The 55,685-nt window shown below is 56.6% G+C and carries 54 protein-coding genes and 1 tRNA gene; 22 read left to right on the top strand and 33 right to left on the bottom strand.

Features of this window, described 5'->3' with window-relative positions; all coding sequences use genetic code 11:
• Positions 1-107: 107 nt before the first annotated feature.
• The 5 genes from PZA18_RS18745 to PZA18_RS18725 all read left to right on the top strand — a co-directional run bounded on the left by PZA18_RS18745 (position 108) and on the right by PZA18_RS18725 (position 4,724).
• Positions 108-542 carry a metal-dependent hydrolase gene (locus tag PZA18_RS18745; RefSeq protein ID WP_308447422.1) on the top strand — a complete coding sequence of 145 codons (435 nt, stop codon included), beginning with the start codon at positions 108-110 and terminating at the stop codon, positions 540-542.
• Positions 539-988 (top strand): GNAT family N-acetyltransferase, encoded by a 450-nt coding sequence (locus PZA18_RS18740; RefSeq protein WP_284102402.1) that lies wholly within the window; start codon positions 539-541, stop codon positions 986-988. The genes PZA18_RS18745 and PZA18_RS18740 overlap by 4 nt, the downstream gene beginning before the upstream one ends.
• 122 nt (positions 989-1,110) lie before the next feature.
• On the top strand, positions 1,111-1,584 hold the full coding sequence (locus PZA18_RS18735; RefSeq protein ID WP_284102401.1) for a type III secretion system chaperone: 474 nt from the start codon (positions 1,111-1,113) through the stop codon (positions 1,582-1,584).
• 363 nt (positions 1,585-1,947) lie between these two features.
• Positions 1,948-3,273: a hypothetical protein gene (locus tag PZA18_RS18730; RefSeq protein ID WP_284102400.1), complete on the top strand. Its 1,326-nt coding sequence runs from the start codon at positions 1,948-1,950 to the stop codon at positions 3,271-3,273.
• A 635-nt stretch (positions 3,274-3,908) separates the two neighbouring features.
• Positions 3,909-4,724, top strand: a complete 816-nt coding sequence (locus PZA18_RS18725; RefSeq protein WP_284102399.1) for a hypothetical protein — start codon at positions 3,909-3,911, stop codon at positions 4,722-4,724.
• A 119-nt stretch (positions 4,725-4,843) separates the two neighbouring features.
• On the opposite strand, the gene PZA18_RS18720 is transcribed toward PZA18_RS18725, so the two are convergent.
• The 4 genes from PZA18_RS18720 to PZA18_RS18705 all read right to left on the bottom strand — a co-directional run bounded on the left by PZA18_RS18720 (position 4,844) and on the right by PZA18_RS18705 (position 8,766).
• Entirely contained in the window at positions 4,844-5,584 is a 741-nt protein-coding gene (locus PZA18_RS18720) for a substrate-binding periplasmic protein (RefSeq protein WP_284102398.1), read from the bottom strand.
• A gap of 388 nt (positions 5,585-5,972) precedes the next feature.
• Positions 5,973-6,542, bottom strand: coding sequence for a hypothetical protein (locus PZA18_RS18715; protein ID WP_284102397.1), 570 nt, complete (start codon positions 6,540-6,542; stop codon positions 5,973-5,975).
• 351 nt (positions 6,543-6,893) lie between these two features.
• Positions 6,894-7,643 (bottom strand): type 1 glutamine amidotransferase domain-containing protein, encoded by a 750-nt coding sequence (locus PZA18_RS18710; RefSeq protein ID WP_284102396.1) that lies wholly within the window; start codon positions 7,641-7,643, stop codon positions 6,894-6,896.
• Between the two features lie 115 nt (positions 7,644-7,758).
• Positions 7,759-8,766, bottom strand: a complete 1,008-nt coding sequence (locus PZA18_RS18705; RefSeq protein WP_284102395.1) for an NADP-dependent oxidoreductase — start codon at positions 8,764-8,766, stop codon at positions 7,759-7,761.
• A 126-nt stretch (positions 8,767-8,892) separates the two neighbouring features.
• Between PZA18_RS18705 and PZA18_RS18700 the strand changes: the two genes are divergently transcribed.
• Complete coding sequence (locus PZA18_RS18700; protein WP_284102394.1) at positions 8,893-9,855, top strand: LysR family transcriptional regulator; 963 nt, start codon at positions 8,893-8,895, stop codon at positions 9,853-9,855.
• 67 nt (positions 9,856-9,922) lie between these two features.
• Entirely contained in the window at positions 9,923-10,477 is a 555-nt protein-coding gene (locus PZA18_RS18695) for a DUF2799 domain-containing protein (protein WP_284102393.1), read from the top strand.
• Between the two features lie 229 nt (positions 10,478-10,706).
• Here the strand turns inward: PZA18_RS18695 and PZA18_RS18690 are convergent, their stop codons facing one another.
• Entirely contained in the window at positions 10,707-11,756 is a 1,050-nt protein-coding gene (locus tag PZA18_RS18690; protein ID WP_284102392.1) for a nuclease-related domain-containing protein, read from the bottom strand.
• Positions 11,757-12,295: 539 nt separating this feature from the next.
• Between PZA18_RS18690 and PZA18_RS18685 the strand changes: the two genes are divergently transcribed.
• Positions 12,296-12,769: a GNAT family N-acetyltransferase gene (locus tag PZA18_RS18685; protein WP_284102391.1), complete on the top strand. Its 474-nt coding sequence runs from the start codon at positions 12,296-12,298 to the stop codon at positions 12,767-12,769.
• Between the two features lie 382 nt (positions 12,770-13,151).
• Positions 13,152-13,694, top strand: a complete 543-nt coding sequence (locus PZA18_RS18680; RefSeq protein WP_284102390.1) for an MOSC domain-containing protein — start codon at positions 13,152-13,154, stop codon at positions 13,692-13,694.
• A gap of 81 nt (positions 13,695-13,775) precedes the next feature.
• On the opposite strand, the gene PZA18_RS18675 is transcribed toward PZA18_RS18680, so the two are convergent.
• The 7 genes from PZA18_RS18675 to phaC form a co-directional block, all read right to left on the bottom strand.
• Positions 13,776-13,973 (bottom strand): DUF3460 family protein, encoded by a 198-nt coding sequence (locus PZA18_RS18675; RefSeq protein ID WP_284102389.1) that lies wholly within the window; start codon positions 13,971-13,973, stop codon positions 13,776-13,778.
• 102 nt (positions 13,974-14,075) lie between these two features.
• Positions 14,076-14,861 carry a biofilm regulation diguanylate cyclase SiaD gene (gene siaD, locus PZA18_RS18670; RefSeq protein ID WP_284102388.1) on the bottom strand — a complete coding sequence of 262 codons (786 nt, stop codon included), beginning with the start codon at positions 14,859-14,861 and terminating at the stop codon, positions 14,076-14,078.
• Between the two features lie 13 nt (positions 14,862-14,874).
• Positions 14,875-15,255, bottom strand: coding sequence for a biofilm regulation phosphoprotein SiaC (gene siaC, locus PZA18_RS18665; RefSeq protein ID WP_284102387.1), 381 nt, complete (start codon positions 15,253-15,255; stop codon positions 14,875-14,877).
• A 17-nt stretch (positions 15,256-15,272) separates the two neighbouring features.
• Complete coding sequence (gene siaB / locus PZA18_RS18660; protein WP_284102386.1) at positions 15,273-15,815, bottom strand: biofilm regulation protein kinase SiaB; 543 nt, start codon at positions 15,813-15,815, stop codon at positions 15,273-15,275.
• Positions 15,816-16,031: 216 nt separating this feature from the next.
• Complete coding sequence (siaA, locus tag PZA18_RS18655) at positions 16,032-18,020, bottom strand: biofilm regulation protein phosphatase SiaA (RefSeq protein WP_284102385.1); 1,989 nt, start codon at positions 18,018-18,020, stop codon at positions 16,032-16,034.
• 258 nt (positions 18,021-18,278) lie between these two features.
• Positions 18,279-19,463 (bottom strand): acetyl-CoA C-acetyltransferase, encoded by a 1,185-nt coding sequence (locus PZA18_RS18650; protein WP_284102384.1) that lies wholly within the window; start codon positions 19,461-19,463, stop codon positions 18,279-18,281.
• Between the two features lie 450 nt (positions 19,464-19,913).
• The gene (phaC, locus tag PZA18_RS18645) at positions 19,914-21,653 is read right to left on the bottom strand and encodes a class I poly(R)-hydroxyalkanoic acid synthase (protein ID WP_284102383.1); all 1,740 of its coding nucleotides are present in this window, start codon (positions 21,651-21,653) and stop codon (positions 19,914-19,916) included.
• A gap of 488 nt (positions 21,654-22,141) precedes the next feature.
• Between phaC and PZA18_RS18640 the strand changes: the two genes are divergently transcribed.
• The 3 genes from PZA18_RS18640 (at position 22,142) to bfr (ending at position 24,032) form a co-directional block, all read left to right on the top strand.
• Positions 22,142-23,032 carry a serine hydrolase gene (locus PZA18_RS18640; RefSeq protein WP_284102382.1) on the top strand — a complete coding sequence of 297 codons (891 nt, stop codon included), beginning with the start codon at positions 22,142-22,144 and terminating at the stop codon, positions 23,030-23,032.
• Between the two features lie 207 nt (positions 23,033-23,239).
• Positions 23,240-23,443, top strand: coding sequence for a bacterioferritin-associated ferredoxin (locus PZA18_RS18635; protein WP_284102381.1), 204 nt, complete (start codon positions 23,240-23,242; stop codon positions 23,441-23,443).
• Positions 23,444-23,567: 124 nt separating this feature from the next.
• Positions 23,568-24,032, top strand: coding sequence for a bacterioferritin (bfr, locus tag PZA18_RS18630; RefSeq protein WP_284102380.1), 465 nt, complete (start codon positions 23,568-23,570; stop codon positions 24,030-24,032).
• 79 nt (positions 24,033-24,111) lie between these two features.
• On the opposite strand, the gene PZA18_RS18625 is transcribed toward bfr, so the two are convergent.
• The 5 genes from PZA18_RS18625 to PZA18_RS18605 form a co-directional block, all read right to left on the bottom strand.
• Positions 24,112-26,292, bottom strand: a complete 2,181-nt coding sequence (locus PZA18_RS18625; RefSeq protein ID WP_284102379.1) for an Ig-like domain-containing protein — start codon at positions 26,290-26,292, stop codon at positions 24,112-24,114.
• A gap of 102 nt (positions 26,293-26,394) precedes the next feature.
• Positions 26,395-26,946 carry a hypoxanthine-guanine phosphoribosyltransferase gene (locus PZA18_RS18620; RefSeq protein WP_284102378.1) on the bottom strand — a complete coding sequence of 184 codons (552 nt, stop codon included), beginning with the start codon at positions 26,944-26,946 and terminating at the stop codon, positions 26,395-26,397.
• 23 nt (positions 26,947-26,969) lie between these two features.
• Entirely contained in the window at positions 26,970-27,509 is a 540-nt protein-coding gene (locus PZA18_RS18615) for an adenine phosphoribosyltransferase (RefSeq protein WP_284102377.1), read from the bottom strand.
• Between the two features lie 12 nt (positions 27,510-27,521).
• Positions 27,522-28,814 (bottom strand): NCS2 family permease, encoded by a 1,293-nt coding sequence (locus PZA18_RS18610; RefSeq protein ID WP_284102376.1) that lies wholly within the window; start codon positions 28,812-28,814, stop codon positions 27,522-27,524.
• Between the two features lie 7 nt (positions 28,815-28,821).
• The gene (locus PZA18_RS18605) at positions 28,822-29,331 is read right to left on the bottom strand and encodes a low molecular weight protein-tyrosine-phosphatase (RefSeq protein WP_284102375.1); all 510 of its coding nucleotides are present in this window, start codon (positions 29,329-29,331) and stop codon (positions 28,822-28,824) included.
• A gap of 344 nt (positions 29,332-29,675) precedes the next feature.
• Here PZA18_RS18605 and PZA18_RS18600 point away from each other — a divergent pair, with 344 nt between their 5' ends.
• The 8 genes from PZA18_RS18600 to PZA18_RS18565 all read left to right on the top strand — a co-directional run bounded on the left by PZA18_RS18600 (position 29,676) and on the right by PZA18_RS18565 (position 36,529).
• The gene (locus PZA18_RS18600; protein ID WP_284102374.1) at positions 29,676-29,879 is read left to right on the top strand and encodes a hypothetical protein; all 204 of its coding nucleotides are present in this window, start codon (positions 29,676-29,678) and stop codon (positions 29,877-29,879) included.
• A 304-nt stretch (positions 29,880-30,183) separates the two neighbouring features.
• Positions 30,184-31,221: a bifunctional nicotinamide-nucleotide adenylyltransferase/Nudix hydroxylase gene (locus PZA18_RS18595; protein WP_284102373.1), complete on the top strand. Its 1,038-nt coding sequence runs from the start codon at positions 30,184-30,186 to the stop codon at positions 31,219-31,221.
• A 72-nt stretch (positions 31,222-31,293) separates the two neighbouring features.
• A complete protein-coding gene (locus tag PZA18_RS18590; RefSeq protein ID WP_284102372.1) occupies positions 31,294-32,688 on the top strand; it encodes a nicotinate phosphoribosyltransferase in 1,395 nt (464 codons plus the stop codon).
• 216 nt (positions 32,689-32,904) lie between these two features.
• A complete protein-coding gene (locus tag PZA18_RS18585; protein ID WP_284102371.1) occupies positions 32,905-33,387 on the top strand; it encodes a SycD/LcrH family type III secretion system chaperone in 483 nt (160 codons plus the stop codon).
• Positions 33,388-33,406: 19 nt separating this feature from the next.
• Positions 33,407-34,456, top strand: coding sequence for a hypothetical protein (locus PZA18_RS18580; RefSeq protein ID WP_284102370.1), 1,050 nt, complete (start codon positions 33,407-33,409; stop codon positions 34,454-34,456).
• 285 nt (positions 34,457-34,741) lie between these two features.
• Entirely contained in the window at positions 34,742-35,533 is a 792-nt protein-coding gene (locus tag PZA18_RS18575; protein WP_284102369.1) for a hypothetical protein, read from the top strand.
• 184 nt (positions 35,534-35,717) lie between these two features.
• Positions 35,718-35,975: a glutaredoxin 3 gene (grxC, locus tag PZA18_RS18570; protein WP_284102368.1), complete on the top strand. Its 258-nt coding sequence runs from the start codon at positions 35,718-35,720 to the stop codon at positions 35,973-35,975.
• 200 nt (positions 35,976-36,175) lie between these two features.
• Positions 36,176-36,529, top strand: a complete 354-nt coding sequence (locus PZA18_RS18565) for a hypothetical protein (protein WP_284102367.1) — start codon at positions 36,176-36,178, stop codon at positions 36,527-36,529.
• 151 nt (positions 36,530-36,680) lie between these two features.
• Here the strand turns inward: PZA18_RS18565 and PZA18_RS18560 are convergent, their stop codons facing one another.
• From PZA18_RS18560 to PZA18_RS18490, 15 genes are all read right to left on the bottom strand, one after another.
• Positions 36,681-37,505 (bottom strand): hypothetical protein, encoded by an 825-nt coding sequence (locus tag PZA18_RS18560; RefSeq protein WP_284102366.1) that lies wholly within the window; start codon positions 37,503-37,505, stop codon positions 36,681-36,683.
• Complete coding sequence (locus tag PZA18_RS18555; protein WP_284102365.1) at positions 37,505-38,656, bottom strand: phage protease; 1,152 nt, start codon at positions 38,654-38,656, stop codon at positions 37,505-37,507. Before PZA18_RS18555 ends, PZA18_RS18560 begins: the two co-directional genes overlap by 1 nt.
• Before the next feature lie 221 nt (positions 38,657-38,877).
• On the bottom strand, positions 38,878-39,114 hold the full coding sequence (locus tag PZA18_RS18550) for a hypothetical protein (RefSeq protein WP_284102364.1): 237 nt from the start codon (positions 39,112-39,114) through the stop codon (positions 38,878-38,880).
• Entirely contained in the window at positions 39,111-39,674 is a 564-nt protein-coding gene (locus PZA18_RS18545; RefSeq protein WP_284102363.1) for a hypothetical protein, read from the bottom strand. The genes PZA18_RS18550 and PZA18_RS18545 overlap by 4 nt, the downstream gene beginning before the upstream one ends.
• 261 nt (positions 39,675-39,935) lie before the next feature.
• Positions 39,936-40,811 (bottom strand): antA/AntB antirepressor family protein, encoded by an 876-nt coding sequence (locus PZA18_RS18540; RefSeq protein WP_284102362.1) that lies wholly within the window; start codon positions 40,809-40,811, stop codon positions 39,936-39,938.
• Complete coding sequence (locus PZA18_RS18535) at positions 40,808-41,146, bottom strand: hypothetical protein (protein WP_284102361.1); 339 nt, start codon at positions 41,144-41,146, stop codon at positions 40,808-40,810. Before PZA18_RS18535 ends, PZA18_RS18540 begins: the two co-directional genes overlap by 4 nt.
• 457 nt (positions 41,147-41,603) lie before the next feature.
• The gene (locus PZA18_RS18530) at positions 41,604-42,746 is read right to left on the bottom strand and encodes a hypothetical protein (RefSeq protein WP_284102360.1); all 1,143 of its coding nucleotides are present in this window, start codon (positions 42,744-42,746) and stop codon (positions 41,604-41,606) included.
• 305 nt (positions 42,747-43,051) lie between these two features.
• Positions 43,052-43,840 (bottom strand): hypothetical protein, encoded by a 789-nt coding sequence (locus PZA18_RS18525; protein ID WP_284102359.1) that lies wholly within the window; start codon positions 43,838-43,840, stop codon positions 43,052-43,054.
• Positions 43,833-44,264, bottom strand: coding sequence for a hypothetical protein (locus PZA18_RS18520; RefSeq protein WP_284102358.1), 432 nt, complete (start codon positions 44,262-44,264; stop codon positions 43,833-43,835). The genes PZA18_RS18525 and PZA18_RS18520 overlap by 8 nt, the downstream gene beginning before the upstream one ends.
• Before the next feature lie 560 nt (positions 44,265-44,824).
• Positions 44,825-44,909: transfer RNA gene (locus PZA18_RS18515), tRNA-Leu, on the bottom strand.
• Positions 44,910-45,026: 117 nt separating this feature from the next.
• Positions 45,027-45,608, bottom strand: coding sequence for a TerD family protein (locus tag PZA18_RS18510; RefSeq protein ID WP_284102357.1), 582 nt, complete (start codon positions 45,606-45,608; stop codon positions 45,027-45,029).
• Between the two features lie 386 nt (positions 45,609-45,994).
• On the bottom strand, positions 45,995-46,576 hold the full coding sequence (locus PZA18_RS18505) for a TerD family protein (RefSeq protein ID WP_284102356.1): 582 nt from the start codon (positions 46,574-46,576) through the stop codon (positions 45,995-45,997).
• Positions 46,577-46,732: 156 nt separating this feature from the next.
• On the bottom strand, positions 46,733-47,734 hold the full coding sequence (locus PZA18_RS18500; RefSeq protein WP_284102355.1) for a DUF475 domain-containing protein: 1,002 nt from the start codon (positions 47,732-47,734) through the stop codon (positions 46,733-46,735).
• 51 nt (positions 47,735-47,785) lie between these two features.
• Positions 47,786-48,514 carry a VWA domain-containing protein gene (locus PZA18_RS18495; RefSeq protein ID WP_284102354.1) on the bottom strand — a complete coding sequence of 243 codons (729 nt, stop codon included), beginning with the start codon at positions 48,512-48,514 and terminating at the stop codon, positions 47,786-47,788.
• Positions 48,515-48,606: 92 nt separating this feature from the next.
• Positions 48,607-49,980, bottom strand: a complete 1,374-nt coding sequence (locus PZA18_RS18490) for a toxic anion resistance protein (protein WP_284102353.1) — start codon at positions 49,978-49,980, stop codon at positions 48,607-48,609.
• 275 nt (positions 49,981-50,255) lie between these two features.
• On the opposite strand from PZA18_RS18490, the gene PZA18_RS18485 reads away from it, so the two are divergent.
• Positions 50,256-51,308, top strand: a complete 1,053-nt coding sequence (locus tag PZA18_RS18485) for a hypothetical protein (protein WP_284102352.1) — start codon at positions 50,256-50,258, stop codon at positions 51,306-51,308.
• Positions 51,309-51,423: 115 nt separating this feature from the next.
• A complete protein-coding gene (locus PZA18_RS18480) occupies positions 51,424-53,778 on the top strand; it encodes an ATP-binding protein (protein ID WP_284102351.1) in 2,355 nt (784 codons plus the stop codon).
• A gap of 122 nt (positions 53,779-53,900) precedes the next feature.
• Here the strand turns inward: PZA18_RS18480 and PZA18_RS18475 are convergent, their stop codons facing one another.
• Positions 53,901-55,547 (bottom strand): phosphatidylinositol-specific phospholipase C domain-containing protein, encoded by a 1,647-nt coding sequence (locus PZA18_RS18475; RefSeq protein ID WP_284102350.1) that lies wholly within the window; start codon positions 55,545-55,547, stop codon positions 53,901-53,903.
• Positions 55,548-55,685 lie beyond the last annotated feature (138 nt).

Genomic DNA, 55,685 nt, shown 5'->3' with positions numbered 1-55,685 from the left:
CGCCGGATTTGGGCCTGCTGCTGCGTTAAAAATCGCTTGCTTAGCTCACTAAGCGGCGCGCTTTTCGCCTTGCATCAGGCCCAAATCCGACGAAACGCGATCCGGAAATAAAATGTCAACAGAGCCTAGCCTTTCGCTTCGGAATCCCCTACGCATCGCAGTTCGGTCATCGTGGCTTCAGCCATTCGTTGTTTATGGCTGTCGTTGTTGCGCTGATTCTTACGCTGTTCGCGAAGCGGCTTGGCGCATCGCGCCAGTGGGTGTTTGGTTTCATTGCCGTAGCGATGGCCTCCCACCCCTTGCTCGACGCCCTGACCAACGGAGGGCTGGGCGTTGCCTTGTGGTGGCCGTGGTCAGACGAGCGGTTTTTCTTCCCGCTCACTCCGATACAGGTATCCCCCATCGGCCGGGCTTTTTTCAGCGAGCGCGGCCTGGCGGTCTTGCTGTCGGAACTTGGCACTATCTGGTTACCCTGCCTGGTGCTTGGCTTAATGATTTATAAGGTTCGCCGCAACCTGACTCAACGGAATACGCAAGCATGAGCACTCCTTTCTTCATTCGTCCCATGCAGATGGGCGACTTTGACACCGTTGCGGATTTAAGCGCGGAACTGGGCTATCCGGTGAACAGCCAACAGCTGTTCGATAACTTTGGCCGCGCCCAGTCTCTGCATGAAAATGCTTTTTTTGTGGCAGAAGCCACCGATGCACGCACCGTAGTTGGCTGGTTGCACGCTTATGGCGTCGCCCCGTTCATGGCCGAGCCCTATGCCGAAATCGGCGGCTTGGTCGTTGCCGCTGCCGCACGCAAGCTGGGTATCGGGCGGGCCCTGATGCAGGCGGCCGAGCAATGGGCCTCAGACAACGACTACCGTCATGTGCGCCTGCGTTCTGGCAATCATCGCCCTGAAGCCCACCTCTTCTATGAGCGGATTGGCTACCACCCCACCCGTAGCTCAACGATGTTCAAGAAGCCTGTGCCTGCCTGACTACCCGCCCCCACTATTCACCATCGGCACATCCAACGCGAACCAAATGTGGCTCCTCGTCACTCACCGGGCATCAGGCAGCTTCTGCCCAACCCGATTCAAACTGATGGAGCCACAACACCATGACCACCTTCCACGACCTTTTAGCTGGCGCAGCCGGTGAGCTTGGCATCAACCCGGAGACCTTGCAGGGTGTTGATGCCATCCAGATCAACTTTGGCGACAACCGGATCGTGACGATCGAAAAGCTGGATGGGCGCGAAATGGTCGGCATCTCGGCCCTGCTGTGCTTCATGCCCGATAGCAGCAAGCTGTCGGCGCTCAGCCAGCTGCTGCTCGAAGCCCACACCTTTGGCTATCTCACCAACGATGTGGTGTTCGGGCTGGATCGCAACGCCGGCAAGGTGCTCATGTTCAAAAATCTTCCGTTGTCGGTGATCAACAGCGAAACCTTGCTTGCCGAGCTTTCTGTGTTCAAGGAAACCTACCAGACCTGGAAAGCCGCTTATGACAGTGGCCGTCTACTCGATGCAACCAGCGACGGTGCTACCGTGACCGCCGCCCCACAAGATCCAGCAAGCTTCGCCTTCGCCTGACGCACTCCGCACCTGAAGGTCTGCCCACCCATGCCGCCCAGCCCTGTTGGCTGGTGCGGCATTTTTCATTTCGCGCCCATCGCCCAGTCAACAGAGCCTGGTTATTCAGAATTTTCAAATTTCGTTCCGCATCTGAAGTCGGATTGGCAAAATTGCCAAGGCCATAAACTGCCTGGAACCGCATAGAAAAAGCCGTTACTTACCCAATGTATGCGCCAGATATTTTGAACATATCGGCAAATTACCCGAATTTAAAACCACCGCCCAGGCGAGTGGTCGGCCAGGACTAAACCCGAAGCGTACGGTCTGGCCCTTTGCAGAATTTCTATATTTTTCAGCCATTTAATCTTCAGGAGTTTCATTATGTTGAGCATCGCACCGAATACAACGCCGATCCAATCCATTAGCGGCTCAGACGCCCCGATCGTCCCTCAAGACCAACAGCCTCTCGTGGTTGCTCAGAATCAGGGCAACAGCAGCGGCATGCTGTCCGGCTTGTCATCCATCTTCAGCAAAGTCGGTGACGGTCTCAGCTATGTCGGCTCTGGCATCCTCAGTGGGGGTGAGATGGCTTTGAACGGTGCCAGCTATGTCGGCTCGGGCATCGTCAGCGGCGGCCAGATGGCTTTGAATGGTGCCAGCTATGTCGGCTCGGGCATCGTCAGCGGTGGTCAGATGGCGCTGGAAGGGGTCAAAAGTGGTGCCCAGATGGTGGGTTCTGGCATCGTCAGTGGCGGCGAAATGGCTTTGAACGGTGCCAGCTATGTCGGCTCGGGCATCATCTGCGGTGGTCAGATGGCGCTGGAAGGGGTCAAAAGTGGTGCTGAGATGGTGGGTTCAGGTATCGTCAGCGGCGGAAAAATGGCACTGGATGGCGCCAGCTATGTGGGCTCGGGCGTGCTCACGGGTGGAAAAATGGTTGTGGATGGCGCGGTTTACGTTGGCTCCGGTGTGAAGTCTGTAGCCGTCACGGGTACCACAATGGGTGTAGAAAAGGGGGGCGGCACCGTCCTCGCAACACTAAGCGGCATCCTGGCCAAGGGCATTAGCCTTACAGGCAAGGACACCAGCACCCTGACCATTCTCGGCAATCTGCCAAACGCACCCGGTTTTGGCTCCGCCAGCACCCAAGGCGCCACCGAGCTGAGCGAACGCTATGAAGGTATTCGTACCAGCGACGAGACCCCTGGCACAACCCGGCAAGTGTTGACTGACTTGAACCAGGCATTTACCACCGCACAAACCCAAAGCCGGCATGGCAGCCCAACTACGCTGAATCAGGAACAGTTCCACGCGGTCCTGGCCCGTGGAGGTCATTTCGTGGTAACCGATGGCGGCGCCTTATGCAACCAGCTCAGACAGAGTGGTGGCGAAGGGTTTGTCGAGCGCGGTTCCAGCCATTACAAAGGCTCTGGCCACGCCCAGTATGGGATGGACCTGCCGGGTGGCCTCGGCCATCTGCTGATCGGCCGCACTAACTCCGGCGATACCTTCTTCCAGCTTGAGTCGCACGGAACCGGTGGCGGCGCCCATTCTGTCGGCGAGAAGCTGAAGGATCTGGCTGGCCATACCCAGTCTTACTTCCAGCACATTGGTTCGAGCAGCTCCTACGTGCAACTTGGGCCTCAAGGCTGTATCGAGGGTAGTGAGAAGGATAACAACCACGTCATCCTGACCCCGCAAGGCTAGGTTCGGTTGAAGCTAGATTTACCGCCGTGCCGGATCGCGGTTTGGGGCAGGACTATACCCACAAGGAGTCGGCCGTGGCGGGTAAGGGGCTGACGCCCCAACCACCACGTACGGTAGGGTGAGCACGGTGTAGCGAGCAAATTTAGCGAATCCTAACGACGCCCTACCCCAAAAATCGACCCTGGCCTTGCGGGACTGTTGCCGCCAAGCAGCTTCCCGCCCCCCGTTTCGAGGACGGACGGCTTCGGCGCAACTACGGTCCGCCTCCAAACCCCACAACACCAAACAGCCCCGCTTACCAGTCATTCCAGCTGGCCAGCGGGGCTGTTTGCTTTGGCAACGCCATAGGGCACCTGGAGCTGCCAATCGGCACCATCAGAGAGTTCCCTCTTCTGAATCGGAAATATTGCTGAAAAATCAAGGGGAACCGAGAGTCTGTTGCGGTCACTTACCAGGTGTAGGGCGCATCAACAGCAAGACAGTGCGAAATGCAGACAAGCACCTGAGCAAGATGCCCCTGATAACAGGAAATACATGGCGCACCCAATGGGTCCGCACGCTGGGGCTGTCGCCGAAGTGCACCGCCCGGCACACAGAATTCAACCATTGTTTATTTAACTTTCAGGAGTATCACCATGACTATCGGCAACATTGCTTCCACCATCGGTTCCGGCCTCTACAGCATTGGCTCCACTATCGGCTCGGGCCTGTCCACTGTTGGCTCGGGCGTCGTCAGCATCGGCACCAAGACTTTTGAAAAAGTAGGCGGCAGTACCTTTGCCACCTTGAGCACGGTCGTCGCTGCAACCGGCCATCTCACTAGGCTCACCAACTACCAGACCACGACTCTGTTTGGTGGCCTGCCAAACTCCCCTCAGTTCGACAACGCGACCACGCAGAACGCAGGGGGGCTAAGCGGCATTTACGAAGGCATCCGCACCGATGTCGTCAACACCCCGCAGAGCACCCGTGATGTGTTGACGCGCCTGAACACTGCATTCGGCAACGCCAACAGTCAGGAACGCGACGGCGACGACATCAACTTAAACCAGCAGGAGTTTCATGCAGCATTGGCACGTGGTTGCCACTTTGTGGTGGAAGATGGTGGCGCGCTGTACACACAGCTGCAACAAGATGGGAATGGCGCATTCAATGCCCGTTCGTCGAGCCACTACAAAGGCTCCGGTCATCAACAGTTCGGCATGGATCTGCCAGACGGGCTAGGTCACTTGCTGATTGGCCGCGATCACAATGGCGATACCTTCTTCCAGCTGGAGTCTCACGGCACGGGCAACCCCAACCAGAGCACACTGGAAAAAATCGGCAGCGTGCTGGGCCACACCCAAGCTTATTTCCAGCACATCGGGTCCAGCCTGTCTTACGTGCAGATCGGGCCGCAGGGCTGCATTGCCGGCAGCGAAAAGGACAACAACCACGTGATCCTGCGCTGATCCGCCGCTGAACGTGACAGGCGGCAGACAATTACCCCCAGTCTGACGCAACACGGCCCGGCATCCCAACTACCAAGGGGATGCCGGGCCGCTTGACATTTCAGACGCTCCAATCGGGTCTATTCTTCAATCTTGTATTTAGCTTTGAGCTTGGCGATGGCCGCCTTCTCTTTGCCGAGAAACTCATTAAATTGCGCAATGACTTCCGGATGATTTTGGCTGGACAAACTGAATGAAGACTGTGTATTGGGCAAAGACGAATCAAGCACCAACGCCCCTTGCTTCTTCATCACTTCATTTAAATAGAAATTACCAACGATGGTCGAAATATATATACCATCTGCCCGCTTGTTGATTCCCATTTGTATTAACGCTTCAAATGAGTTACTTTCTGTCAATTCAATCGTTTTTTTATTGATAGCATCCAGATACGGCCAAGCAGTAAAACCACGCATGGTGGCTAACTTTCGTATGGTAGCAATGCCTTTTCCTTTATTCTCGGGAAGCACCATTAACCCCTCAACCACTTCAACGGCACCTTTGCTGTAGCTGATATTTTTGCCCTTCTTGGCATCGCTCGACCATTGCGGGTTATCCGGGAATTTAAAGTCAAGACCTCCTTTGATGAATTCATCAAACAGACGGGCCACCGGAAATGCCTTGTATGAAAATTGATGGCCATACTTGGCAGCAAATGCATCCAGAAGCTCCCTGGAAAAACCGGAATACTGACTACCTTCCCCCTTATAGATTGGCAGATAGTCGATAGCTTCAACACCTACGGTGAAATTACCTGCCCAAGCAGATTGCACTGTCACCGTCAGCAGCAATGACACCGCACATTTGAAAATTGACCTCATTGCCAGCCTCCCTTCATGACTCACATGATCAGGAGTTCACTATAGAATAATCTCTGACCAAGACTAGCGCTTTTTGAATACGCTGGTCTACTTACTGATAAAATCAGAAAGGTATTGCCGGCAATATAAACAATCGGGCAAATAAAATGATTTTACCCGTTCTTAACAAGGTTCTTCTCAAATATTAATGCAGCAATTAAATAGCACATATGCGCATCATTGAAAAAATATTACAAAACAGAAGGTTGCAAATGTCAATTAATGAACCTATATGTGCTTTCAAATTGCCGGATTAATATCTCTATCTTGCCACCCAAAGCCATTTCTGGCGATCAACGAAAATGACGGATTTCGTCAAATAAAATCAGCCACTTTCATGCGTTATCAATCAACGAATAGAATAGGTAAATGAACATTCAACCGGCGCCGACCACAATACCGTCATCCCGGTGTTAATCAGCAAATAGGCATCAACAATTGCGCCGCCTTTGATGGTCACGGAATTCGCAGACTGGCTGACGACATAGCTATATTCATTGCGCGAGGCCAAGCCGAATGTCGTGCCCGTCAGCCCTTGTCGGGTATTCAGTACCGATTCGATCCAGCGGAACGAACCGGAGCTGCCTACCTTGATGTCTGCCCAGACATTCCAGGTGGCCATGCCGGCACTGGTCGAACAAGAGCGGCTAACGGTGCCATAGGTCGTGCCCATGGTGGTGATACCACCACGCGTCTGGCCCGTCCCGCCAAGCATCTGCTCCAGTTCTTCCTGGCTTTCGATGCGAATCGGCACCACCCCGTCTGGTAGCTGATCGACCCTCTTCAGCGAATACTGTTTCACCACATCATCCAGCCGGTGAATTTTCATGGCGTCTTCAGCCTGAGCAGCAGGAATTCCCGCCATGGTCAGGGTAGCCATGCCAATGCCCATTAACAATCCGCCCATTTTTGTTGCCATTGCTTTTCTCCGTGAATATTTTGGTGAGTTTATTTTTATTTATTTAAATAAACCAACCAAGCGAAGAGGCAATTATCCCGCAACGGAATTTGCTGCAACAAGAGGCAAATGTCACGACATTGGCTTAAATCTGAAATTATCGAGCATTCACTCCCCAAACTCTTTGAAATTGCTTTCAAATGACTTTCAAAGCAATTCCATGAATTTCAGATCATGCTGTTAGACAAATCACTATAAACAATCAGACAAATACCCCATCCGAATATACCGAAAATCCCATCGGTTAATTAAATGCGCCTCACAAAATACTCAGCCATTCAAGTGAGACCGAACGCGAGAGCACAATCGGCACTAACTTCCATGAAGGAGTGTCAGCATGGATTGCGCAAAGCGGTACGCATCGCCATACCAGCGAGCGGAGACGTAGTTGCCATCCTGCACCACAAACCCGCGTTCAGGATGACGCGCCGTATCGCGGCGTGACAGTAGCGGCCCCGGCTGAAAATCGGCGGGCTGGCGCAATGCAGCACGAATCTCCGACGCCACAGTCTGCGGATAGGTACGGTAGTAGTCGCCTAGCCAAAGGCGAGTCAGATTCCAGGCCGTCAGTTCCATCGGCGCGGTCAACGCGGTGGTCTTGCGGCCATGGAGTACCGACCGACCATCTGCCTGCCGGCTGCGTGCCAACAGCAAGGTGCCGTGGCAAATGGCGCCAACTGGAATATTGCGGGCAAATGCCGCCACCACCAGCGACTGAGCCGCCGTCGATTCAATCAGGCTGCGCATGCCTTTGGCGTGACCGCCGGGGACAATGAGGGCGTCGATTCCCGCCGGGTCTATCGCATCGTGACGGGCAGGTTTGAGGAACAGTGCATGACTGCTCATGCGTCGATATAGCGCCAGCTCGGTTTTGCGTGGCATCAGCCACGGTGAGAGCGGCCCGAAGCCGGTTTCAGTCAGGCGGCGATCAGCCAAGGCAGTTTGGCCATCGGGTGTGGCAAAACGAACGGTATGCCCGGCATCGGTCAGCAGACACCAGGGAACAGCCGTTTCGGTGGGGTCGTAATCGCTACTTGGCAGCAGCATCAAGACATTGGCCATACTCTGTCTCCTTTGCATGGGGTGTGCAAAGCGGCCCGGATGGGCCGCTGGTTTCAGGAAAACAGTGCCTGATTGCCAGCATGCCGGCAATAAGCAAACGACAGTCAGTAACCAATCAGGCCAGTTTGACCAGCATCTTCCCGGTGTTGTCGCCGCGGAACAGGCCGATGAAAGCATCAGGCGCATTGTCCAGACCTTCCCGCACCGTTTCACGAGTCTGGATTTTGCCCGCCGCCAGCCATCCTCCCACTTGCTTCAGGAATTCGGGATAGGCACCGAAGTGATCCGAGACAATCATGCCCTGCAGCTTGATGCGCTTGCCAATCACCTGGGCAAGATTGGAGGGCCCTTTAGGCGGCTCGGTCGCGTTGTAGACCTCGATCATGCCGCACATGATGACCCGGCCAAACGGCTTCATGACATTCAGCGCCGCCTCAAGATGAGCCCCCCCCACGTTTTCGAAGTAAACATTGATACCTTCTGGCGCCGCTGCACGTAAGGCCGCGGTCAGATCTCCCGCAGTGCGGTAGTTGATGACGGCATCGGCACCAATCTCGCGCAGCCATGCGGCTTTTTCATCCGAACCGACGCTGGCAACCACCCGCGCTCCCATCTGCTTGGCGATCTGTACGGCAACCGCACCCACGGCACCAGAGGCTGCTGAAACAAAAACGGTTTCACCCGCCTTGAGTTCGGCGATCCGCGTCAGCCCAGCCCATGCAGTCATGCCGGTCATCCCCAGCACCCCGAGAAATGCCTGGGGTGGGGCCTGCCGTGCGTCAATCTTCTGCACCGACGCGGCAGGTGCTACGGCGTGTTCGCGCCAGCCGAGCTGATGCAGCACCAGATCACCAACCTTGATGGTTTCACTGCGACTTTCTACCACTTCGCCCACCGCGCCACCTTCCAGTGCCTCCTGCAGCTTGTAGGGCGGTACGTAGCTTTCACGATCCATCATGCGGCCACGCATATAGGGGTCCACCGACATCCATAGGTTCTTGATCAGCACCTCACCCGCCTGCAAGGGCCGAACCGGCACGGTGATCAGTTCGAAATTGGCAGCGGTCGGCAAGCCGACAGGACGGGAGGCCAGATGAATTTCGCGAGTCGATTCGAGGTACATGGGATTTCCTTTTTGGCTATCGATTGCTGACAGAGGTCAGCGCATGAACAGCACTTTAACGACTCGCCACTCATCACTCCAATGCATTAAAATGATACTTACCATAACTGAAAATCATGATCCATCATGCTTGATCTGCGCCGCATCGACCTCAATCTGCTGGTCGCTCTGCAGACGTTGCTGGAAGAGCAACATGTCACACGGGCCGCCGCCCGCCTGAGCATTACCCAGCCAGCGATGAGCCGGACCCTGGCCAGATTGCGACAACTGTTTGGTGACCCACTCTTCGTACGCACCCCCAGCGGGCTGGCGCCCACCCCTCGCGCCGAGCAACTGCGCGACCGCCTCGACAGTGCACTGGCCGACATCACGCGACTGGTATCACCCACCGAATTCGACCCCGCCACTGCTCGCGGTCGCTGGCGTTTTGCCACCACCGACTACGGCACGCACTCGATCATGCCGCGCGTGCTGGCTCGCATCTGGCGCGAGGCGCCAGGCATGAATATTGATGTGCTGCCCTGGCGCAGCAATGGGTTGGCGATGCTGGAATCGGGCGAGCTGGACCTGGCGCTGGCTTCGACCGGCACGGCGCCGGCCAGCATCCACGGTCGCGGCTTGGGCGACGACAACTTCGTCGCGCTCGTACGGCAGGGCCACCCGGTACTCGAAACCGGCCTGGACCTCGCCTCCTTTCTGGCTTTGCCACAGATCCTGATTCACTCGGGTAGTGGTGACTTGCGTGGTCCCATCGACCACCAACTGGACAAAATCGGCCAATGCCGCAGGGTTGCTGTGCGGGTGCCCAGCTTTATGGCCGCTTTGGCGCTGGCCGCCCGTACCGATATGCTGGTCAACACCCCGCAGATGATGGCAAGGCTCTATGCCGAGTCAGCCGGCCTGGTGCCACTACCGTTGCCGCTGGACTTGCCCAACTTCAGCTATGGGATTGTCTGGCACGAGCGCTGGCACCACGACCCAGGCCATAGCTGGTTGCGCACTTTATGTTTTGAAGAAAGCACGGCCTTGTTGACCGAGGTATGCGGCAGCAACAAACGACAAGCTGCTGCAGCACGTATTCAGACTTGATTCACCTCGGCGAAGCTAGAATGTGAAAATTGACATCCGCCCAGCCCCCCACGCAGGAGAACACCCCATGAAAGCACTGGCCTTGCTAGCTGTAAGCAGTCTGTTGCTCAGCGGCTGCGCCGCTATGAGCGAAGCCGAATGTCGCGCCGGAGACTGGTATGGCACAGGAGAAAAAGACGGCCGTGATGGTCGCGAAAGCCGGCTTGGCGACTATGCAGACGCTTGTCAGAAAGTGAATGTGATCCCGAATGGCGACGAATACGCCCGTGGCCGGGAACGCGGGCTACGTGCCTATTGCACGCCTGAAAACGGCTATCGCGCCGGCAGAGATGGCTACACCTATCGCAATGTCTGCCCACGCGAACTCCAGGGTGACTTCTTGCGTGAATACGAGCGCGGCCGTGCGCGCTATGAGCTCAAGCGCGACATCGACAACACTGAGCGCGACATGGCCAACTGGGACCGGGAAATCAACCTGCTCAACGACAAAATCAGCAAAGCCACTACCGATGACGACCGCCGGAAGTTCCGCCGCGAGCGTGAAAACTATGAACGCATGCGGCGAGACGCCCAGTCCCGTCTCATCATGCTGCGCGCCAAGTGGCTCGTACAGGGGGACTAGGTTCTGTTGCTGTGAGATTTACCGTCGCACTAGGCCGAGTTTTGGGGCGGAGCAGCCGGGAGCAAAACGTCCAAGCGCCTAGGCTCTGTTGACGTTTTGTTCCCGGTCGCGCCGGGCCGAGTTTTGGGGCAGGGCGAGGCAGGGTGAGTGAGGTTTAGCGAGCTAAATAAACGAACCCTAACGACGCAATGCCCCAAAAATCGATCCGGAAATAAAACGTCAATAGAGCCTAGGTCGCCGTCGCCACCGCCAGCTGGTGGTCAAAACAGTAGACTTTGCCCCCAAACCTGGCAGGACGGTCCCAGCAGAATTTGGCCACCGCGTAAGACACGCTGACCTTGCACTTGGCACAAAAATACCCCCCGGCACGGCGGTTATCTCTCTCGGCGGGCGACGGCTCGGCAGAGGGCGTGGGCGGTTCGGCCGTCTGCCCTTCAAACTCCACATCACCATCGACAGCCAGCACCTTGAACGCCGGCCCTGCCATCTTTGCCGGCGTGGCGAATGCCCCTGCCACAGAGTCCGGCTCCAGCTCGGCAGTGGCCGGGTTCAGGCAAGCCAACCCGAAGCGCGAGCGATAATCAAAGACAATTGGCTTATGCAGCGCACGAAACTGTTCCGCCAACGACAGCACCGTCTCCAGCGACACAATACGGGCGAGACTGCCCAGCAAACCAAGTGTGCTCTCGCGCTTGTCCTGTTCACCCAGCCACTGTTTGAGCTGATCGGATTTGATCAGACAATCCGTGTTGAAGCTCTTTGGGCGTGTTATGCGCGAACGCGCCGACACCATCACCAGACTCTTCACGACCGGTGTCATGGTCACGCCCAACCGGGTGGGCAGAACCAGATCGTCGAGCAAGGACTTCACCACCGCAACATGCTTGTCGTTCTGCGCCAGCGGGCTAGGAATCCCCAACGGCTTCTTGCCATACCATGCGGTGAATTCACCACGATCATTCACTTGCAGATCAGCGGAAAAATGCTTGGTCTCGACGACAAAAATATCCAGCGTGCGACTGAACAGCAGGTGATCAATCTGGGCAACCCTGCCTTTATGTTCAAGCCGCAAATCGTGCAATACCACCCAGTTCTTGCTGTCCTTCAGCAAAAAATCGATTTCATAAGCACTTTCGCGTTCGCCCTCAGCGCCACGCTCAATCGCCTTTTGTTCTTTGACAATCAGCTCACGTTTAACTTTTTGCAGACCGGGTGTGTGCAGGAGATCCTCCAGCGTCGCCAGGATGGCTTGCCGATCATCTGCCGATTTCAACAACATTTGTCATAACTCCTAGCCCACCTTCCTTTTCAACCGATTGATTTTGCGTCGTGTCACGATAACTTGACCAAACTGCCATGCGGCACATGCAGATCAAATTCTGCTCGCCTACCCGCAATCACCTCGAAAATGCTTATGGTATATATGCCCGAAGCATCTTGGCGCATGAGAACCTGCGCTTTATCGCACTTGGCAAGGTCAGCCGCCATCTCACAGACTAGGGAAAACCCCAATGCATCATGCACAGCCTAACACAATCTGAATTTTTGAATAAAAAACATTAACTATCGCTAATATAGGTTCGATCAATGTTATAAATCAAGCGCTAGCCCGTAAATCGTGGCCATCGCGCCCTGTCGGCTGATCAGTCAACCAGCGGATTGCTGTGCGGAAAACGCACAGGCAGCAGCAATGCGCGTTGCGCCCGGCACGCTCACGCAGGCGCCGTTAGCAGGCCCGCCCCCATAACGGATTGCCGAGAAGCCCACCCTCGCTTAGCCTGTGGTGGCTTCACTTACAAAACGCGATACAGGAAAAATATGCTGAAACTGAAACCGATGACCGAAGCCGAATACGCCGCCTATTGCGATGCGGCCTTGGCCAGCTATGCCGAAAGCCATGTCAAAGGAGGCCGTTGGACTAAAGAGGAGGCAATAGAACAGGCCTGGGCCGAACATCAGCAGATATTGCCGCAAGGTCTGCAAACGCCCCACCACTATTTATATACGCTATTTAGTGACGTGCATGCCTGTAATGTCGGCATACTCTGGTTTGCCGATATGACGGGCACTCAAAACGAAACCGCATTTGTTTACGATATTGAAATCAAACCTGAACACCGACGCCATGGATTTGCCAGAATGGCATTTCTGGAAATGGAAAAGCAGGTTAAAGCAATCGGATTAAAATATATCAGCCTGCATGTTTTCGCACATAATCATGGGGCGGTTCATTTATATGAAAAACTTGGCTACCAGCCCACCAATATCCGTATGAGAAAGGCCTTGGTCTGACCTGCCGGAATGGTCGGATGCTGACGCCCCCTCTCAACAGAATATAAATAATTGGAAAATATCAATTTTTATCATGCATCAGCAACCATGATTAGGCGGAAGCCCCGCTTATGCGATGACCCGCCACACCGGCAAGCCTTGATTCGGCATTCGCCATTTACAAGCGTAGAAACGCGCTGCTGTATTAGGCTTATTGATATTTTTTCTTCCGGGTTGCATTTCGCAGGATCTGGGCTTGATGCGCGGCAAAAGCGCGCAGCATAAAAAAGGAATGGTCCCTGACATCACCGATGATTCAATTTTCCAGAGGGCCGGATGGACTAAGCTTATAGTTGAATCAGACAATACAAGGGCCATTGTATTTATTTAACGGAAGTTTTTGATGTCTTTTACTGTCAGCCATGTCAGCCGCAGCCCTGAGCACGGTTTCAGCAAATCGGTAGTGCCCAGCATCCAGCTTCTGGCGGGACTGGGGGTGGAAGGCGACGCGCATAGGGGGGTGACAGTGAAGCATCGGTCACGCGTGAAGCAAGACCCCTCGCAGCCTAATCTGCGTCAAGTACACCTGATACACGGTGAGTTACTGGATGCATTGCAGGACCAGGGTTTTACTGTGGCGCCAGGGCAACTGGGCGAAAACATCACCACCCGTGGTCTGGATCTGCTTGGCTTGCCGACAGGCAGCCTGTTGCGGATTGGTGCCGAGGCAATCATCGAGATCACCGGCTTGCGCAATCCCTGCGCGCAAATCGACGCGTTTCAGCAGGGTTTGCTGGCGGCAGTACTGGGACGGGACCACGAAGGAAATCTGATACGCAAAGCCGGTGTGATGGGAATTGTGCGCCAGGGCGGCACTATCCTGCCGGGGGATACGATTTTGGTGGCGCTGCCACCGCTCCCCCACCGGGCACTGGAGCGGGTGTAATCAAACAGTCTGCAAGACAAAGCCCGGCTTGGCCGGGCTTTGTCTTGCAGACTTGCAGCAGCACGAATCAGGCGGTCAAGCTCAGTCTGGCTGGTAGTAGTAAGGCTTGCGCGGCACATTCGAGGCTTCAGCCTCGCTCTGGAAATCACGGTCGATTTGCTTATCCCAAAGGCGGGCGCGACCTTCAATCTGATCCTTGGCCACTTGCGGATTCTTTTCGAGGAAATCACGCATGAACAGCGTAAATTCGGAAACGTAGGCGGTGTCTTTCTTGAACATGGCGGAGTCCTGTTACTGATACGGCTTAGCGATTGCATCAACCGGAATACGCTGATTATACCCTCGCCCACCGCTAACATTCACGCTTGTTGCGCAGAAGCCTCATTGAGCCAGCTCACTTCGATCGCGGCCGGCCCGTTTTGCGGCCAGCATGGCCGCGTCGGCACGCTTGATGGTGTCGTTGACGGATGCGCCTAGGCGATGCTCAGCCACACCGAAACTGGCGGAAACCGTCACATCAACGTCTCCCACCATAATAACCAGCTGGCGCATACCCAGCCGCATGCGCTCCACGACGGACATCGCCTCGGTTGCGTGGGTTTCCGGCAACAGCAACAGAAACTCCTCGCCACCCCAACGACCGCAAAGGTCATATTCGCGCAGATCCCGCTGTAGATATCGGGCCACTTCGACCAGCACCAGGTCACCGGCTTCATGCCCATACCGGTCGTTCACCAATTTGAAGTGGTCTACGTCCACCATCACCACACTCAGGTGGGCGCCATTACGCTCGCAGCGTCCAATTTCGGCATGCAGGCTATCAAGGATAAGGCGGCGATTGGCCAATCCTGTCAGCGGGTCGTGAGTAGAGGCTTGCCGCAGGGCCTGGTTAAGGTCATGCAGCATGTGTTGGTAGCCATCTGAAATACGGGCGATTTTTTCGAGCTGGCGCATCTGCTTCTGGTAGCGCTCGGCCAGCGACAAATTCGAATCCCGCGCCATGCTTTGATAGTGGTCAGAAATGCGGGTGATTCGCTCCATCTGACGCAGCTGCTCACGATACTCGGTGAACAGCTCGGCCAGGATCTGCTTGAGGGGATGGCCAGTATAGGCAGGGTCTTCCAGCAATGCTTCGACACGCTGCTCCAACCCCATTTCTTCTCGCATGATCTGCCCCTGCTCAGCTTGTCTTTGACAGGATATCGAACGGGAAGCTGCAGTCTTCCTTGAACTCGGCAGCGAGTTCTGCGGCACGGGGGTTGTCCTCGTCGTAGTACCAGCAGACGCTGACGGGGCGGGAGCGTCGATGGGCTTCCTCCATCAGGTCGAAAATATCCATGACTGCCTTGATACTGCTGGTGTTGAGATACAGCAGATGCAGTTCAAGCCGCAGAGGCGCATCGCTCTCATCAAGGTAGCGTTCGACCCAGTTGATGACGGGATCGAACAACTCGAACGAGTTTTCGGGGTAGGAATCGCCACACATGGAGAGGAGGCCATGCTGCCAATTACTGTTCACAGCTGGGCTGGATTGGGTAGCCGCGATGGAAAGGTCATTCATGGTCTGGCTGCCCCCACTCAAATCACCACACGCAAGCTGAAAAACGCCCGGCCATCATCCAGCTCGCGTAGCGAGCACACCAGAGGCAAGGTCGCTTTGCGGGCCAGATCAATCAAGCCCAACCCTGCCCCGCTTGCCGCACCTTCTGGTCTGGGCTTGCGCAGCTGTTCTTTATACAGCGCCTTGAGCGCCGCTTTGTCCATGCCACCCAGGCTGTCGATCCGGCTGACCAAGTACTGGCCATCCGTTTGATCCACGATATTGCCCGCCGACACAACATAGCGTTCCTCTTCATCCCGCCCGATGATCACCGTTGCGCCGGCATCGACATCGCTATAGCCTTTGGCAGCAGCGTAATGACGTATGTTCTGCATCATCTCGATATACACCCCGAACACATCGGTAGCGGCCGTGGGGGTGGCGTTTTCGCTCTGCATATAGTTTTTCAGCGCCTTGCCAATCTCTTCGATCAAGCTTTTCGAGAACGGGCCATTGAAGCAGATCATGATGCGCTGCTCGTTGTAGGTCTGCCGAAGCAAAAATAGATCGGGTGAGTTCATTCAAGCTCCTAGGCGATGATTTGCCGGCCAGTGGTCCATGCCACCCAAGCACTTCGAAAGCGGTAGGTGAATGCCATACATCTTCATAAAAACATTAGGCTCTGCAGTCTGGTTACGCAGCATGGCGTCAAAAATCTTCATCCGGGGTACACCCATGTCTCGCTGCAACTGACAAGTGAATCAGATCAACATCGTCGCCCCTTCCCGCTCAGCCCACTACTTGAAGCGGAAACTGACCAAGGTGATGTCATCCCGCTGCGGATGCTCGCCCTGATACTTGGCCAGTGTTGTCTCGAAATTCTGGCATTGCTCGGAGAGCACCTGCCCCGCATGCTGTCGCAGCATGTCCACAAAGCGGCCCGAGCCAAAGCCAAATCCCTTGTCTCCGCCTGCCTGATCCAGAAAACCATCCGTCGTCAGATAAAAGGTGCGATCCGGCCTTAATTCGAGCCGGTGATTATTGAAGCGCCCCGGCCGGCGGTCGCCAATCGCACGCCGGTCACCTTCCACCTGCCCCACTTCATCCCCCTCACACCAGTAAAGCGAGATCTTCGCGCCGGCAAATATCACTTGTCTGACCGAGCTATCGACAAACGCCAAGCCAACATCCATGGTCGTCGCCAAGCGATGATCCGCCCCCTCTAAATGCAGCATAGTCCTTACCGCCGTATCCGTCCGGCTCAGAATACCTGCTGGGTCGGTGGGGCCGACTTCGTCAATCGCCAGATCCAGCGCCGCATGGGCCAGCATGGTCATGAACGCCCCTGGCACGCCATGTCCCGCACAGTCCACCACACCGATCAGACAGCCCCGCTCGGCCTGCCGGTAAATGTAAAAGTCACCACCGACGACGTCTCTTGGCCGCCAAAGCACGAAGTGGTCCTGCCCCAGATCCTGCATCATCTGGTGTTCAGGCAGGATGGCACGCTGAATCAGGCTGGCGTAGTCAATCGAGTCCGCCAGCTTCTTGTTGGTTGTCGCCAGATGCCGGTTGGCCTCGCTCAACTCCTGCGTCCGTTCGGCGACCCGTTGCTCAAGCTCCGTCGTATGGCGTCGCACTTTGTCCGCCATCGCCATGAAAGCGGCGGTCAGGCTCCCGATTTCATCCTGACGGCCTCGTGGCAAGTCAATCGCATAATCACCAGCCGCCATCGCCTGGGCAGACTGGGTCAGCCGGAACAGAGGGGCCAGCACCAGCTGATTCACGGCATAGGCAAAGCCCCCCGCCAATGCCAGTAGCAGCAGGATGCCTCCTACCACCAAGTGCAGCCAAAGCCGGGTATCGACAACCTTGGCATCATCCAGATCAATTGCCGTCAGCACGTACCATTGCAATTCAGGAATGTAGGAAGCCGCCAACAGGCGGGGGGCGCCATCCAGCTGGGCATGAAAGACTTGTACAGACTCTGGCACCATCTTGGCAGTACTCAGGGCTGCCTTGGCCGCCACCTCGTCCACAGGCGATAGCAACCGGTATAAGGATTTGTCTGACACTGCCTGCTTCGAGGCTGAGTTGAAAGCAATCTTGGCCCGGTCCGGGTGAGCTTGTATCGAGCCAAAGCGATCAAGAATCATCGGTGTGACGCCTGGCTCGGCATGTCCGACGAAATCCCGCAGAAAAGCGCTCAGATCAAGACCTGTTCCGGCCAGCCCGAGTTTGCGACTGCCATCGTAGATAATCACGTTAAACCATACCTTGGTCAGACCCAGTTCAACATCCAGATCGACGTTCAGATTAAAGCGCTCTGTCGTTCGCAGGGTGTCGTAAAACCAGGCATCGGTAGGTTTGGAGGGGGACAGCTTGTAGCGTGGGGCTTCGCTATTGGGTTTGACGGCGTCGTTAAGGTAGTAGTGGTTGCTAAGGGCCGACACCACAAAATAGGAATGATCCGCAAACTCTGCCCGGTAGCCTTCGACCTCACGAAAAAACTGGGCGCGGCGTGTGGCATCGTTTTCCGCCAGCAGCCACTGGCGTGTCAGAGAAGAATTGGCCAGCCGCTGCGACAAGGCCAATTCGCGCTGAACTGGCGCCACAATCTTCTGCTTGCTGTACAGCGTGAAATTACGGGCATAGGCTTGGCCAAAGTGCGTGCGAATCGCATCAATGGCCTGCCAGCTGAATGCGGTGGCCAACAGGACCGCCACCGCACAGATCAGCAGCAAGGCAATGACTGATTTTCCCCGCAAGCCAAAGCGCAATGCCATTCCGCCCCCAAAGTTGCCCAAATTTGCAAAGCCGCCGGTGTTCTTGCAGCAAGCTTCAATTTAGCTCATGGCAGCAGACTTGCAGGCCCAGCAAGGTAGGCTCTGTTGACGTTTTGTTTTCGGTCGCGGAAATAAAACGTCAACAGAGCCAAATGATTGGCATAAAAAAACCGGGGCAAGCCCCGGTTTTCAAAACGATACAAGTGCCAAGCGCTATGGCAAGGTCTGGCCATCAGCAAGCCAGACCGTCTAAAACAATCAACCCCGCTCAACCGCCAGAGCAACGCCCATGCCACCGCCAATACAGAGGGTCGCCAGACCTTTCTTGGCATCGCGCTTTTGCATTTCATGCAGCAGCGTCACCAGGACACGAGCACCAGAAGCCCCGATCGGATGGCCCAACGCAATGGCCCCGCCATTGACGTTGACTTTAGCCAGATCCCATTTCATCTCGCGGGCAACGCCCAAAGCCTGTGCCGCAAACGCCTCATTGGCCTCGATCAGGTCCAGGTCATCAACCGACCACCCTGCCTTGGCCAACACACGTTGGGTAGCAGGCACCGGGCCAATGCCCATGATGCTTGGCTCGACACCCGCCGAAGCATAAGCCTTTATCCGCGCCAGCGGCTTGAGGCCCAGCGCTGCCGCTTTGGCAGCCGTCATCAGCATGACCGCAGCAGCCCCATCATTGATGCCTGATGCGTTGCCCGCTGTCACCGTGCCTTCCTTGTTGAAGGCCGGGCGCAGCTTGGACAATGACTCAACGGTCGAGCCGGACTTGATGTATTCATCATTGTCGAAAACCAGCGGATCGCCCTTCTTCTGCGGAATCAACACAGGAACAATTTCATCCTTGAAACGGCCTTCGGCCTGAGCCTTGGCGGCCCGCGCCTGCGAAATCGCTGCCAGCTCATCCTGCTCCTGCCGAGAAATGCCGTACTTGGCAGCCACGTTTTCGGCCGTGATGCCCATGTGATACTGATTGTAAACGTCGGTCAGTCCGTCATACACCATGCTATCAACCAGATTGCCGTTACCCATGCGGATACCATCACGCGACCCCATCAGCAAATGTGGAGTCATCGACATATTTTCCTGGCCCCCGGCAATCACAATCTCCGCATCGCCAGCCAGCAAAGACTGGATGGCCAGATGCGTTGCCTTGAGACCCGAACCGCATACCTGATTGATGGTCATGGCAGGCACTTCAACCGGGATGCCGGCTTTGATCAGGGCCTGACGTGCCGGATTCTGGCCGAGGCCCGCCGACAGCACATTGCCGAGAATGACTTCGCTGATCGCGCTTGGGGCAACACCGGTTTTCTCCAGCAATGCCTTGATGACGGTCGCACCCAGCTCAGGGGCCGATACCTTGGCGAGACTGCCGCCGAAAGACCCGATTGCGGTACGGGCGGCTGCGACGATGACGATTTCTTGCTGCATGAACGACTCCTCTTGACGGGAAGTGCTAGGAAACTCCGGTCAGGCCAGACGCAATATCGCCGATTTGCCGGCATCACCACGTCCGGCCATCACGACCGGTGTTGTTCAAGATGCGGGGACGACCGCATCGGACCTTGGCTCTGTTGACGTTTTGTTTCCGGTCGCGCCGGGCCGAGTTTTGGGGCAGGGCGAGGCAGGGTGAGTGAGGTTTAGCGAGCTAAATAAACGAACCCTAACGACGCCATGCCTCAAAAATCGACCCGGCCCGGAGGGCTTCGCCGGGTTTGGGCCTGCTGCCGCGTTAAAAATCGCGTGGCTTATCACTAAGCGGCGCGCTTTTCGCCTTGCATCAGGCCCAAATCCGACGAAACGCGATCCGGAAATAAAACGTCAACAGAGCCTTGGGTAATTGCAATGCCTGAAGCGCGGGAACAGCCCCCGCGATCCTGTTCAAGCCACTTTTTCTTTCACATAACTGCCCGGAGCAGCCTCAATGACCGGAAACTCCTTGTTGCCAGCCGCCTTGGGTGCTGCCACTTTCTTGCCGGACTTAGGTGCAAGCCAAGCATCCCAGTCCAGCCACCAGCTGCCAGGGTGCGATTCCGCCAGGTTGAACCAGGTGTCGGCATCATCAGCCAGATTTTCATTCACCCAGTAGTTGCGCTTGTTGGTGGTCACAGGATTGATGGACCCCGCAATATGACCAGAGGCTCCCAGAACAAAGCGCATGTCGCCACCAAACAGGTGCGAACTGCGGTACGCCGTCTTCCACGGCACGATGTGGTCTTCACGCGCGGCGAATACATAGCCCGGCAGATCAATCTTGCCGACATCGATATCCACCCCACACAGCCGGGTTGCACCTGCCTTGATCAGGTTATTTTCGATGTACATATTGCGCAGGAAGAATGTGTGCATCGGCAATGGCAGATTGGCCGAGTCATTGTTCCAGTACAGCAGATCGAACGGTGGCGGGGTTTTACCTTTGAGGTAGTTGTTGACCACGTAGTTCCAGATCAGGTCGTTGGCACGCAATGCCGCAAACGAGCGGGCAAGCTCCTTACCACTGACAACGCCACCCTCGCCGCGCGCGATCTTGGCTTCGCGGCTGCGCACCATTTCCTTGTCCACAAACATCTTGATGTCACCGGGATCTGCGTGGTCGATCATCACGGTCATCAGCGTGAAACTCTCGAACCAATCGAGCTTACGCGCCCGCATCACACCCAGCGCCGTGGTCAGAATCACGCCGCCGATACAGAAGCCCAAGACATTGAGTTTCTCGACCTTCGCAATCTTGCGAACCACTTCTGCGGCGCGGATCAAACCTTGTTCGATGTAATCATCCCACTTGAGCTGACCCATTTCGGGCGTCGCGCTCTTCCATGAAATCAGGAAGACCGTGTACCCCTGAGCAACAAAGTGCCGGATCATCGAGTTTTCGGGCTGCAGATCCATCAGGTAGTACTTGTTGACGCACGGCGGAACAACCAGCAGCGGCTTTTCATAGACTTGCTCAGTGGTCGGGGTGTACTGAATCAGCTGGAACAGTTCATTCTGGAACACCACGGAGCCAGGGGTCACAGCGAGGTTGCGGCCAACCTCGAACTGACTCTCGTCAGTCATCGAGATATGCCCCTTCTCCATATCCGCCACCAGCTGGCGCATACCCTCAGCCAGACTTTCGCCCTTGGTTTCGATGGCAAGCTTGATTACTTCCGGGTTGGTCAATGCAAAGTTCGAAGGCGACATGGCATCAACAAACTGTCGGGTGAAAAACGCCATGCGCTCTTTGCTGGCGTCGTCCAGCATTGCACCATCGACCAACTGGTTCAGCCATTTGGATGTCAGCAGGTAATACTGCTTTACATAGTCAAAAAATGGGTATTCCTGCCATTCCGGTGCCGAGAAGCGACGATCTCCCTTATCTGGCTGAACGATGGGTTTGGCTTCCCCGGCCCCCAGCAGGCCCATCCACAAGTCCATCTGCTGCTTGTAGTAGCTGGACTGCATGTCCATGAGTTGACCTGTGCCCTGCCAGACCCCGTTCACAAACTCACCTAGCATGGCGTGCTGTTCAGTCGGAATTCTGGCGGTAAAACCACTGACAAAATCTTCAACCAGCTTCTGGTTGGTCCGTGTCAGGTTTTCTAGAAACTTGTCGAAAGAAAGGGTATTGGAATCGTTCACTTTAAGTCTCCGAATCGCAATCTTTGGCAGATTCGCCTCAATCATTTGAAGCGCAGCCTGCTGCGTTTTTGTTGTTGCACCGCAACATTTACGGCGTGCTCATTCTATGCCCGGTAGATGACAGGCACAAGGCCGTTAAATCGGCAAATGGCGTCACCAAAGGGATAGTCGGGCCAAGTAATCATAAAAAGATTACAATCTTTGCTTTCGGCCGGCATACAATGCTAATAAGTTACTTGACATTGTTGCTCTAAGCCTTGATTTCCATGGTATTTATGTACCCTGCACCGGCAAGGTACAAATGCTTGTCTCCCATCTCTTGTCCGGAGAAGCCCATGTCGAACCGGAGTTCATTCCTAATTTGCACTTTTGTAGCCGCCGCGCTGAGCCTTGCTCCGGCCGATGCAGAAGCGAAGCAGAAAAAAGCTGTCGTTAAATCCGTCGCTAAAACGGCATCGGCGCGTCACCTGCCGAAAGCGAAAAAGCTCGTGATCATTCGGCACAGCAAGTTTGCCAAAGCCAAGCTGGGTAAACAGAAGTTGAGCGTCGCCGCCCGCCAGCGCATGATGGGTGCGCGCATCACGCGTGTATCAGCCATACAAAGCACCCTGGATGAGCCAGCCCTGGCATCCGCTTCCGTGCTGGTAGTCAATGAATTGTCAGGTGAACGGGTTTTCGAGAAGAACGGCCAATCGGTCACACCAATAGCATCGATCACCAAATTGATGACCGCCATGGTCGTGCTTGACCAGCACTTGCCTATGAACGAGCTGATCACCATCAGTGAAGAAGATGTTGATACCGTCAAGAACACCAGCTCCCGTCTGGCAGTCGGCACCACACTCAGCCGTAGCGAATTGATGCTGCTTGCGCTCATGGCATCCGAGAACCGGGCCGCTGCAGCACTGGCGCGCACCTCTCCTGGCGGCACTGCAGCCTTCGTTGCCCGCATGAACCGTACAGCTGCCTCTCTTGGCATGAAGCACACCCGCTTCAGCGATTCAACGGGCTTGCGCAGCGAAAATGTCTCGACTGCTGAAGATCTGGTACGCATGGTCGAAGCCGCCCACAGCTACCCTGAGATCCGACAATTCTCGACAACCGGTGAGTACAACGTGTTCTCAAATGCCACGGGTCGCGAAATCGCTTTTCGGAACACCAACCCCCTGGTACGAGAAGGCGACTGGCAGATCGGCATCTCCAAAACCGGCTATATCAGCGAATCCGGCAAGTGCCTGGTCATGCACACCACGATCAATGACACGCCACTGGTCATCGTCCTGCTGGATTCCAATGGCCGTATGACGCGTGTTGTTGACGCCATTCGCGTCAAGAAATGGCTGGAGTCCAGCCCTGCCGCCAAATTGCGCGCAGGTTGACCTATCGCCAATTACCTTCTGGTGAACCAACGCCCGCATTTGCGGGCGTTTTATTTTTCCGGGATAGCCTTTGTTGGAGTTTTATTTCCAGTCGCATAGGCAGTGTCTTTTAGTTGACTTAGGCGCAGCAACCGTTCGTCGTTTATTTTCTTGAATTTGATATTGAGAATTAGTATCATCAAGAAAATCTTAACGAGAACGCTTCTCATGTATGTCTGCATCTGTAATGCTGTGACTGACAAGCAAATCAAACAAGCCGTCAGCAATGGTTGCTGCTCCATGCGGCAGTTACGCATCGAACTGGGTGTATCTGCCTGCTGTGGCAAGTGCGCGCCCTGTGCTCAGCAGCTGCTGAAAGATGCGCAAGCTTGCAGCCAGAGCCACAGCGAAACCCTGCTCACCGCCGCTTGACCGCAATTCTGATTGCCACCGCCTGCAACCTGACCTAACCTTCACTGATTAGAGGTTTCGGGCGGCCTGCACTGCATTTTTCTTGGTGGTCGCCCTTGTTTCAACCAAATTCAGGGGCCCGATCATGAAAGGTGATCCAAAAGTCATTGCGTATCTCAATGGCGCACTCAAGAACGAACTCACTGCCATCAATCAGTATTTCTTGCACGCACGCATGTTCAAGAATTGGGGATTCAAGGAACTCAACGAGTACGAGTACCATGAATCCATCGATGAAATGAAACATGCCGACAAGCTGATTGAGCGCATCCTGTTTCTGGAAGGGCTGCCCAATCTGCAAGAGCTGGGAAAGATCTACATTGGCGAAGACGTTCACGAAGCGCTGAAGTGTGATCTACAGCTAGAAATGGAAGCCTGCCCGATTCTGCGAGAGGCCATTGCCTACTGCGAATCAGTTGCAGATTACGTTTCTCGGGAGCTTTTCGAAGAAATTCTCGAAAGCGAAGAAGAACACATCGACTGGATTGAAACCCAGCTTGGCTTGATCGACAGAGTAGGCATCCAGAACTATCTGCAGTCGCAGATGTAAGACCCTCCAAGCTCATGCTGCCAAAACAAAGCCCCGACACAAATCGGGGCTTTGTTGTTTTCGGGATGGCGAGAAAGGATCAGTAATCAGAACCCCACCAACTCCAGCTTGGCTTGCGTGGATGCACATACATGCGCACCGTTGCGGTTGCAGTGCCACCCTTGCCATCACTCACTGTGTAAGTAAATGAATCGTAGTTCCAGAAATCAGCCTCAGCCTGATAGTAAACATCCCCATCAGGCGCGATGCTGACAGTGCCATGCGCAGGCTGGGTCACACTGATCACTTTCAGCTCGTCATAGTCCGGGTCGGAATCGTTGGCCCGCACATAGAAGGTATAGCGCTTGTCATTGCTGGGAGTCACGTAATCATCCACAGCCACCGGCGGCCGATTCTTATTGAGCGACACTTTGACGCTGACGCTCGCTTCGGCCTCGCCGCCCTTACCATCACTGATCCGATAGTTGAAGGTGTCGGTGCCGGCAAAACCCGCCCTAGCCGAATACAGCAGCTTGTTGCCTTCAATCCGGACGCTTCCGTTCTGCGGTGATGAGACAGCGATCAGCTTGATGGTATCCCCGTCCGGGTCGCTATCATTGGCCAGCACATCCAGAGCAACCTCTTCGGTCCCTCCCACACTGAACTGGTCTGCCACCGCAACCGGGCCGCGATTGACCGGGCGACTAGTGCCATTGCTGACGCTAACCTCACGTTCACGACTGCGATAAACATCAACAGTTTCCTTGTGTGGCACCGCTTGGCGCATGGCGCGCCGGACCCAGGCCGGTTCGACCTCAATCACTTCCTTCTGCCAGCTGATGGTCGCTGCGGGCTTGCCGGCATTAGATCCGGCCACTGTACCGGCTACCGCCGGACTGCCAGATGTAGCAGAAGAAGACGTCTGACCCGCCGTGGAAGATGGCACGATCACGACTTCTTCCACGCCTTCCTTGAAACTGACGAATTCAAGATCAACTCGGCGGTTCTTCGGGCGACCTTCCTTGTTGTTGGGGAAGCGTGGGTTCTCCTCGCCCATCCCTTCTGCCACCAGGACGTTGAGGTTGATGCCGCCTTTTTCCGCCAGATATTTCTGGACAGCCTCCGCACGGCGACCGGACAGGGCCCGGTTGTACTTGGCCGCACCAATATCACAGGTATGCCCTGAGATATGGATATTGCCGGTAAAGCCATTGGCCTTGAGGGTGGCAATCACGGAGTCCAGTGCGGTAGTGGCATCCTTGGTGAGCCTGGCCTTGTCGAACTCGAAGAACGCATCCGTGCTCATCGACGCAGTCGTTTTGACCATGCGTTTCTCGGTACGAGGCTGAGCCGTGTCACTACCCTGCTGGCTGCTTTGACTGCCAGGTGTCGCCGGCTGGTCGGCTGTACCAGGCGTAGTGCTGCCGGCAGTGCCGGCTTCCGCTTTGTTTTGCGGCTCACTGCGACGATTGACTGGCGGCTTGTAACCTTTATCGCCGAAGGTATAGCGATAAGTCAGTGATACCCGATGCCGGTTTGACTCGTCATCGTACTCCCCATGCTTGCGATATAACTCTGCTGCGAGCGCAAGACTATGAGGCGATCCGGCAAAGTATTTCTCCATAGCCAGCGAAAAAGCGGTCTGGTAAGTGCGCTTATCCGCCCACTCGTGGTCCAGCCCCCCCGTCAGGCGGATCAGGTATTGGTTGCTGAATGTAGACGCGCGCAACCCCAAACCATGATCATAAGCCTGTTCGTACCAGCGATCGGTAGTGGTCGTGGTCACATCACGCAGAAAGTCCCTGCCACCCTCGCTATAGCGTTGGGTATCCATCCGGCTGCTTGATTGCATGCCGGTTTCCCGACGATTTGAGGCGGCCGTTGAGCCATACAGGCCAAAAAATGTTCCATCCTGCTCCAGACCGCCACCAATACTCACCTTGGCATGACCAAACTTCGCGCGATCGTAAGCCATGAATACTTTGCGCACCCACGGCATTACTGGCTGCCCAGGTTTCACTTCTTCCGGCAGCCAGTGGTAATCAAGCTGCAATCCTCCTGAGCGGTCGGCCAGCCAGGCATTTGCCAACCACGCCGACAGGGCAGATTCCCCCAATATGCGCTGGGCCTCAAGCCGTAGTTTTGACTCATTGCCATAGCCAACCCCCAGCCGGGTATCGGCATCCTGATACAGATCAGGCGATGCGGTAGCCTCCTCCGCCTGACATGGCAAGGCCAATGCCAGAACGACCAAAGCAGCCAGTTTTTTTGGTTTGAACATGATCTCTCCCTGACGGCACTACCAGCGCTCCCAGCAAGCCTGATGCCGTAAGTCAATGTGGCAGCCCGCCAGCTCCGTAACAGGCTCCCGTTTCACGCGCCGCTATAGCCCTTTCACGGCATAAATCGCCAGGGTATTGCGCCAATAGCCTTGATAGTCCATGCCGCAGCCAAACAAAAAACGGTCCACGACATCCAGGCCCACAAAATCAGCCTTGAATTCTGGCCGTGCCTTGCGGTCATGCAGTTTGTTGACAACGACTGCGGTATAGACAGCCGAAGCCCCTTCGGCCTTGCAATAGTCGATGATGGCCGCAAGGGTGTGACCTTCATCCAGGATGTCATCGACAATCAGTACCGGCCTGCCCCGCATGTCGTCGGTTGGCCGGACCTTCCAGGCCAACTCTCCGCCATTGGTTTCAAGCCCATATCGGGTGGCGTGCAGATACCCCTGCTGCAGGGGGAATTTCAATCGTGGCAACAATTGGCCAGCCGCAATCAGCCCGCCATTCATCACCACGTAAACCAGAGGGTTCCGATCTGCCAGGCGATCGGTAATGGCAGCCGCCATACGATCGAACGCAGCCAGAACTTCGGCTTCATCATGCAAGCAATCCGCCTGTTCAAACAGCTCGGGAATAGTAGGTAGTTTCATGGTGTTACCGTCCTGCAGTGCAATCAGTGGCCTGCGAAATCGCAGACTGTGTACAAAGGAATGCCATTTGCGCGAATCAATTCCGAGCCGCCCAGCTCAGGCAAATCGACAATCGCCGCCGCCTCGGCAACCGTACCGCCGAGCTTGGCAATCAGCCGTGCTGCCGCCATCATGGTGCCGCCCGTCGCCACCAGATCGTCAATCAGCAGTACCCGATCCCCCGCCCTGCAGGCATCGGTGTGCAGCTCGACCGTCGAGCTGCCGTACTCCAGCTCGTATGACTCTTCAACGGTGTGGAACGGCAATTTGCCCTTTTTGCGAACCGGGATGAACCCAAGATTCAGCTCATACGCAACCACCGAGCCCAAGATGAAACCTCGGGCATCCACACCCGCCACGACGTCGATCTGCTGGTCCATATAGCGATGGACAAAGCAGTCCACCAGCACGCGAAAGGTCTTCGGGTCTTGCAGCAGCGGGGTGATGTCACGAAACTGTACCCCCGCCTGTGGCCAATCTGGCACCGTGCGGATGCGGTCACGAATGTAGTTCGGGTCGATCATGATTCTGGACTCCTAGTGAAACTTGGCAAATTTGACGACCCATAGCAGGGCGATTATCACGACAGGAATGGACAGATCGCGAAAGCGCCCTGCCAGCAGCTTCACTGCGACATAGGTGATAAAGCCAAAGGCAATGCCGTCAGCAATCGAAAATGTAAATGGCATGGCAAGCGCCGTCACGACGGCCGGGGCCGCCTCGGTCAGGTCGTTCCAGTCGATCTCCGCCAGACCGCGGGCCATCAACACGGCCACGTAGCACAAGGCAGGCGCCGTCGCATAAGCCGGTACCGACCCCGCAAGTGGCGAGAAAAACAATGCTGCCAGGAACAGGATGGCCACCACGACAGCTGTCAGCCCGGTACGCCCCCCCACCGCCGTCCCCGCTGCTGATTCAATATATGCCGTGGTCGAAGAAGTACCCAATGCCGCACCCACTGCAATGGCACTGCTATCTGCCAGCAAGGCCCGCTTTAACCGTGGCAGCTTGCCTTGGCTATCCAGCAGACCAGCGCGGTGCGATACGCCAATCAGGGTGCCCGTGGTATCAAACAGATCAACAAAGAAAAAGACGAAAATCACCCCAAGCAAGCTGGCATTCAGCGCGCCGGCCACATCCATCTGCATCAGCGTGGGGCCAAGGCTTGGTGGCATCGAAAACACACCACTGAACGGCTGTAAGCCCAGCATCACCGCCAGCACGGTCACTGACAGGATGCCGATGATCACCGATCCGGTGACCTTGCGATATTCCAGCGCCAGCACCAGCATGAATCCGAAGATGGATAGCAGTACCTTGGGATCATGGACGTTGCCCATGGTCACCAGCGTGGCCGGGTGCGCTACCACAATCCCGGCATTTTTCAGTGCAATGATCGCTAGAAACATACCGACACCCGCAGATATCGACAGCTTGAGTGAGCGCGGAATGGCGTTGACGATCATTTCGCGCACCTTGAACAGACTCACCGCCAGAAACAGGATGCCGGACAAGAACACCGCGCCCAGCGCTGCCTGCCAAGACACGCCCATACCCTTGACCACCGTATAGGTGAAGTAAGCATTCAGCCCCATACCCGGCGCCAAAGCGATCGGATAGTTTGCCACCAGCCCCATGACCGCCGAGCCAAGCGCTGCGGCCAGACACGTGGCCACGAAGACTGCCGATTTGTCCATGCCGGTCTGCGACAGGATGTCGGGGTTAACGAACACGATGTAAGCCATCGTCAGAAAAGTAGTGAGCCCTGCGAGAACTTCGGTCTTTACCGTCGTACCGTTTTCCCGCAGTTTGAACAGTCTTTCGAGCATGGATACCTCAGGGAGGAGATGATTGCAGGCCGAATTCGGCCCGAAGATAGGTAATCAGCTGGTCTGAAGCCTCTTCGATCAGGTCTAACACCTGCTCGAAACCTGCGTCACCACCGTAGTAGGGATCAGGCACATCACCGGCGGGCAATTGCGTGGAAAAATCCAGCATCAGCCTTAATCGGCCCAGATAGGCTTTGGGGCAAATACGGCGCAAATTGGCGAGATTTTGCTCATCCATCGCCAGAATCAGGTCGAACTTCTCAAAATCCGTCACATCCACTTGCCGAGCCCGCTGCGACGACAGATCGTATCCACGCGCCAGTGCATGCTTTTGTGAGCGACGGTCAGGTGCTTCCCCAACGTGGTACGCATGGGTGCCGCAGGAATCAACGCGGACTTGCCGAGCCAATCCGGCCAGAATTAATTTTTGACGGAACACGCCCTCGGCAGTGGGAGAACGGCAGATATTGCCCATGCAGCAAAACAGGATGGACACCAGAGATTGGCGATCAGGCATAGCGCGTCGGAATGGTAATTGTTGGCTTCGGCCGCAAAGGGCTACAAAGCTAAACTCGGCATTTTAAGTGATTTTGCCGGGCCAGCCTAAAACAAATGCGGCGATTTTCGCCAACTTGACGCAATCTTGCGGGAATCATAAGGCCGGCGCAGTATCACTTATTCATGCTCAGGTAAAAGCCGGACGCACTGTGCTCTTCAGCCTAGATTGCTTTTGCCACCATACGGAGGTTGCTCATGTTCGAATTCTTCTCCAATTGGTTTGGTCGAAATCCTGCAACAAAGAAGCCCCCCAAACCGGCACCCGGCTCATCCAGTTCCGGCAGTCAAACTGAGTCAGCTGCCATGGAACACTCTGCTGGTGCCATTGATATCAGCGACAGCTCCACCAGCACCAGCTGGTCGAATCATTCAAGCGATACCTCATCCAGCAGCACTCAGACTTGTAACGAGCAGTCCAACGGCTGGACCAGCTATGACAGCGGTAGCAGTTACGACAGTAGCAGCAGCTGCGACAGCGGCTCCTCATCCTGGAGCAGCAGCGACTGAGCAACAGAAAGGCCCGCACGACATCAAGCTCTTGCGGGCCGAACGAAGGGAGAAACAACTAGAGAACAAACATCCCGTCCGGTGGCGTGATTCCCTTCGGGACAATGGGTTAGACCCATTTCAGTTCTCAGTATTTTCAGCAATGGCAATATTTACCTCCCGGAATGGCAGATATTGACACCCATCCGGCAGGCGCCTAGATTAACAAACACACTTCAGCTGCAAAGCGCAGTGAAGTCCGGCAGCGACAGTGAGTCGCTGAGTCCCGCGAGGAGATCGCGGTAATGGCAGAGGGGTTCTCTGTATGTTGGATCTGGTCATCTATATCGGGCGTTTTCAGCCCTTCCATTCCGGGCATCAGCAGGTGCTCGACATCGCGCTACGCAAAGCCCGTCACGTCTTGGTCCTGGCAGGTTCCGCCAATAAAGCCCGAAACATTCGTAATCCATTTACCGCCAATGAACGTCGCGCCATGATTCTTGAGTGCGTTCGTCCCGAGGACCGACAGCGGGTCGCCGTCTCACCCTTGGGCGATTGGCTATACGTGGAGGAACGTTGGCTAATAGAGGTGCAGCGGCTGGTAGCCGAGCACGTGCAACTGCTTGGGTTAACCGACTCGGCACGGATCGGCGTCATTGGCCATCTCAAAGATGCCAGCTCGTACTACCTTGAAATGTTCCCGCAATGGGAACTGGTCGATGTGCCACAGTTTCAGGCTCTCGATGCAACCGCCTTACGCTCACTCTATTTTGGCTCAACGGGGCAAGGCGATTGGATGCGGCTGGCGGCTTCGGTTCCTGCGCCAGTTCTCGATTTTCTGCGCAGCTTTGCGGGTTCGAGCTTTTACGAGCACATGCGACGCGAGTTCGACTTCGTTCGGGACTATAAAGCTGCCTGGCAGGCTGCACCTTACCCACCCACATTTGTGACCGTCGATTGCGTAGTCGTGCACAGTGGCCACGTTTTACTGGTCAAGCGTGCTGGCGACCCAGGCCACGGTCTGTGGGCCTTGCCAGGTGGTTTTCTCGATCAGAAAGAGACGCTCGAATCTGCAGCGTTGCGCGAACTGAAAGAGGAAACCCGCGTCAAGCTGCCATTACCGGTCCTGCGCGGTGCCATCAAAGCACAGCGCATGTTCGATCATCCCGAACGCTCGTTAAGAGGTCGCACCCTGACCCAAGCGTTTTATCTGCACTTCCCAAGTGGCGAGCTGCCGCCGGTGAAGGGGGGGGACGACGCCAAAGCAGCGCGCTGGATTCCGCTGGCAGACCTCGTCGATATGGAGCGCGAGTTTTTCGAAGACCACTTCGAGATCATCCAGTATTTTCTGGGCACCAATTAGGGCTGCTGACTTCCTCACAGCCAGAACACCCCGGCGAGGGGATCGCCGGTTTACATGCAAGGAGATTGCATCATGATGAGCCATTCCACCTTCGGTAACCTCATTCTTTCTACCGACTCTTACAAGACCAGCCACTATCGGCAGTACCCGGAAGGCGCCAATGCGATGTACTCGTATGTCGAGTCTCGTGGTGGCAGCTTCGACAAAGTGCTGTTCTTCGGTTTGCAGGCCATTCTCAAACAATATCTTTCGCAGCCGCTGACCGAAGCAGATATCGACGAAGCCCGCGAGGTATTGGCCATGCATGGCCTGCCATTCAACGAGGCTGGCTTTCGACGCATTATCGACGTGCATGGCGGCTATATGCCGATTCGCATCTGGGCCGTTCCCGAAGGCTCGATCGTCGATACCTCGATTCCGTTGATGGCCATCGAGTCAACCGACCCGGAGCTGTTCTGGTTGGTGTCCTATCTGGAAACCTTGCTGCTGCGTGTCTGGTACCCCACCACCGTTGCCACTCAGAGCTGGCATATTCGGCAGATGATTGGTGAATATCTGCGCCGCACGGCCGATGACACCAGCGGGCTTGCCTTCAAGCTGCACGACTTCGGCGCACGCGGCGTATCCAGCCAGGAAAGTGCTGCCTTGGGTGGCATGGCCCATCTTGTGAATTTCTATGGCACCGACACCTTGGTCGGCCTGCTGGCTGCTCGCCGCTACTACAACGCACCGGCAGCCTGTGGCTATTCGATCCCTGCGGCCGAGCACTCAACCATTACGAGCTGGGGCCGCGAAGATGAGTTCGCTGCGTATCGGAATATGCTGGAAGAGTTTGCGCAGCCGGGAAAGCTGGTAGCTGTGGTTTCTGACAGCTATGACATCTTCCGTGCAGTCCAGGAAGGCTGGGGAGGCGAACTCCGTCAGCAGGTCATCGACTCCGGGGCGACGCTGGTTGTGCGCCCCGACTCCGGCGACCCGGTCGAAGTCGTCGCCAAGGTCGTACGCCTGCTCGACCAGTCATTCGGTCACACCATCAACCGCAATGGCTTCAAGCTACTCAAGCATGTTCGGGTGATTCAAGGGGATGGCGTGGACAAGCTGTCAATCCGCATGATCCTCGGTCATCTTGAAGCCCTCGGTTATAGCGCGGACAACGTCGCCTTCGGCATGGGAGGAGCCTTGCTGCAGCAGGTCCACCGGGACACGCAGAAGTTCGCCATGAAGTGCTCTGCCATTCGCGTCGGCGATGTCTGGCGCGACGTATACAAAGAGCCGATTACCGACCAGGGCAAGAAATCCAAACGGGGCCGTATCGCTGCTTATAAAGACGCCAACGGCTGGCGTTCAGGTTTGCTTGACCCCTCCGCACCCGATCTGGCCATGCAGGTGGTCTGGGAAAATGGCAAGCAGCTGCTTGACGACGACTTCGACACGATCCGCCGCCGCGCCAATTCAGACTGGGAATAAACGCCCTCGACCGCCGTTTTTGAACAAACAGCCCCTGACTGGCAACAGTCAGGGGCTGTTTTATTGAGCCGCACGCCAACCCAGGCGGTCGCTGCAAACGGTTCCTGGTATTTTTTCTTTTCGCTAAAAGCTGTTTTACCTGAACCAGTTGCAGGGCTACCGTTACCAAACCACCAGATTGCCCCATTCGCCACTGCTGGAAGGAGAGGACTTGCCATGTATGACGCCGAAGCCACCCTGCTGGATGTATCCACCCCCGAGGGACTGAGCGATGCCATGATCAATCATGGCGTGACTCTGGCCGACCTCAAAGGCATTACCGCCGAGGAGCTGGAGGCTGGCTACAGCTACGCTTACGACGCTTTCAACGAAGGTCGCTTCAGCGATGCGCTCGAACTCTTCCTGTTTCTGGTCACGCACGATCCTTTCGACCGCCGTTTCCTGTTTGGCTACGCCATGTGCCTGGCCGAGTTTGAGCGCGTCGAGGACGCCCTTAACTTCTTCACCCAGGCCTACCTGCTTGATGCCCGCGATGCCGCCTGCACGCTTCGGATCGGCGAATGCCTGATGCTGCTTGGTAAATACGAAGAAGCCATTGAGGCTTTTGAGGCGACTGTCGATGTCAGCTACCTCAACCCCGAATTTTCCGCGATTCGTGATGTTGCCGAATCGCGCATACAAGATTTGAAATCACTTTGAAAATTGAAAGGCAGCCATCATGAGCATCCACAATGTAGGCAGTTTTACCCCCCCAGACAGCATTGGCAGAACAGACCTGCATGAGCAGGAAACGGTCCAGGACAAGGAAAAGCCTACGCTCCAGCGTAGCCCGTTGACGCTGACGGGTTTGCCAAGACCCAAGTCTTCCATGTCAGTTTCGCGCGGGGAATCTTTTTCCGAATTGCAAAGGAAGGCGAGCGAACCACTAAAGACCGAAGTAGCGCCACAGGACAAGCGTACTTTGGAACGCCTCAATACTGGAAAAGCCAATCTGACCGAGGCCCAGCAAGCAGCCCGTAGCGCTGCCGGACGCTCGTTTGCCTTCAAGCTGGCTGGCGCCGTGGTATCGCTGATAGGCGTCGGCGTTGCCGCCGCGCTGACTGCGCTATCGTTTGGTGGGGCAGTGCCAGTACTCGCCGTCTCTTGCGTCAGTGCCACCGTTGCGATTGCGGATGCAGCCTGTGCTTTCAAAGACTGGCGCTCCAAAGCCAATGGTGGCGAAGGCTTGCCTATGGGCGGCAACAGCATCGGCAATCTTACCTACGCCATTGCTCGCAAAGCCGGGGCCAGTGACGAGGCCGCCAAGAACTGGGGTACCGGGGTCAGCACAACCGCCAAAGTCGGGTTGATTGCAGCCTCGCTTGCTACAGGTTTTGTTGCAGCATCCGCACCCGTCTGGGGCAAGATTGCCACCACGGTTGCCACCGGGGTCGATAAGTTTCTGGGGGTTATCAGCGGCCCGATTCAACAACCGGCCGATACTGAGGCCGCCAAGCAGAAGGGCGTCGAGTCCGGCAAACAAGCTGCCGAAGAACAGCTTCGTCAGAAGGACGATGAAATCGCCGAGCTACGCCGGAAGCTGGCTGAGGTCCCTCAGCGCAGTCCTGCTATTGATATCCCGGTCCGCACTCTCGACAACGGTGAAATCGAAATTGAGGTGGATGAAAGCGACCCAAGCCTGAGTCCTACATTTGGGGGGTTCCCCATGTCATTTGGTACGGATCGTCGCCGGTCCGACCCCATGCAATTGAGCGGCACATTGGTCTAAACAGCCCAATGCATAGCGCAAAGCCCGCATTGTCGGGCTTTGCTTGCTGAATCAAATAAATCGCACGCCTCGTGCAAACAAATTAACAATTAGTAAAATTATAAATCTGTGAACCGAAAAACTACCATCCCCATCTATTGATTTATTAAATAAACAATTTCAAATTCCGCCCATACCCAATATAAAACCGCCAATCAGCAAAAATGGAATGCATTTAAATCTCCCCCTACCATGGCTTTACCGAACAGCCATTTACCGGATAACCGGAAATCAAGGAGAAAAGCCATGCAAACCATGCTCTGCCGTGCCAACGTCCTCGTCCTTAGCTTCGCAGTTGCCTTTGCCATTCCGACAATGGCTGAAACAACCACCTCACCCGACCCGGCATTGCGCGTAACCCCCGGCCCAGGCGCCACCTTTGGAGGAGAAGTTGGCGGAAAAAACGGCAAGACTGGCGAATGGACTAAATTAATTGAATTAAACAGCAGCGATGCCTTCTTAAAAAGCAATGGCAAATGTGCATTCAACATCAGCTACCCAATGACTGCCAAAATTGATTTTGACGAGCTATCGAATCAGATATTTGATGGCAATACCTTAATCAGCCAACAAACTCACATTGCCATGAAAGCGGGCGAAACACGGGCAGTTAATACCCAGGCTTATTTGACACCCGGCAAGCATCTGATCCGTTTTGTTTTTGATGCCGAAGGATCGAGCAATCTGGAAGGGCATGGCCGTGCGCTCTACATCAACCTGTCAGGTAGCTGCGAGGGCACAACCACCACTCCAGGCACCGAGCCCGGAACCGGCACTGAACCCAAGCCTGGCACTGGCACAGAACCCAATCCCGGCACGGGTACCGAGCCCAAACCAGGAACCGGAACAGAGCCAAAACCCAGCGGTGACAATGCTTGCACAGCGATAATTGATGGCAATATGAATATCAAGATTCCCTGCCTGCAGTACAGCGGCCCGTTTGGTAAGGAAAACTACTGGGTCGAATTGGAACGCGTCGATGGCGGCAACGGCAAGGCACTGATGTTCCGTCTGAAGGGCTACGGAAGCGTCAAATAAGTTATCCCCGCAGACACTCGCAGCCCAAAGTTGCGAGTGTTTGTGCTTTCGCACCCTGCCAACTATTCCGTAAATTACAATAATCAATTACAAGGAAAAGGCATTCTTCTTATGTGAGGAATTAGGCAAAGTACCACCACTGGCTCATCACCGATGAGCAACTGCCTAAATTCAGGAGATTCTCATGTCAGAAGTCACCATGTTCCACACCTCCACCTGCCCCTACTGCGTCCAGGCAGAAAGCCTGCTCAAGCGCAAAGGTGTTACCCACATCAACAAGGTCAACGTCGGAACCTCGGCAGAGAGCCGTGCAGAAATGATTGCCAAGACCGGGCGCCGAACCGTTCCGCAGATTTTCATTGGCGAGCGCCATATCGGTGGCTTCGATGACTTGGCAGCGCTGGAGTTGAGCGGCGGACTCACCCCCTTGCTCCTTGCCTAGACCGCACTGCTTACCTCCAAACCGGGCCTGCAATCTGCAAATAGAACCCCTGCAGAAGCAGGCCCCTCTTTACGTCCCCAAACCTCCAAAGCGCAAGGCATAATCCGCAGAGAGACAATAATCCCAGGCGCACCGCCACGCGACTTGCCAAGGCGTAGCGCCATGCCAACCCTGCCAAGCAAACCACAATCAGGAATCCAATGAAATTCTCTCTTGATGGCAAAACGTTCCGCTCGGTCGCCAATTCTGATAACGGCGAAGTCAGCCCTGCAACGTATTTCACGTTCAGACAACAAGGCAATATTGTTTCTGCAGACTACTCTGGCGGAAAAATCGTGACCGGCCACCTGCTTGCCGTCATGACTGAAAATGGCGAGTTGAACATGCGTTATCACCACCTGAATCAAGAGGGCGCATTCATGCTCGGCCAATGCCACTCTACGCCGGTACTACTACCTGATGGCCGCTTGAAGTACCTGGAAAACTGGCAATGGCTGTCAGGGGATATGTCCTCAGGTTATTCCGAAATGGAAGAAGTCCCGCAGACAGCTTGAGCTGCTGGCCAAACCCCTCGTAGACGTTTTTTTCTCCGGATCGCATTTCGTTGAATTTGGGTCCGCCGCCTAGTAGCACAGCTTTGCACTCACCGGTTCCTCGCCTCAGCATCTACCTTGCCGAGAGCGGGCGGATTTTCGCAGTCAGGTATTACATCGACGCCTCCAAGAGATTCTCCTGCCATCGTGATGACACTGTAATGGTGTTGGGTTTCACCACATTGCGCGCAGACAGTTCGCGGCTGGCTTCGGCTTGCGCCCGTAGCTGCAACAGACCCCGGTCAGCCGGGCTGACGGCGCTATCCGGTTCGATGCTGCCGACTTGGTGGCGGGCGTAATAGCTGTAACGGTATTGCCGGCCGAGGATGCTGATCTGGTGCAGCGTTGACGGTGGCGAGAGTTGCTGCGCCAAGCCCGCATCGGTGCGGATGGAACTGGCACGCGGCAAGGCACCGGGGAAACGCGGCGACCACGGCGGAGTCCCGTGGCCCACGCCCCAATGCGCCTGCTGGATGGCGACGAAATCCACCGGTGCCCGGTAGCAACCGGTCAGCCACTCATCGTCCAGCAGATCGCAGCTGGTCGTCCGGACCAGTGGCCGTACCCGATACAGATCCGCAACCGCCAGCCCAATCAACCGGCCGGGGTCGGCGCGGAACAGCTCGCCGGCATCATGCCGCGACGTCAGCAGCTCGGCGCCGAACGCGACCAGGGTCATGGCCATCTCACCCCCCGCTACCGGTGGCAGGCTGGCCACTGCACTGGCCCGGGACAAGATCAGCTCAGCCAGCGCACGCTGCAGGTCTTTACGCTGCTGGCCGTCCTGTTCCAGGACCAGTAGCTGTTCCAGCTCGACATCGGTCGAAACTGGGGGAGTCGGCTCGGCCGGGGCAGCGAGTCGCAGCGAGGGGGGACGTTCGGATTCGGCAAACAACCGGGCTTCGTCGGGCGGGATCAGGCCATTGCCGACGTACATCAGACCGGAGCCGGGGTTATCTGTAGCGCCAGCACCTGATTGCCACTGTCCACCGAAATCTGCGGCGAACCCGCCGGCCGCCAACCCAGCGCCGACAACTGCCGCGCAATATCCAGCTGCTTGCCCTGCGCAATCTGCAACTCGGCCAGCGCTTTCACCTGATCATCAGTCATGGCAGCCGTCACCAGCGGCCGGGCCGCCTCGCACAGCTGGCGGCGGGTGGCCTCATCCAGCGCGGTGGCGGTGTTGATGGTGTCGGCCAGTAGCTTCTGGCGCGAGGCCAGCGTGTCGGCCAGCTGGCGGGTTTCCTGCTCGCGTTGTGCCAGCTGACGGTTGACCTCGGCCGTGACATCGACAGGCACGGCGGGCGCAGTGATCGACAGCTGGATCGGTGCCGGGGTGCTGCCGATCTGCTCGGCCAGCTGTTTGCCGGTAGTTTCGAATTCGCCCAGCAGCGCCTCGGCAGCCGGGGCCTCGGTCACATTGGCCAGTGCCTTGCGGGCCCCGGCCAGCAGTGTCTGGACCACGGTCTCAGCCAGTTTGAGCGTGCGCAGCTGGGTAGCCAGGCTCGCCAGGTGTTGCTCCCACATGGTTTGGGTCTCCGTTGAAAGTTGGGTCAGGTAGCGGTCGAGTACGGCGGTGGGTTCGGCCAGACAGGGCCGGACCGGATCAAGGCGTTTGATGACGGGGCGATTGGTGAGGCCGGCACCGGCCAGCACACAGCCCCAGGCTTTGCCGGCTTCGTTATCGACAAAGCGTTCGTAGTAATCGGCCGAGAGATAGGTAAAGCCGCGCAGCTGGATGGCCTCGACGCCATAGGGCGTCCACTCGACCTCGGCCCGTAGCCGGTCGTCTTCGACAAACAGCGACAACACTCGCGCCGCTGCGCCGTCTTCGGGCCGGTGCGAGACATCGAGGAACACGTCCTGCCCCAGCGTCCGCTGCTCAAAGTTGCGCACCATCTCGGCCAGCATGGCCGGGGTAATGGCAAAGCGGTCATAACGCGGATCGGTAAAGCTGCCGGTACGGGTAATGGTGACCACGCTGCGGGTGCTGGTCGCTACCTCGGTCGGGTTGACCCTATCGCCAGCCAGCACCCGTCGCCGGGTATTGGGCGCTTCGGCCAGCTGTTTGCGTAAGGAAGGGTTCATGGCGCCTCGTTGAGAAGAGGCGCGACAGGATTGGAGCCACCCGCCGCGCCGGCGCCGGGTGAGTCGTGGGATCAGGGGAGAGAGACTATCCGGCGCAACGCCAGACTAGAGGGGGCAACCCGCTCATAAACAGGGGGGAGGATGAGCGGGTCAGGGTGAGGACTGTAACAATGCCAATCCCGGCGCGGGGCCGGGAGGGTGGGGTAAATCGCAGACTTGGCTTAGCGCTTGTGGGACTTATGGCCAGCAAAACTCATGGCAAAAAAACCGCCGGAAGGCAAAACCGTTCTATCTGGAATCTGGCGAACCCGATTTTTAGACGGGTTGTCTGCCAGCATCGCATCAATCCGGCTCTGAAACGCTCGCGCCGCTTGGTATTGCTCGGGCCCATGATCAAAGTAAAGCACTTCATCAGGGCCGTGATCATCCAGGGATTTGTCACTGAAATACTGTTTCATGTTAGAGGCTCCCGCCTGTACGCAATGCTGAGCAACGTTGAGAATGCCCGCCAGACTTGATGCTGATATTCAATTTGAGCATAGCGCTTATTGAGTCCTTCATGGCAAAGCAACCTTACCGTGGTCGAATCCGCGATGTCCATCGCTTTGGCAAAGGCCGTGCTCATCTCGTTGGCCGATGGCCAACCCGCCTGTGGACGAACCATCACATAACAGCCATAGCGCGTGACCACCCGGATTTCAGACAAATTTGCCTTCCGTGCCAAATCCACGTCGGCTTCAGAGAAACTCAGCGCATCCGGGTGATTGTGGCAAAACGTCATATCGGCAACCTGCTTGAGCTCGGCTTGAGTAAAGCCTATCCGCTTGGGCTCACCTTGACGTTCCAGATGCTTATTACCCGCCGCATCAAAGAAAGCCCCGTACTCCAAGGGCTTGAAGCGTATCTGTTCTTCCCAGTCGGCGATTGCCCGGCCGCGTGCCGTGCTTCGATCCGCAGGCAGCTGACGGGGCGGGCGATCATAAATCCATTCATGGTGTAGGCGCACGTTTAGATCCATTTCAAATTTGAGGACTGTTGGTTTTTTGGCACCGTCAATCTACGACTTGGCATGGGAAGCGGTCTATTGAACCCCTTCTAAATAAAACCAGATTAAAGCCGCAGCATCGTTGCCGGTGACAGGACATGAAATGAGGATTTCAGGCTGCCCATCGTAACGATGCGGTCGTGCCACCGACAGGAAACGTGGCACGACCGGTTCAATCCGGGCGCCTCCCCGCGTCCCCTCAAACACCGCCACCCCATCACACAGCAGATTCGGCTACGCCGGCTGGCCTTGCAGGGCGGCTGGCGGTGCGGCCAGATCGAGGGCCTGCAGGTGGTTGATGCGACGTCCGAGCAGGTTGCGCTCGAAATGGGCCTCCCCCAGCAAGCCTTGCCGGATCAGGGCCTGCTTGAACAGGCGCGCTGTCAGGCCGCCGTGTTCGCGCCAAGCCAGATCCAGCGCGGGAATCCGCTGCAGGTGCGCCAACAGGTCGCCCGGCCGGAACAGCAAGACCCGCCGGCCGTCGATCTGCTCGTACGCATACGGGCCGGCATAGCGGCCGCCGTTGACTTCCCGCAGCAGGGTCTTCAGCAGCCATTGCCAGGGATGCGGCGGGTTCGGCAGCGCGGGCAGCGGTGAGGGGGGTGGGGGGGTATCCCGCAGCGCGGTAACCGGCGGCGGCAAGCCCAGGCTGGTATGCAGGGCGTGCAGATAGTGCCAGAGCTGGTGCCGGATCGCCGGATCCGGCTCGGCCGCCAGCTCGCGCAGGCGCTGGTGGGCCAGCTCCAGCCCGCTCAAGCTGACCGGCCCGCTGACCGGTGCCGACTCTCCGGCCCACAGCCGGCGCTCGCATTCGATGAAGTAGCGGCGCGCCTGCCGGCCCCGTTCGTTGCGTTCGACCATCGCCAGCTCCTTGGCCATGTCGAGGGTGAGGAAGTAGTCCTTCTGGATCACATTTTGACGGACGCCAGTTTTGGCGACCGTTAGCGCGTAATCCAGATCCTCGGCAAAGCCGTATTGCTCAATCCGGTCCTTAATCCAGTTGGAAAAGTCCTTCCCCACCTCCAGAAACCCATGCAGTTCGCGGGCCTCGACGCTGGGGACGGGGTGGGCGCCGATCAGGTGCTCGCGGACGGGGATCAGGGCGTTCATACGGCCTCCCGCAGCAGCAGGGTTTCGAGGCGGCTGAAGAAGCCGACCCAGTAGCCCTTGTCGGCGCCGCTGACGCTGAAGTCGATGTCGGCGGCGATGTGGCCGAGCCGGTTGCTGCCGATCATCTGCGGGTGCTGGCGCAGGTAGTCGAGCAACTCGTCGGCCATCTGGCGGCCGTGCAGGCAGGCGGCGTGGTAGTCGCGGGCGGGTGGCACCGCCCAGAAGCGGCGGGGCTGGGAGCGGGGACGGCGCTGGATAAAGGACAGGGCTTGCCAGTGACGCAGGGCGGAGTCGGAACGCTGCCGGGCGGCAGCCAGGGGGGAATGAGCAGCCATGATGGCCTCCTGTACGTTCTTTGAAGTTTGCCCCTTTTGAGGGGGCGGCCGGGGGCTCAAAACCGCGTACAGACGGCGGGCGTATTCCTCCCTTGCGGGAGTCTTGTATTAGCCTCACACCCGGCCATAACTCAGACACCGAATTCCCGGATAGGCGCTGGCCTACCCACCCTAGCTAGTTATGGGGGAAATCACCACAACTGCCGAGGCATTCGGTATGAAAACTATGGACGCAAAAAAACCACGACTGACGGGCGCGGATGCCGCTGTACGCTGAAGGTGTTTTGAGCACCTGGGCCGGAATATAGGCGGGGATGGGGGTGGGGTCAAGGGTGGGGGCAATACGACATCCGATTCGGCAATAGCATCCGCGCTCGGCCTCTCCTAGCGCTATGCAATCGGAGCTTTCAAGAAAAAAGCCGCGCAGAAGCGCGGCTTTTAACTCAATCAAAATACCTTAGAATTTGGCTGCCAAAGCCTTGGTAAATTCGCCATCTACCGTGCCAATCAAAACCGGTGTCGAGCTGCCATTTAACATATAGTAGACATTCCCATCTTTAGCTCCAACATAGAAGTTGGTAGTTGGATAATATCTATAAACAAAACCACCACTCTCACCAGAAATACCAACGGTTTTGATATTCTGCTTGACTACTGGGTGGATCTCAATCTTAGGATCCTGACCACCATCCAATGTGCTCTCATAGCTATTGAGAATCCGGTAAATGTAGTCGTTATTATGCTTTGGCCTGCCGTAAAGGCCAACGCACAAACTAATGTCCTGCATACGGACAAAAGGAGTCATTGAAGCCATCAATTGATGGCGCCCCGCATTTTTATCATCAATATCACGCAACCCGAAAGTGTGGCCTAATTCATGGGTAATGATGCCCAACATACGTTCGGGGCGAGATAATAAATTGGCAAACTTATGTGGCTTGAGGATGATATCGGAAAATCTTCGACCCCAAGTTGCATTGTCGTAATGTTCCTCAACTGCTTCGCTATTATCAAGCGCCGTATATACAAGATTGCCCTTGGAATCTTTTGTTGCATTCCAAGAAGTGAGAAAATCCCACGGCGTCACCTTGAATTCTTTATCTCTCTGAAGCGATGATTCAACCCAAGGCATAAAACCAATCAACACGCCGGACAAAGATGGACTTGTTAAGTAACGCTCTCCACCATATTTAGTGTCCATCTTTGGATATTCAAGTTTATTTATTTTTGTCACCATCAGATTGCCGGGCATAAAACCAGAGTTATATTCTTGCCTAACGAATTTAACGTTGCACACTTCACTCCAACGGTTTGCAGCCATGGAAATATAGCCGGGCATATCTGAGGCCGACAATCCCGCAGGTTCGTTCCCCCTAGAATAGAATACATTGATTACAGGCCCACCTGAGGGAGTTTCATATTTATTAGTATTCGCATCGTAATATTCAATCCATTTAATAGGATCGCCTTTGTAATATTTTCTAGCAATTTCAGGATGAATTACATTCCCATCAACATATTTATCAACAGCAAAACTTTGCAATGAAGTAAAAGCAGTGACTATTGCCATGCAAATAACAGATACATTTGATTTTTTCAATTGACTTTCCTTTTCTGATTGATCCTGCTAAATCAAAAATCCCTCAGCCATCAATCTCGACCACCTAGAGGAATTTCTTCTTGCAGCAGAGCGAGAATTATAACAAATTCATGCTATTGAATCAAGATGTCCAACAAGAACCATGGCCATTGCAGCTGAGTTTTTTGTTTCGTTGCGTTAAATAACGCATCTCCTCAGCATAAAATAGTGCAATCAATCTAATCAAATAAAAATTAATCCATTCAGCTACTTTCACCCCCCTCAAACACCGCCACCACATAACTCAAGGTATTCGGATGTGCCGGCTAGGGGTTTTTGCCGTGCGGGTAGACGCCTTTGCCCAGTCCGTACAGATCGGCGCTGGCGTGGGTGTCGCAGATGTCGTGGTGAGGGTGACGGGGGCTGAGCAGGAATTTGGTGCCGAGGCAGCCCTCGGTCTGGGCTGCGCCGGCCTGGTAGGCCATGCCGTGGGCGCGGTTGAGTTCGGTGCGGAAGAGGCGCTGCATATTGACGGCGGCTGAGCCCTGGCCGGTGAGGGCGTCGCCGATGGCGCGGCCGATGCTGGCGGGTTGCGCCGCTTGCAAGGCCCCGGTCGGGATCTGCAGCCCCATCTGCGCCGCCCGGTAGGCGTCGTCGCCCCGGATGATGGCCAGCTCGATGGCGTTGCCGACCTTGCGTGCCGCGTCGCGATCAACCCGCCATAGTCGGTCCGACAGCTGCAGGCCATCGGCGGCCCGGAAGCGGCGAACGAATTCGACCGCCTGGGTATTCAGTCGGCTGATCACGTCCCGTTCCAGACTGCCGAGGTAAGGGCCGCTACCGAGTTCGGCCGCGTGCTGCAGGCCGCTCGTCAGCAGGCCATCGCGCAGCTGGACCAGTCGCCGCAATTCGGCCTCGGCTTGCGCCCGCAGGCTGACCAGCTGCGGCAGCGCCACCCGGTTCAGGCCATCGGCCGCCTGCTGCAGTTCGGCAGTGAGATTGGCCACAGCGTTGCGGTAGAGCTGGGCCAGTTCGGCCAGTATTTCGGCATCGTACTGGTTCATCGCCGCCTGCGCGGCATACGAGGCGGCGACGATCTGTTCGGCATCAACCATGGTTCAAGGCCGTGCCGCTCTCGCCCTTGCGGCCGTTGCCGGGGGTGATGCTGACGCGGGGACCGGTGTCGGGAATGGCCGGGTCGTCCGGGTAGGGGTTGGCCGGCAGGCCTTCTTCTTCCCGCATCGCCTGAATGCGGGCCGGGTCTTGCCCCAGTTCGCTCCACACCAGCTGCTCGGGCGCACCCAGCGCTTTCAGCTTCAGTGCCCGGTCGGTGGTCTGGCTCAGGGTTTCGGTGCGGCGCTCGGCAAAGGTCAGCGTATAGCCAGCATCGTCAGGATGAATGCCGCGCAGCAAGAGGTGCAGTCGGAAACCCCAGTCGTAGAGGTAGGACAGGGTGTCCTGCAGGGTGTCGATTTCGTCGTAGTAGTCGCGCTTCAGGTCTTCGAGGATGTCACGCGCCATGCCGTCGGTGTAGCCCATCAGGCCTTTTGGCACCCTTGGTCACAAGTTCCGCTCCTTCCCCATACCCAAGCGCTCGCAACACGCTCTCCAACTGGTCTTCAGCCAGTCTTTGCTGGCGAGGGGCGGGTTTTTGAGGGCGTTTTACGGCAGATAAGGGGCTTTCCTAAACCCAACCCCATTCTTTAGACGCAGTACGTAAAACATGCGATAACAAGGTCAGGTCTCGATTAACCCTACCCGGAAAGGCTGCCTTAAGGCGTTCGTCACGCCAAAATGCAAGCGTATTGCTCTCCCGCGAGGATGTTGGCTTCCTCTTGGGTAGCCCGAAGAACAGCCTCGGTGGAGAGGCTAGCAGAGGCTCTAACGCCAGCGCGCACGACCTCATCTCGCCATCGCTTCCCGCGTTTTCTGTAAGTAGCCAGTGGCATAACAGATGGCGTAGATATGGCGTACTAGAGAACTAAAAAACAGTAAAAAAACGGGGAAAAACGCTAACCGAGCTATCGAGGAAATTCTTCGAAAAGCTTTGTACTTTATGGGATTTTTGGAGATTCTTGAACTACTGAGGAAATTCTTGCTGGTGCCGAGGGTCGGACTCGAACCGACACGCCTTGCGGCAGCGGATTTTGAGTCCGCCGCGTCTACCAATTTCACCACCCCGGCACAGGAGAGATCGGCATTATGTGTTACTTTTACCGACAAAGCAAGATATTTTTCTATTGCCAAGAAGATTTCTTGCAGGCAGGTAATAAACCTGCCTTTTTTCAGTGGCTTATGAAATTACACATTGCCGCCATATGCTCTCACAAAATCAATCAGCCCGCGCTTGTAACCTGCGCCAACGGCTTTAAACAGCCACTCTCCCGCTTCATTCCGGTATACCGAGCCAAATTGCAACGAGGTTTCGTTGCTGAACTCATCACCCAGCTGATATTGCCCGATGACATCGCCAGTGACGTCGTCGTACAGCCGGATATAGCTATTTTCGATCTGGCCAAAATTCTGGCGTCTGATGTCGGCTTCATGAATGGTCACCACAAATGACAGTTCCGTGGCTTGCGGTGGGATCTTGGCGAAATCGACGTTGATCACTTCATCATCCCCTTGTGCATCGCCGCTACGGTTATCGCCAGAGTGTTTCACGGCCCCTTCTGGCGATTGCAGGTTGTTGTAGAAGACAAAGTGCTGATCACTCAGTAGCTTGCTATTGGCCCCGAGAATGAATACCGAGGCGTCCAGATCAAAGTTGGAGCCAGTGTCGAATTTCTTGCAATCCCAACCCAAGCCGACCCGAATCTTGCTGAGGGCTGGGTGGTTTTTTGACAGATTGATCCTGCCGCCTTTATCCAGATTGATACTCATGACTTCCTCCATTACACGACAAGCACCCCATCTGCATGCTTGCCTTACCTGTTACATCCAATCCATTTCCGAGCTTGTATGGTCTCGGTTGACGTTTTGTTTCCGGTCGGGCCGGGTATTGGGGTTGGGCGATAGCCGCACAGAGTAGGCCGTGGCGGGTACCGCCCTGCCCCACAACTCGATTCCGGCCTTGCGTAGCGGGCGCCGCAAAGTGGCTGACCACCAGGCTGCACGCCTCTCGCCTTGCATCAGGCCTCAATCCGACGAAACGCGATTCGGAAATGAAATGCCAATCAAGCCTACCGTTTGAATGAAAAAACGGCTTGCCGAGCGGCAAGCCGTTTTCCTTTGTTTATTGATTTTCCGACATCATCATTCGGTAAAAATCAAACATTGCCGCCATAAGCCCGCACAAAGTCGAGCAAGCCACGCTTATAACCCGCGCCAACGGCCTTGAATAACCACTCGCCGGTCTCGTTACGGTAAACCGAGCCAAACTGCAAAGAAGTCTCGCTACTGAATTCTTCTTCCAGTTTGTACTGGGCGATTACCTCGTTGGTGGCATCGTTGTAGAGCCGGATGTAGCTGTTCTGTACCTGACCAAAGTTCTGCCGGCGTGCCTCGGCATCGTGAATCGTCGCAACAAACGAGATTTCCGTGGCATTAGGCGGCATTCTGGAAAGGTCGATGTAGATCGTTTCATCGTCGCCCTGCGCATCGCCGGTGCGATTGTCGCCGGCATGGCGTACAGCACCATCAGGCGTTTGCAGGTTGTTGTAGAAGATGAAGTGCTGGTCGCTCAGCAGCTTGCTGGCGGCGGTCAGCACAAACACGGATACGTCTAGATCAAAATCCGAGCCAGTATCGAATTTCTTGGTATCCCAGCCCAGGCCCATGCGCACTTTGACCAGTGTCGGATGGGTCTTGGAGAGATTGATACGGCCGCCTTTTTCCAGATTGATAGTCATGAATCCTCCTTGGCTTGAGAAAGGACAGGGATCAGCGGCGGGTAGCCACCGCCATCCTTGAATAGGTTGAAGTCACTTCGAGTCGGCAAGCTTGCGAGTTGTTCCCCATTCCCGCGATTGCCGACATTCTGCGTGAACCCAGCACAGATACTCCTCTTAGCTGGCTATCTGTTTCTTGTTGTGCGCCACCGAGCTCCAGAACGACAGGCCGATCAATACCAAGCCAATGCCACCGGTAACTTCCTCGGGAATATGGAAGGTCACGCCAAACATCATGATGCACGCGAGCGCGCCAATCGCCCAGAAGGCTCCGTGTTCGAGGAACAGATAGTTCGAGAGTGTGCCCCGGTCAACCAGCAGCAGTGTGAAGGAACGCACAAACATGGCACCCACGCCCAAGCCCAGGGCAATGATGAACAGGTTGTGAGACAGTGCAAAAGCACCAATCACGCCATCAAACGAGAACGAGGCATCCAGGATTTCGAGATACATGAAGCCTGCAAAGCCGGTCTTGGCGGCTGTCACGCCCCCTTCATCCGAGCCCAGCAGCGCGCCAACGCCATCGGCCAGAATATAAGTCACGATGCCCCACATGCCCGCAACGATGAAGCCCATTTGCTCGTGCGACGGCAGCAGCTTGCCAGCAATGATGATGGAGGCCAGTGTCAGCGCTGTCTGAATGGCTTCGATCTTGCCAAGGCGGGTCAGCTTGTCTTCGATGATGCCGATCCAATGCGTATCTTTGGTCTCGTCGATAAAGAACTTGAGAAACACCATCATCAGAAATGCGCCGCCAAACGCAGCGATCTCGGCATGCGCGCTGGTCAGGATCTTGGCGTACTCATGCTCGTTGTAGATGGCCAGCTTCAACACATCAATCGGCCCGGTCTTGGTAATGACACCAACGATGAGCAAAGGGAATACCAGCCGCATGACAAACACGGCAATGAACATCCCCCAGACCAGAAAACGTTGCCGCCAGACGGGGTCCATGCCTTCCAGCACTTTGGCGTTGACGACGGCGTTATCAAAAGACAGCGAGGTTTCGAGTGCCGCCAGCACCAGCACGATCCAGGCTGCCGGTACACCACCCAGCCAGAAACCCGCGCCAACGCAGATCAGGGTAAAAATGATTGAGCTTCTAAAATAAGACAGCATGTTTTATCCAAAAAAAAGTTATATCCAGACGGGCTTTCAGCCCATCCCCAATCAAGCCCGCTTTTTCAGCCAGTCCACCACTTCATTGGTGATGATGGCTTCGTACATCTGGTCTTCGCTCATCTTGAAGCTCGGCATATGAACAAACCCGGCGTTATCGAGGTCATTCGCCACCTTCTCCAGAAACTCGAAGCGCGGCTGGTTCGAAATCGCCACCAGTTGCCAGTAGGCATTGAACTGGGCGGACTCCTCAAATACCTTGCGCGACTCGCCTTGATCGGCATTTTCGCCGTCGGTCACCAAAAACAGCATGGCCGGAATATGGGTGTCCGAAGACTTCTCGACGACTGTTTCCTTGCGGCCAAACAAAGAGCCAAGCAGGCCCTTGGATTTCACCTGCTTTTGTTTGCCCCGGAAGTAATGGTCCAACATCATATTGGCCACTTCGGCATAGTGCGTGCTGCCCCACTTGGCGACGGCATCATTCTTGACGATGCTGCGATCGACAAATCCGACGTAGTCATTCAGCGAGACGGCTGGTGCCTCCGAGGCACGATGGTCGAAAGTCCAGACTTCCATTTCACCGTTGTCATCGAACTTGCTCGCATAGGCCAACAGCCGCTCGACAGTGGTCTGCACCAGCCCGGCGCGGTATTCATCCATCATCGAACCCGAAACATCCAGCGCCAGCCCCACCCGGCAGATGGGAGGCTTGGGCAAGCCTTTCTTTTCGAGAATGATGGAGGCTTTCTTCTGTAAGTCGATTAATCCGTTTGCCATAGTCCAGTTTCCTGTTTGGTTGATCTTGTTGTTGTGAGCCGCCCGAAGCGCCCCGCCGGATCACATCACTGCCAATCCGGCGGGTGCGCAGGTTACAGAGGTTTTCCCTGAGCTTGCATTACCGTCAGCAGCTGGCTGCGCATGCCTTCGAGCTGCGAATCGGTCTGCTTGCGCCGTTCCTGACCTTCGTCAACGATGCGTCGTGCATCCTCAAGGGCACCGATGATCTGCTGGTTGACGTGTTCCAGCGTCTCGATATCAATCACCGCGCGCTGCGAAGCTGTCACGATCTGCTGATTGTTCTGGCGCAACAGATCAGCATTGCGGCGCAGCGCCTCGTTGGTGGCGTCATCGACTGCCGTTGCCAGCTCGGCACCGCGTTGCTGCTCCAGCAGCATGATCTGCAGCGCAAACTGCTTCTGCCAGGCAGGGATGGTCAGGTTGACGATGTCGTGGAATTTGCTGACCAGCAGGCGGGCGTTCTCTTGCATCAGGCGAATCTGCGGTGCCGTCTGCTCGGCCAGCATACGAATACGCTTGAGGTCATCCAGCCGCTTTTCCAGGCGAGCGAGCTGGCTGCGGGCATCCGCCACCTTCTGCGCCTGCATATTGTCCAAGCCAGTCAAGTCGATACCAGCCAACGCGGCCTTCATTTCTTCGGCCGCACGCGCGCCATCTTCGAGCGCAACGCCTAGCCGCTGATGTTCCTGATAATTGGCCTCATACATCTGATCCATTTCGTCGATGCGCCGCTGCTGGAGCTTGGCCTGCGCGTGCAGCTCGACGGTGAACCGCTCGATCTGTTTGGCCACCGAGTTGTACTGGGCCAGAAACTGCTCCTTGATCGAGCCGAACATATTCTTGATCTTGCTGAACAGCCCCTTCGAGTTGAGCTGGCTCGGCGACAAACCTTTGGCCGTGACGATCAGTTCATTGAGCTTGAGGCCGAACTGGTCTGCATCGCTGGCCTTGGTGTGTTCCAGCAAGGCGCGAGACACCCTGGCGACGGATTCACTCTCGCGATGGCCAAGCTGGGCGATCCACTGTTCGTTGACACGGGTCGGCAAACTGACCGGACCGGCAGCCGGCAGATGCTGGCCGCTATACACCTGGGGCTGCGCAACCGGGGGTTGCTGATAGGGCATGGGCGCCGCTGGCTGTGCATAGGGCGCCGGTGGCGCCTGCACTGGCGGCGGTGCATAGGGTGCAGGGGCTGCCTGTGGCGGATACGGCGCCGGGGCCGGCTGGCCGTAAGGTGCACCGGGCGGGTATTGCGTCGGGTCAGCCGGCGGATAAGGCGCGGGGGCCGGTGGGGGTGTCATGACCGGCGGCGGTGGCGGCACATACGGTGCGGCGGCTGGCATCGGTGGCGGCGATGGCGGTGGTGAATAGGGCGCCTGCGGAGCAGCCGCCGGTGTAGGGGTTGACGGGGTATCGTCAAACAGAGGTTTTGGGCCGTTCGTCATGGCGATCGCTTCCTTTTGGGTTGCCGAGCAGGCGGCAATGAATACGTGGCACGGTAGGTATCTAGCACTCGACAAGGCCGGTATTTCATTGAAATCAACAAGATCCGGTTGGCTGCCCTATGTTTTGGTACCAAACACCCTTTTCATGGCCGTACAGCTTTGGCCTATCTTAGACGTAACAGGCACTGCTAGACAAAGCGCAGACCGACAAAACACACGGCATAATTGATGCTGGCACTTGCCATTCACCCTTTTCTGGCCAGTCTGACTCTCGTATGACCAAGCCGCTTTTTTCAGAGGATTCGAGCCCTACGCCCCAGCCCGCTCCGGCCCCGTCGCGTTCAGACACGTCGGCATCCAGCCTGTTCGAGCCGGGCTCGGCGAGCGCATCGCACACTGCCCCGGCATCATCACCACCAACGGCGGCAACCTCCAGCCTGTTCGAACCCGGCTCTGCCGGCAGTCGGGCACCCGCCCCCAGCTCGCCATCGCCCCCTCATCCGGTCGCCCCGCAACCGCACAGCCTGTTCGACGCCGGCTCGGCCAGCGCTGCTCCAGTGCCCCCCGCAGCGCCCATCCCCCTTCCCCCGGCAGCGCAGCCCAGCGCCCCGCCCACGCTATTTCAGCCAGGGTCGGAAGGCACGCCCACGGTACGCCCGCCTGCGCCACCGGCTGCGGCGCCGCCGAATGCCGTGTTCATTGATGAGGAGCAATCATGGCTGCGCAAGTTCGAGCAGGCTGCTGATCAACTTTTTCCCGATCATGACGGCAGACAGCACGCCGAGATGTTGATTTACTGGCGAATAATCCTGCCGTTTTCAGTCAAGGAAATCAGTGACGTTGCCGACAAGCCGATCAAGCAGGCGGCCAAACTGAACGAGCGGCTGGCCAAGCTGGGTGTTCAGGTAGGACAGGTGGATGTCATCACGCCGCTGGAAGCGTTAAGCCGCCTGATTCAAGGCAAGCGCAGCCTTTTGCCCTGGAAGCAGGAAGACCCGAACCGGCTGGAAGCCACCATCAAGGCGGCAGAACCACAGCTGGATGCCTTGCTGGCGCAGATTGACGAACTGGCGCAGGCTGCGCGCCAGGTGGAAGCACAGCTGATTTCCGCTTACCGGGCCCTGCAGGTCGCCCGGACTACCGCCCCGCCCGAATATGCGCCTGCCTTGCAGGCGCGAGAGCAGATCGTCGGCAGCAGCCTGTTCAGCGTCGAGCTGATCAACCCGCATCTGGCACGCCAGCAACTGCAGCTGACGCAATGGAAAGAAGACATCGACCGGGTGGTATACATCGCGCTGCCAACCTGGCGGGTGGCGCAACAGCGCTGATTTCGGCCCGATATGGGCCCCGCTTTGTCTGCGCGCATTTCAGACAATTGCCGTATCTTTTCTATCCGTATTTTTTCTATAGTTAGCGTGACCGTCCTAGCCGAGAGTGTTACTCATGGCTGCCCACGCAGGTTATCGCCCTCCACTGCCCATCTATGTGCCGCTGCTGGTTGCCTTTACGGTTCTGCTGGTTTTATTCCTGTTTGGATTGAACGAGCAAAGCCAGCTGGTCAACAGCAGCGTGGAAGCCAATGTGCGCCAGCGCGAGCAGATTGCCCGCCTGGTGTCCGATGCCATGGCACAAGACCTGGGGCAGGCCATGCAATCGGTCGAACGCTTCTCGACGGAACTCGAACGCCAGCTCGAACCGCCCCTCCCCGATTCGGCAGCAGCCTTTTCACAGCAGTTCGTGCGCTTTCCAGACGGCGCCATCCGCTCCCGTACCGACCAGTACAACCCGGCACGGCAGGCGGGTGTGGTGCTACCCCGCAGCCTTGTTCCGACGCCCGCCCTGCAGGCTTTTTTTGTTGAAGCCAGCCACTACACCACGCTGTATGGGCTGGGCTCGCAAGGCAAGCGCTTCGTCAACAGCTGGATACTCCCCAAAACCGGCGGAGAGGTCGTGTTCTGGCCCGATGAACCGCGCTTTATCTATGAAGCCGCCCCCGACTTTGATTACCGTGCCACCGAGTGGTTTGCGCCAACACAGCCCGAGCGCAACCCTCAACGCAAAGCTTATTGGACCAAGCTGACTTACGATCCCATCCCCAAGGTCTGGATGCTGAGTGCCGTAGCGCCGCTCTACTGGCGCGGTGAATGGTTTGGCTCGGTTGGTCACGATCTGCCCTTGGCCAATCTGCTCGCCAGCACTGAACTGCTACGCCAGCAGGAAGGCAGTCGATTCATTCTGCTAACGGCGGATGATGTTGTAGCCGCATCCGACCTCTACGCCAGCCAGATCATCAACGCCAAAGGTGAGCTGCGGCTGAACCAGCTGGCAGATAAGGATTGGGCAAACGTGGTGGCCCAGGCACGCCGGCAGTCTCTGGCTGAGGGGCAGCAGCTGCGAATTCGGCTGGCTGATCAGGTGGCGTTTGTGTCCCGTATCAGAGGGTCTGGCTGGTGGCTGGTGAATCTGGTGCCGCTCGCGCCCATCGTGGACCGGATTGATGAGTCCTTTGAGAAGCTGCGCAATATTGCCGTGCTGACACTGCTACTGGAGCTGGCCGCAACCATTGCCATACTGGCATGGCTGCATTGGCGAAATCGCCAGCACTTCAACGAGATGTTGGTGTTGCAGGAGGATCTGGCCGCCCGCGAGGAGCGCTTTCGTTCACTGGTGGCCAATATTCCCGGCATTGTCTACCGCTGTGCCAACGATGCCGAATGGACCATGCATTACCTGAGCCCGGCCGTACAGCGCATGACGGGCTACCCGGCCGAAGACTTCATCGGCAACCGCATCCGCAGCTTTGCCTCCATCATCCACCCTGATGACCAAGCCAAAGTCACGGCCGGCGTCGAGGCCGGTCTGAATGGACACCAACCCTATCAGATCGAATACCGCCTGGTCCGCACCGATGGCCAGCTGTGCTGGGTTCAGGAGCAGGGGCAAGGCATCTACGACAGTCAGGGGCGTCTGATCTGGCTGGATGGCGTGATCATGGACATCACCGCCCTGCATGAAGCGCAGAGCCAGCTCCGTACCCTTAACCTTGAACTGGAGCATCAGGTTGCGAGCCGGACGCAGGCCCTGAGTGAAGCCTTGAGAGACCTTGAGAACTTCGGCCATGTGGTCGCCCACGATCTGCGCGCACCGTTGCGGCATGCCAGCGGCTTTCTGGAGATCTTTGAAGAGTCATTACCTCCCGACCCATCGCCCGAACAGCTTGAGCAGCGCAAGCCGCTCAAACGTGCCCAGCAGGCCCTGGAACGGATGAATCAGATGATCCAGGCACTCTGGAGCGTTGCCAGGCTTGGGCATGGCGCGCTCAAGCCCAGCAGCTTCCCATTGGCACCCCTGGTCAATGAGGTGGCAACCGAGCTGACCACGGGGACGCGAGTTGAGGTGCGGGTAGGCGAACTGCCTCGGGTGTATGCCGATCGGGTGTTGATCCGCGAAGTGATACAAAACCTGCTGGAAAACGCCATCAAGTATTCGTCGAAGGTCGGACAACCGCAGATCAGCATCCTTAATCGCAGCCAGCCGGCATCGGGTGAGGTCGTCATCGAAATCCATGACAACGGGGCCGGATTCGATCCGGCCCTGGCAGACCGTTTGTTCATTCCTTTTCAGCGCCTGCACAGCAGTGAGGACTTTCCCGGCACCGGCATCGGCCTTGCCTTGTGCGCCCGGATTCTGGCCCTGCATGGCGGCCATATCCGGGCGGAAAGCCAGCCGGGTGAAGGCGCCAGCTTCTATGTCTACCTACCGGCACACGCTCCGGAACCGGCGCATGGGGATGACTGACCACCGGCAGTCGGTGGTGCCGAGGTTTTATAGACATCGCTTCGGCTTGGCCAATCAAACCTCGATCGCCCCTGGGCCGACACGGCGGAATCCGCTGCATCAGCCCCGTTCCGTGCGGAGGCTTAGCGCTCCGCTGGCAGCATCACCCCGACGCTGCCTGGGTGACGTAGATTGACCCAGACGTCCCTTGCCTGTGGATCAGCCAGCAACGCTTCAAATTGCTGGTGGTTGGCCGGTGCCGACAAGGCATAGCGCCAGCCAAATTCGTTGCGACAGACTTCGTCACCCTTGCCAAAGATTTCGGCACTGCGACTCAGGCGCCAGTTACCCGTACCGAACTCCTGACAGGCAAAGCGTTTGCGCTGGTCACAGGCGCTGCTGCGGTAGCCGTCTGCATCCAGCCTGGCACAACCTCGGTCGGTCTGGGCCGACTGCCAGACGGCGTAGACCGGTCGATAAGCCATCCATTTCCCTTCCGCCTCCAGGTCGGCATAGTTGACCCAGACACCACCTGCACCCGCCGCGTTGGCGGCATCCCGCAGGCGGGCGTTTTCATAGCCGTTGGCGGGCATGGCGAAGGCATAGCCCTGCGCACCGAACTCGGCCTGACATGCCGCCTGCCCGTCCTGCCAGACGCCGGCAGCGCGGGTAATGCGCCAGTCGTAATCCCACCCATTTACCGGCTGGGTAGCTTGGCAGGCGAATCGGCGCTGAAACGCCTTGCACGCCAGATCGTTCAGGCGACCGTTGCTCATCTGCTCGGCGCAATGTTCACCGCCGGGGTCGTTGGCACGCGAGTTGTCCGGCTGGTTGACGTCCCAACTCCACACCTGCGCCTTGAAATGATCACTCCCCGGCTTGAGCGGTTCGGGCGCCACCGCACCAACGCCGCACTTCACCAGATCCGCCACCGTCTGTGCACTCATGCTGTCGTTGAGCGAGGAGGCGGCGTCGTTATAGGCCCGCACCAGATTGGTCTGCAGCAGATCCGGCCCAGCCATGCCGCCCCCGTTGCCCACCTGGCAGTTGGGATAAGCATTGAGCCGCTTGTGATCCACCGTTATATGAAAATGCTGGTGGAAGGAATAGTTGGCCCAGTCGTATTCGCAACTCCCACGATCGGCCCCCATGACCAGCACATTTTTGCCTGCAGCCCGCACCTGGGCCTTTGACAGTTCGTGCGGCAAACCCACGCACTGGTTGGCCGCCCTGGCCGCCGGAGCATGCAGGCGGGGGGTGTAGAGTCTGTCGCCCAGAAGGCGGTTCAGCAGGCTGATGGCTTTGTCCTGATGGCCGCTCATCTTGTCCTCGATATACAGCAACACCACCTCTTCCGGATTCGCCCGTAGCCAATCCGCCAGCTCGCTCAACCCCTCCTCCAGCAGCCGGTCATTCGGATGGCAACCCAGATGGCTATCCGTACCGTGACACAGCTTGAGATCCATCCGCATAGCGCTCCACGAGCTGTGAAAACTCCAGTGGGCATCCATTTCGATCGCCCGGATGCCGGCATCCAGCTGGTCACGGATGCTTAGCACATGGTTGGGAAAGGCATAGCGGCCGCTCCAGTTGGCATAGGCCGCCGAGTTGAAGCTGTTATGGGTAGCCGGATAGACAGCCCGATTCATGCTGACGCGCTGATCAATGTGGTTCTGCAAGCGGACAGCCCTGACTTCCCAGCTCTGCAGCCAGGCGCCGGTGTCTGCCGCCATTGCCGGCATGACAAGCCCGCCTGCCAGCAGCAGGCTCAAGGCGGTTTCCTTCAGCATCGTTATCTCCCCCTGTTGAAATTTTTAAGGCTCTGTTGACGTTTTGTTTCCGGTCGCGCCGGGCCGAGTTTTGGGGCAGGGCGAGGCAGGGTGAGCGCAGTTTAGCGAGCTAAATAAGCGAACCCTAACGACGCCATG

The sequence above is a fragment of the Parachitinimonas caeni genome (assembly GCF_030129945.1).
Taxonomy (GTDB): domain Bacteria; phylum Pseudomonadota; class Gammaproteobacteria; order Burkholderiales; family Chitinimonadaceae; genus Parachitinimonas; species Parachitinimonas caeni.
The sequence above is the reverse complement of the archived record's forward strand: the minus strand, read 5'-3'. Positions and strand labels throughout refer to the sequence as shown.

Bases quoted from the DNA above. Each gene is read 5' to 3' on its own strand.
- PZA18_RS18495 (WP_284102354.1), bottom strand. From the start codon at position 48,514: ATGGCAAACGGATTAATCGACTTACAGAAGAAAGCCTCCATCATTCTC.
- PZA18_RS18505 (WP_284102356.1), bottom strand. From the start codon at position 46,576: ATGACTATCAATCTGGAAAAAGGCGGCCGTATCAATCTCTCCAAGACC.
- PZA18_RS18485 (WP_284102352.1), top strand. From the start codon at position 50,256: ATGACCAAGCCGCTTTTTTCAGAGGATTCGAGCCCTACGCCCCAGCCC.
- PZA18_RS18705 (WP_284102395.1), bottom strand. From the start codon at position 8,766: ATGTACCTCGAATCGACTCGCGAAATTCATCTGGCCTCCCGTCCTGTC.
- PZA18_RS18625 (WP_284102379.1), bottom strand. From the start codon at position 26,292: ATGTTCAAACCAAAAAAACTGGCTGCTTTGGTCGTTCTGGCATTGGCC.
- PZA18_RS18510 (WP_284102357.1), bottom strand. From the start codon at position 45,608: ATGAGTATCAATCTGGATAAAGGCGGCAGGATCAATCTGTCAAAAAAC.
- PZA18_RS18700 (WP_284102394.1), top strand. From the start codon at position 8,893: ATGCTTGATCTGCGCCGCATCGACCTCAATCTGCTGGTCGCTCTGCAG.
- PZA18_RS18715 (WP_284102397.1), bottom strand. From the start codon at position 6,542: ATGGCAACAAAAATGGGCGGATTGTTAATGGGCATTGGCATGGCTACC.
- PZA18_RS18575 (WP_284102369.1), top strand. From the start codon at position 34,742: ATGCAAACCATGCTCTGCCGTGCCAACGTCCTCGTCCTTAGCTTCGCA.
- PZA18_RS18555 (WP_284102365.1), bottom strand. From the start codon at position 38,656: ATGAACCCTTCCTTACGCAAACAGCTGGCCGAAGCGCCCAATACCCGG.
- siaC (WP_284102387.1), bottom strand. From the start codon at position 15,255: ATGAATGACCTTTCCATCGCGGCTACCCAATCCAGCCCAGCTGTGAAC.
- PZA18_RS18610 (WP_284102376.1), bottom strand. From the start codon at position 28,814: ATGCTCGAAAGACTGTTCAAACTGCGGGAAAACGGTACGACGGTAAAG.
- siaA (WP_284102385.1), bottom strand. From the start codon at position 18,020: ATGGCATTGCGCTTTGGCTTGCGGGGAAAATCAGTCATTGCCTTGCTG.
- bfr (WP_284102380.1), top strand. From the start codon at position 23,568: ATGAAAGGTGATCCAAAAGTCATTGCGTATCTCAATGGCGCACTCAAG.
- PZA18_RS18695 (WP_284102393.1), top strand. From the start codon at position 9,923: ATGAAAGCACTGGCCTTGCTAGCTGTAAGCAGTCTGTTGCTCAGCGGC.
- PZA18_RS18550 (WP_284102364.1), bottom strand. From the start codon at position 39,114: ATGAAACAGTATTTCAGTGACAAATCCCTGGATGATCACGGCCCTGAT.
- PZA18_RS18600 (WP_284102374.1), top strand. From the start codon at position 29,676: ATGGAACACTCTGCTGGTGCCATTGATATCAGCGACAGCTCCACCAGC.
- PZA18_RS18535 (WP_284102361.1), bottom strand. From the start codon at position 41,146: ATGGCTGCTCATTCCCCCCTGGCTGCCGCCCGGCAGCGTTCCGACTCC.
- siaB (WP_284102386.1), bottom strand. From the start codon at position 15,815: ATGAACTCACCCGATCTATTTTTGCTTCGGCAGACCTACAACGAGCAG.
- PZA18_RS18475 (WP_284102350.1), bottom strand. From the start codon at position 55,547: ATGCTGAAGGAAACCGCCTTGAGCCTGCTGCTGGCAGGCGGGCTTGTC.
- PZA18_RS18545 (WP_284102363.1), bottom strand. From the start codon at position 39,674: ATGGATCTAAACGTGCGCCTACACCATGAATGGATTTATGATCGCCCG.
- PZA18_RS18635 (WP_284102381.1), top strand. From the start codon at position 23,240: ATGTATGTCTGCATCTGTAATGCTGTGACTGACAAGCAAATCAAACAA.
- PZA18_RS18710 (WP_284102396.1), bottom strand. From the start codon at position 7,643: ATGGCCAATGTCTTGATGCTGCTGCCAAGTAGCGATTACGACCCCACC.
- PZA18_RS18585 (WP_284102371.1), top strand. From the start codon at position 32,905: ATGTATGACGCCGAAGCCACCCTGCTGGATGTATCCACCCCCGAGGGA.
- PZA18_RS18735 (WP_284102401.1), top strand. From the start codon at position 1,111: ATGACCACCTTCCACGACCTTTTAGCTGGCGCAGCCGGTGAGCTTGGC.
- PZA18_RS18500 (WP_284102355.1), bottom strand. From the start codon at position 47,734: ATGCTGTCTTATTTTAGAAGCTCAATCATTTTTACCCTGATCTGCGTT.
- PZA18_RS18520 (WP_284102358.1), bottom strand. From the start codon at position 44,264: ATGGGCTACACCGACGGCATGGCGCGTGACATCCTCGAAGACCTGAAG.
- PZA18_RS18595 (WP_284102373.1), top strand. From the start codon at position 30,184: ATGTTGGATCTGGTCATCTATATCGGGCGTTTTCAGCCCTTCCATTCC.
- PZA18_RS18690 (WP_284102392.1), bottom strand. From the start codon at position 11,756: ATGTTGTTGAAATCGGCAGATGATCGGCAAGCCATCCTGGCGACGCTG.
- PZA18_RS18650 (WP_284102384.1), bottom strand. From the start codon at position 19,463: ATGCAGCAAGAAATCGTCATCGTCGCAGCCGCCCGTACCGCAATCGGG.
- PZA18_RS18725 (WP_284102399.1), top strand. From the start codon at position 3,909: ATGACTATCGGCAACATTGCTTCCACCATCGGTTCCGGCCTCTACAGC.
- PZA18_RS18675 (WP_284102389.1), bottom strand. From the start codon at position 13,973: ATGTTCAAGAAAGACACCGCCTACGTTTCCGAATTTACGCTGTTCATG.
- PZA18_RS18730 (WP_284102400.1), top strand. From the start codon at position 1,948: ATGTTGAGCATCGCACCGAATACAACGCCGATCCAATCCATTAGCGGC.
- PZA18_RS18540 (WP_284102362.1), bottom strand. From the start codon at position 40,811: ATGAACGCCCTGATCCCCGTCCGCGAGCACCTGATCGGCGCCCACCCC.
- PZA18_RS18480 (WP_284102351.1), top strand. From the start codon at position 51,424: ATGGCTGCCCACGCAGGTTATCGCCCTCCACTGCCCATCTATGTGCCG.
- grxC (WP_284102368.1), top strand. From the start codon at position 35,718: ATGTCAGAAGTCACCATGTTCCACACCTCCACCTGCCCCTACTGCGTC.
- PZA18_RS18525 (WP_284102359.1), bottom strand. From the start codon at position 43,840: ATGGTTGATGCCGAACAGATCGTCGCCGCCTCGTATGCCGCGCAGGCG.
- PZA18_RS18560 (WP_284102366.1), bottom strand. From the start codon at position 37,505: ATGTACGTCGGCAATGGCCTGATCCCGCCCGACGAAGCCCGGTTGTTT.
- PZA18_RS18615 (WP_284102377.1), bottom strand. From the start codon at position 27,509: ATGATCGACCCGAACTACATTCGTGACCGCATCCGCACGGTGCCAGAT.
- PZA18_RS18490 (WP_284102353.1), bottom strand. From the start codon at position 49,980: ATGACGAACGGCCCAAAACCTCTGTTTGACGATACCCCGTCAACCCCT.
- PZA18_RS18565 (WP_284102367.1), top strand. From the start codon at position 36,176: ATGAAATTCTCTCTTGATGGCAAAACGTTCCGCTCGGTCGCCAATTCT.
- PZA18_RS18605 (WP_284102375.1), bottom strand. From the start codon at position 29,331: ATGCCTGATCGCCAATCTCTGGTGTCCATCCTGTTTTGCTGCATGGGC.
- PZA18_RS18680 (WP_284102390.1), top strand. From the start codon at position 13,152: ATGTCTTTTACTGTCAGCCATGTCAGCCGCAGCCCTGAGCACGGTTTC.
- siaD (WP_284102388.1), bottom strand. From the start codon at position 14,861: ATGCGAGAAGAAATGGGGTTGGAGCAGCGTGTCGAAGCATTGCTGGAA.
- PZA18_RS18740 (WP_284102402.1), top strand. From the start codon at position 539: ATGAGCACTCCTTTCTTCATTCGTCCCATGCAGATGGGCGACTTTGAC.
- PZA18_RS18720 (WP_284102398.1), bottom strand. From the start codon at position 5,584: ATGAGGTCAATTTTCAAATGTGCGGTGTCATTGCTGCTGACGGTGACA.
- PZA18_RS18580 (WP_284102370.1), top strand. From the start codon at position 33,407: ATGAGCATCCACAATGTAGGCAGTTTTACCCCCCCAGACAGCATTGGC.
- PZA18_RS18620 (WP_284102378.1), bottom strand. From the start codon at position 26,946: ATGAAACTACCTACTATTCCCGAGCTGTTTGAACAGGCGGATTGCTTG.
- PZA18_RS18590 (WP_284102372.1), top strand. From the start codon at position 31,294: ATGATGAGCCATTCCACCTTCGGTAACCTCATTCTTTCTACCGACTCT.
- PZA18_RS18685 (WP_284102391.1), top strand. From the start codon at position 12,296: ATGCTGAAACTGAAACCGATGACCGAAGCCGAATACGCCGCCTATTGC.